We start from the raw sequence: 57,671 nt of genomic DNA, 5'->3' as shown, positions 1-57,671 counted from the left end.
GGAAAATAAATTGAGAAGTTGTTAAATAGTGATCAACTTTTACCTTATTCCAACTCTTCCATGGATGACGCTCACACAATTTTAATTTACTTTCTGTTTTTTTATCATACTGATAAATACTTATGCCATCTTGGTCAAAAGTAGCGTAGTATGTCTCTCTTGAGAATGTGCCTAAATCAATTGGACAGTAGAAAAGTAATTCTTTTTTCAAATAAAAGTATTCTTTTCTTAAGTTCTTTTTCATTGCTTCTCGAATAGAGTGTCTTTTATCTTTCTTCATGACATTTCCTCCATAACTCAGAAAATGTTCTTATCTTAACAATTCAACATCTTATCACTTTTGACGACATATGACTAGGGGATTCATAAGAGAAATACCGAATTATAAAAAATATGGGTTGTATTGTAAAATATAGTGATTGCTTCTTTAATAATATAAAATAAATAACTTATTTTTAATAAGTTACACTTTTTTTGTTCACAATACGATCATGTTGTTGTATAATGAAGTGGAAAATAGAATATCGGTCTATCTTCGGGGCAGGGTGAAAATCCCGACCGGCGGTGATGAACAGTTAATAATTTCGTTCTAAGCCCGCGAGCCGTTAAGGCAGGATTTGGTGTGATTCCAAAGCCGACAGTACAGTCTGGATGGGAGAAGATGGAGGTTCAAGCGTTCAAAAAAGATAAGTATTTGAACGTCTGTTTGATGTGCCTTAAAATTCTCCCTTTGTGTAAATCACAAAGGGTTTTTTCGTTCTATGAAAAAATAGGCATAGCAGAACCTTTCCACTTTCCATGAGAAGATCGATGGAAAAGGAGAGAGAAAGATGAAACAAAAAAACAGTGTAGTGCAGATGGTGAGTGTAGCGATGCTAAGTAGTATTGCGTATTTACTAATGATGTTGGATTTTCCATTCCCAGGGCTTCCGCCATTTTTAAAGATTGATTTTAGTGATGTGCCAGCTTTAATTGCGGCGATAATTTTTAGTCCAATTGCAGGTGTAATTGTAGAAGCGATAAAAAATATTTTGCATTACGGGATTCAAGGAAGTTTAACGGGAGTACCAGTAGGAGAAGTAGCAAACTTTATAGCGGGATGTTTATTTATTGGTCCAGCAGCATTCTTATTCCGAAAGTATCGCACAGTAAAAAGTTTAACGACAGGATTAATGCTAGGCACAATTACTATGACAGTTATTATGAGTGTGTTAAACTACTTTATTATTTTACCAGCGTACACTTGGTTTTTAAATTCACCAGCTATGTCTAGTGATATTATGCGACAAACTATTGTAACGGCGATATTACCGTTTAATGTAATTAAAGGAATTGTTGTAACAATTGTATTTGTAGCATTATTTTCACGCTTGAAAGTATGGGTATTTGCAAAAATGAAAAATGCTTAAAAATATTAAACCATTAGCAGTTACGCTGCCAATGGTTTTTTTGTTAGTGAGAATGAAAAAGAGAGTAAAAACCCCCCTCATACTTATGAGGGGGGTTTAAAGTTAATAAAAGACTATTCGAATTTTAAAGAGTCGCCATCAAATGATTCGTCAGCAACTTTAATTGAGTCAGTTGGACAACCTTCGAATGCATCCATCATATCTTCAATTAATACATCTGGAATTTCAACGATACCTTGGTTATCGTCTAATGTTACAAATGCAATACCTTCATCATCATAGTCATAAATGTCTGGTGCAGCAGCACCACAAGCACCGCATGCGATACAAGTATCTTTGTCAACGATTGTATATTTTGCCATCTTTTTTCCCTCCTGATAATATGTATGTGAAAAGTTCGCCAAAAAATTATAACCTTATTGTAAAACGGTTTTTAAAACTTTTCAACATAAAATTATAATGATAATGCTTATCAATTAGAGTGTCAACTTATTTTTGAATTATTTCATAAGATTTTCAAAATACTTAAATGTTATTTCGTTTGATACAATAGAATATATACAAGCATGTAGTGTGAATATGATAAGTTAAATGAATAGCAGTTAATGTGCAATCGTATTGAAAAGGGAATGAAGTTAGACAGAGAGGTGGAAGCGGTAATGCAGCTACAATATACTTTATTATATTGTTTAAAACAATTGAATGGTGAAAGAACCGTTTCTTCGATTTATTATTTATTAAAAGGAAAGAGATCGTCGCAAACATTACAAGATGGGAATATGTTTCAAATTTCTTTTTTGTTTGGGATTTATAAGTCATTAAATAGAGCTGATTATGATCAAGAAGTTGCAAGGTTGTTACGAACGGATTTAGTTCAAGGTATACATGATAATACATATGTGTTAACGACTGCTGGTAACATGCAATTAAACAAATGGGAAGGTGACTTTGCCTTTCCGACGTATTTAAATGGTTTACACTATGGTGAAATAGGTGAAACGTTTTGGAGGAGATTATCATTGATCGTTCAAACCATTTCGAATTTACAACAGGCGAATACGAAATTTATTCCAATTCAACAGGATACAGAAATAATGATGTGGGTGAAACGCTTCCTCACTGGAATACCATATATGAGAAGTGAATTGGCTAAAAGATTATGGAAGGAAATGCATACTCTTTTACAAAAAAATAATCCAGTAGAGGCGACAATCGTAACATATCGGTTAACTGGGTATGAACGTATTGGGTGTACTTTACAACAATTAGCGGAAATTACGAAACAAGATATATTTCGAGTTTATTTTTTATTTTGGGGTACAATTCATTTCCTTATTCAAGAAGTTCGCAATAAAGAAAATGAGTTTCCATTATTAGCTGAAATTATATCTTATCCAAATGAGAAAGCTGATTTATTTAGCTTATCAACGAAAAAAACATATAATCTTTGGAAACAAGGACGCTCTTTAGAAGAAATAGCAACAATTCGGAATTTGAAGGTTGCCACGATAGAAGACCATTTTGTAGAAATTGCTTTACGAGAAAAAGAATTTTCTATTGAGATGTTTATGAAAAAAGAAAAAATAGAAAAAGTAACAAAAGTAATTGAAGCATTACAAACACGCAAATTGCGTGTGTTGAAGCAAGCGGTTGGAGAGGAAATCTCTTATTTTGAAGTCCGTCTTGTATTGGCGCGGATGGAGGGTATAAATGAAGCTTGAGGAATATTTATATAAGTGGTTTGGATATTCTGAATTTCGTCCGGGGCAAAAAGGAGTTATTACGGACTTATTGGAAGGGAAAGATGTTGTAGCAATGCTTCCGACTGGAAGAGGAAAGTCAATGTGTTATCAACTTCCGGGGCTTCTGCAAGAGGGTACGGTGCTTGTTGTATCACCATTATTATCTTTAATGGAAGACCAAGTTACGCAATTAAAGTATGTCGTAAAAAATCGAGTTATTGCATTGAATAGTTTTCGGACGTTAAGTGAAAAAAGAGAAGCAATGAAAAAGCTATCTTTTTATAAATTTGTTTTCGTATCACCAGAGATGTTGCAGTCGGAACTTCTAATAAGAGAATTGAAAAAAATTCATATTTCATTATTTGTCGTAGATGAAGCGCATTGTATTTCACAATGGGGCTATGATTTTCGGCCAGATTATAAAAAATTAGATAAAGTAATTGAGAGTATCGGATCTCCGAAAGTACTAGCATTAACAGCAACTGCGACAAAGGATGTACTGCGAGATATAGCGGAAAGTTTAAATCTAAAAAATATAGCTGAGCATGTGTACTCAATTGATCGTCCAAATATTGCGATGGAAGTGCAATTTGTGGAAACAATAGAAGAAAAAAAAGAGGCGCTTTTTGAGCATGTAATGTATTTGCAAGGGCCTGGTATTGTTTATTGTTCAAGTAGGGCCTGGACAGAGCGTTTAACCGAGTATTTAAGAGGAAAAGGAATTACAGGTGTAGCTTTTTATCATGGTGGTATGGAACATGAAGAGCGTATGTTAATTCAACAACAGTTTATGAATGACCAGTTGCAAATTGTAATATGTACAAGCGCTTTTGGGATGGGGGTAAATAAGGCGAATACAAGATATATTATTCATTTTCAATATCCGACAAATGTAGCTTCCTATTTACAAGAAATTGGAAGAGCGGGAAGAGATGGAGAATTGAGTATAGCCATTTTATTATGTAGTCCATTGGATCACGATTTGCCAATTTCAATCATTGAAGATGAATTGCCAAGTAAATCGCAAATACAATTTTTATTTTCGTTACTACAAGAAAGAATGTTTCAAACGAAAGTATTACCATTAGAAGATGTAGAAGAAATTTGTTATAATGCAGCAAGATTTAATGAACAGTATTGGCGTTTTACACGTTATCATCTCGAACATCTTGGAATCATACAACAGCGAAATCTCATGCTAGAGAGCTTGTCAGATGAAATAATGCACAGATTAATAGCGGAAGTGGAAGTGAGACTGCGCAATAAATATAGTGAGCTAGAAAATATGAAGTCATGGATAAAAGTTCAAGGATGTAGACGTGAATATTTATTACAACAATTCGGTTATAGAAAAGAAAAAGAGATAGAAAACTGTTGTGATTACTGTGGTATTACAAAAACGGATTATAAAAAAAGACGAGCGCAACAGTTAGTTTTCGACTATAATTGGGAAACAGAGTTACAAAAGCTTTTCGGCCTAGGGAAGATGGAGGAATGATGAACATTCAAAGGCATAATGTTGAAGATATGAGTCCGAGAGAAATAAGACTGAATCTCTACATAACACAACTAACCATTATTGGTATTGGTTGTTTACTAGCATATATATTATTTCAAGATAAAAGAGAAGTTTATAGTTTGTGGAAATGGGAACCGGTTTCTATACTTGTAATAGGTAGCTTGTTAGCGATCTGTATTGTGTTATTAGATTATGTTGCAATGCGAGTGTTTCCAGAATCTTGGTTTGATGATGGTGGCATTAACGATAGAATGTTTCAAGGAATTTCTGTCATGCATTTACTCGTTATCACGTTTATTATTGGCTTTGCGGAAGAGTTTTTATTTAGAGGTGTAGTGCAGACTCATTTCGGAATTGTAATAGCGAGTTTAATTTTTGCTGTGTTACATATTCGGTATATAACGAAGCCTTTTTTGTTTTGTTTCGTCTGCTTTATTAGTTTTGTTTTTGGTTATGTATTCGAGTGGACAGGAAATTTGTTTATAACAATCTTTGCACACTTTCTTGTTGATTTTATAATGGGGCTCCAATTAAGAAAATAAATGGAAGGTGGTGGTGAACAACATGAGAAAACGAATTCCTGATTTTGAAGAGGAGTTAGAAGTTGAGCAAGTGGAAGAAGATGAAGTTTTACCGCCGCGTAGTGAAATTCATAGAAATAAAGAGAACAAACCAAAGTTTAAAATGAATCACATTTTCGTCCGAGTGTTAACATTTTTGTTCATATTGTTACCTATTAGTATCCTATGGTATACGGATAAGTATATACAGGTAAAAAGTGATAGTAATAATGCTGAGAAAAGTGCGTTTGAAGTGATTTTCTTTGATTCAGCTCAGACTGAATCAAAGAAGCAGTCTGAGAAAGTAGCAACTCATGTTGTGAAAGATGGAGAAACTTTAGAAAGTATAGCGAAGCAATATTTCTCAGATAAAAATGGGATAGAAATAATAAAAAAGTATAATGATTTACAAGAAGATGAAGTGAAAGTAGGACAAGAATTGAAAATTCCTATAAAAGATAAGTCCACGAAGTATGAGAGCTAGCTAAATGAGTGATATAGCTGCACATAAAATTAAGGACTATACTTTACGAGGAGGGAGAGTAAAAAATATATGTCATGGATTATATTATTATGTACTCTCATATGCATTGGTTTTGTATGTCTTCTTGGAATGTATAAAGAAGCAATGCGTAATACAGTGTTGGAACATACTTTAGTATTCGAAGAATTTCCGGAAAGTTTTCAAAAAGTTAAAGTTTTTTTTATTTCGGATATTCATAGAAGGACCATTTCTAGCTCGCTAATTGAACGAGTGAAAGGAAAAGCTGATATCGTAATTATTGGCGGTGATTTAGCTGAAAAAGGAGTATCTTTATCGCAAATCTCTTTAAATATTCAAAAGTTAAGAGAAATAGCCCCTGTATATTTTGTATGGGGAAATAATGATTATGAAATTGAATATCACGAATTGGATGCTTTATTAATAGAAAATAATGTGAAGGTATTAGATAATACAAGAGTTGTATTTGAGTCTGAATTAGGAGAGAAAATTTGCTTACTCGGTATCGATGATGTTGGATTAGAACGAGATCGTTTAGATTTAGCATTGTCTGATTGTAAAGAAGAAGGTTTTCGCATTTTAATTAGTCACAACCCAGATATAATAAAGAAAATGTCTGGTAAAGAACAAATTTCGCTCGTATTAAGTGGACATACACATGGAGGTCAGATTCGGTTGTTTCCATCTGAAAAGTATTTAAAGGGTGGTGTATATAAGCATTCTAATACGACTCTCTTTGTTAGTAATGGGTATGGAACAACATTATTCCCTCTTCGTTTTCGGGCACCTTCCCAAACACATATCATTACATTATGCGGAGGAAAATAATGAAGACTTTAAATGGGACATATAATATAAAAGCTATTTCGAATATACTCGGAATTCAACCGAGTACACTTCGCGCATGGGAAAGACGCTATCATATTATTGCCCCAAAGAGAAATCGTGCGGGGCACCGTTTATATACAGAAGAGCATATTCATATTTTGAAATGGTTAATGAATAAAGTTTCTGAGGGGATGATGATTGGACAAGCAGTTCAGTTATTGGAAGGGAATCGTTTGCAGAACAACGTTCAAAAAGAAAAAATTACAGATACAGAAGTTGTTTTAGTGGACGATATACTACAAGCTTTGTTAAAATTTGATGAAATTACAACTTCTGCATTATTAAACGAGGTTTTTAGTATATATTCAACGGAAAAGGTTGTTACAAGCATCATCCTTCAAGTGGCAAACAAGTTGTTATCTTTAAAAAATAATAATGAGATTACAATGTCACAATTCAAATATGTTGTATCATTCTTACAAACACGTCTAGGAATGATATATCATAATGCGTCAGTGTATTCTTCCGTTAACAAAGTTTTCGTTTTAGAAAATAATATATTAAAAGGATTTATTTTCGCGACGTATTTACGACTAAAAGGATATCAAGCAATGTATATGGGGACAAGTTTAGATGAAGAAGGTATTTTACTAGCTATTGAGCAATTACAACCTAAATATTTGTTTATATCTTTTGATGATGAACGAGAACTTGAAGAGGCAGTAGAATTTATTGACTTATTGCAAGAAAAAAATGAAAACCTCTCTGGTGGTTTTATAGGAAGAAAAGGCATTGGAGATCAATTAAATCTTCAAAATATCCTAATTGGTAATACGAAAGAAGAATGGGATGGATGGTTAAAAATGTTAGAATAGTCGTTCGAAAAGAACCATCTATTTTCTATTTCATATAATAAAAATTAGATGCAATGGTTACGTAGGGAGGGTATGAGATGAGACTGGAACGTTTAAATTATAATAAGATTAAAATTTTCCTAACATTTGATGATTTATCTGAACGAGGATTAACGAAAGAAGATTTGTGGAGAAATGCACCGAAAGTACAGCAACTATTCCGTGATATGATGCAAGAAGCGAATAAAGAATTAGGGTTTGAAGCGGATGGACCGATTGCTGTTGAAGTATTTTCTCTACAAGCTCAAGGTATGGTTGTAATTGTAACAAAAGAAAATCACGAAGTGGATACAGAAGATGAGTTCCGTGACGAGTTTATTGAAATGCAAGTGACTCTTGATGAAAGCGAACATATACTTTACGAGTTTGCTACATTAGATGATGTAATCAATTTGTCAAATCGCTTATATAACCTTGGTGTAACTGATGGGAAGTTGTATACGTGGGATGATCGTTTTTATCTTTGGATAGAAGAAGAAGAGCAATTTCAATTATTGAAGGCGGATTTTATAGCTATTTTAGCGGAATACGGTAATCCGTCAACAGCAACAATTTACCGTATAATGGAATATGGTAAAGAATTAATGGATTCTCAAGCAATTGAACAAATATACAATTACTTTGTAAAAAAACAAAACCTCAGCTAATGTAACGTAGCTTGAGGTTTTATTTTTATTCAGCTGAAGATTGGAAAATCTAAAATCTATAAAGCGAAGTGTAGGAAACAAGACTAGCCGATCTATATTTAAAAATATAATCAGTATTTTTTGATGAAATAATTGTTTTATCGAACGTATTTTGATGAAAATGAAAAATATTTAAATATTTAAGTATTTTACTTTTCTAAAAGCAATAAAAGGACTATAATAATAGTGAAAACGCTTGCAATACAAAATAGTTTGTATATATTTGTTAGCGTTTTCTATTGCATTCCAAATTTAACGGTGTATACTAGGCAATGAAGGTTTACTAAACAAGTGAAATTACAGGGGGTTTACTTACTATGGTAGCCGAAAAGGGAACTCAAACGAAAACACAACAACAAGGGGAACAACATTTTGAATTGTTAAATTCAACACAAATTGTAATTAATGAAGCATTAGAAAAATTGGGTTATCCAAACGAAGTATATGAATTATTGAAAGAACCAATTCGTATGATGACAGTGAAAATTCCAGTTCGTATGGATGACGGGACTGTTAAAATATTTACAGGATATCGTGCGCAACATAATGATGCTGTTGGTCCAACGAAAGGTGGAATTCGCTTCCATCCAAACGTAACAGAAAATGAAGTGAAAGCACTTTCTATTTGGATGAGTTTAAAATGTGGTATTGTTGATTTACCATATGGTGGAGGTAAAGGTGGAATCATTTGTGACCCACGTGAGATGTCTTTCCGTGAATTAGAAAGATTAAGCCGCGGTTATGTACGAGCAATTAGCCAAATTGTTGGTCCGACAAAAGATATTCCAGCTCCAGATGTATTTACAAACTCACAAATTATGGCATGGATGATGGATGAGTATAGCCGTATCGATGAATTTAATTCACCAGGATTTATTACAGGTAAACCACTTGTATTAGGTGGATCACACGGACGTGAAACAGCGACTGCAAAAGGTGTAACAATTTGTATTCGTGAAGCTGCGAAAAAACGTGACATTGATATTAAAGGTGCACGCGTTGTTGTTCAAGGATTTGGGAATGCGGGTAGCTTCTTAGCTAAATTTATGCATGATGCAGGCGCGAAAGTAATTGCAATTTCAGATGCGTACGGTGCACTACATGATCCGAATGGATTAGATATTGACTACTTACTAGATCGTCGCGATAGCTTCGGTACTGTAACAAAACTATTTAATAATACAATTTCAAACACAGAATTGTTAGAACTTGATTGCGATATTTTAGTTCCAGCTGCAATTGAGAACCAAATTACAGAAGAAAATGCTGATAAGATTAAAGCGAAAATTGTAGTTGAAGCTGCAAATGGTCCAACTACATTAGAAGCAACAAAAATCTTAACAGATCGTGGTATCTTACTTGTTCCAGACGTATTAGCAAGTGCTGGTGGCGTTACGGTATCTTACTTTGAGTGGGTACAAAATAACCAAGGTTACTACTGGACTGAGGAAGAAGTAGAACAACGTTTAGAAAAAGTAATGGTAAAATCATTCGATTCAATCTATGAAACATCACAAGTTCGTAAAGTAAACATGCGCTTAGCTGCATACATGATTGGTGTTCGTAAAATGGCTGAGGCTAGTCGCTTCAGAGGTTGGGTATAATATATAATGTTTTGAGAAAACGTGATTTCCTTTTGAGGGAATCGCGTTTTTTGCTGAAGTTACTAGTTAGAGGTGTTGGATATGGATAATGAAATGATGAATCGAGTAGATTGATTAGAAGAAAGGGGAACCAACTAGAAAGTAAAATAGCAATAATTTAAAATGCCCAGAAAACAAGTGTTTTTAGAATGTTTGGAGAGGGTTTATTGCATCTGGTTGTTGGAGGATTGATTATCGCAGTAGTAATTGGAATTATTACGTAGCTTGGTGAAAAATAAAAATAAAAATAAAAAGAACGCTTGTTCTGTACGAACAAACGTGCTATACTTTCCTTAGATAAGCAAAACGGAAATGATTTTAAGGAGAGATAAATGATGAAAATGACAGTAGACCAAAGATTTATGATGCCAGCAGATGTTGTGGAACGAGTGGAAGTTTTACGAAATAATCATAGTAAGCGTGGATCATTATTACAATCAGTAAATAAGTTTTTCGGTTTAGATACGAAAGAAGATTGTGTTTGGTTTTACGGTTTTTACGGAGTGGCTGTAAGTATTGTATTATTTCTGGTATTCACATCAAATATTTTCGATTTTCTCTTCGCATAAGAAATAATGCCATAAGGACATTGCTACCGAATACATATATAAGGAAGTAAGGTAACTTTTTAGAGCGGGAGTTGGTAGTAATGGCGATGTTCCCTATTGAGCGTAATTATATTGGGTATGGAAATTCACGACCAGGAATTCCTCTTTCAAAAGTAAGATTTATTGTAAGTCATGACACAGGGAACCCTGGTAGCAATGCGATAGGAAATCGGGATTACTTTAATGAAATACAACCGAAAGCTTCAGCGCATACATTTATTGATGATAAAACAATATTAGAAATTGTCCCTATAAATGAAGTTGCGTACCATGTTCGATACAATGTGCCGACGGATAATGATTTATTCGGTTATGATGCGAATAAGGCTGCTATTGGGGTGGAACTTTGTTATGGAGGCGACGTAAACTTTTGGGAGGCGTATACTCGTTTTACTTGGTATCATGCGTATTTATGTCAAAATTTCGGTTTAAATCCTAAAAAGGCTATTGTGTCACACAAAACGTTGGATCCTACTCGGAAAATCGATCCTGAAAATGTATTAGGGCAACAAGGAATTAAATTTCAGCAGTTTTTAGCAGATGTCTATCGGATGTATGTTTCGTTTAGATGACAAATATATGAAAAATGAATACAATAAAGATAGGTGCCTACTGCTGTAAGTAGGTTTTTTCTTGTTTAGATAAATAGAGCAGAGGTAGAAGACTAGGAGTGAACCGAGTATGCAAAAAGAAACAGTTATTATTATCGGAGGCGGTCCATGCGGATTAGCAGCGGCGATTTCGTTGCAAAAAGTGGGGTTAAATCCGTTAGTAATCGAAAAAGGTAACATAGTAAATGCAATTTATAATTATCCAACTCATCAAACATTTTTCTCCTCTAGTGAAAAATTAGAAATTGGTGAAGTTGCTTTTATTACAGAAAATCGTAAGCCATTTCGTAATCAAGCGCTTGCGTATTATCGTGAAGTAGTAAAGCGTAAATCTATACGTGTAAATGCATTTGAACGAGTGGAACAAGTTCAAAAAGATGGTGATGTTTTTAAAGTTGAAACGACGAAGCGTGACGGAAACAAAGAAATATATGTGGCGAAATACATTGTTGTCGCAACTGGATATTATGATAATCCGAATTATATGAATGTACCTGGTGAGAAACTTGAGAAAGTAGCTCATTATTTCAAAGAAGGACATCCTTATTTTGATCGAGATGTCGTTGTAATAGGTGGTAAAAATTCAAGTATAGATGCGGCGTTAGAGCTTGTTAAATCGGGTGCACGTGTAGCAGTTCTATACCGTGGCGGGGAATACTCGCCAAGTATTAAGCCATGGATTTTGCCGGAATTTGAGGCGTTAGTACGAAATGGGACAATTCAAATGCATTTCCATGCGCATGTAAAAGAAATTACTGAGCATACGTTGACGTATACAGTAGATGGTGAAGAAAATACAATTCAAAATGATTTTGTATTTGCTATGACGGGTTACCATCCAGACCACAGCTTCTTAACAAAAATGGGAGTTCGGATTGATGAAGAAACAGGACGCCCGATTTATACAGAGGGTAGTATGGAAACAAACGCTGAAAATATTTTTATTGCAGGTGTAATTGCTGCGGGGAATAACGCAAATGAAATATTTATCGAGAACGGTAGATTCCATGGAGATGCGATTGCGCAAACCATTGCATCAAGAGAAGAATAAAAAGAAGCTGTCGAAATTCGACAGCTTCTTTTTTAATCGTGCATATACATATTTTGGATTGCTTCATGAGAATTTGTATTCTCTAATGCGACTAATAATTTAATACGCGCCTTTTGAGCATTTAAACCGTATGTGAATATAACGCCCATATCTTTTAATTGCTTACCGCCACCTTCATACGAATATACATCTTGAACGATACCGTTGAAACAGCGAGACACTAATACGACAGGAATTCCTTTGCCTATTAAACGTTCTAGACTTGGAAGTGTTCTTGGGGGTAAATTACCTTGTCCAAGTGCTTCAATAACAATTCCGTCTACTGGTAGTGTTTCAATTGCTGATAATAATGTATCATCCATACCTGCGTATGCTTTTAGAACGACAACATTTTTAGAAATCTGTCGTACTGTGCATGTTTCGTGATGCACTAAAGCATGATGGAAAACAACACCACGTTTTGTTACCATGCCAATTGGTCCGTACTGTGGACTTTGGAATGTCGCGACATTACTTGTGTGCGTTTTTGTTACATTTGTAGCACAATGTATTTCGTCGTTTAATACGACTAGAACGCCTTTTTTAGCAGCTTCATTACTACTAGCAACTTTTACAGCTGATAAGAAATTATATAGACCATCAGCACCTAATTCATTACTAGAACGCATTGCTCCTGTCACAACGATTGGGATCGTTGCTTGAACTGTTAAATCAAGAAAATAAGCTGTCTCTTCTAATGTATCGGTACCATGCGTAATGACTACGCCGTGAATATCATCTTGTCTTACTCTTTCGTCAATGATGACTTGTAATTGTAGCATTTCGCTAGGAGTCATGTGAGGAGATGGAAGATGGAACACATCTTCGACAATTAAATCAACATCGCCTTCTAAATCAGGAATAAATTTTAAAAGAGGATTCTTTTCACCTGGTTGTACGACCCCGGTTTCTTTATCTTCCTCCATTGCAATTGTTCCACCTGTGTGTAAAACTAGGATTCTTTTCAATGCTTATACCCCTTTCAAGTTGAAAAATACATTTAGAACATAACATGTTTTGAGTAAATTCGACAATGAAAATGTATAAAAGTATGGTTAGAAAATGACAATAAAATAAATTACTTTAATTGTGCTTCGGTAAGTGGTTATTAGGTTAGGTTTTGTTTATGGGAATTTATAGGAGGGTATATGTAAGTGTAGAGAGGGAAGGAGTGAGTTTTTTGAAAAAAGTGGAGAAAATTATAATTCGTATATTACTGATTCAATTTATTTGTCTTTCTGTCGTCCAACTGCTTTTTATACATAAATCTTCAGTGAAATATTTATCGAAAATTGTTTATTACGAGGGTGTCGTCACGCAAAATAAGGCGGAAATCTTACAGGTGAATAAGTAGTTTTCATTTTCTTCTATGATGGATTATGCTACAATAATTGAGGATTTAATGACGTGAGGCAAATGAGAAGAAGCAGGGGGAGAATACCTGCTTTTCGTTTTGTTTTTATAAGTGAAAAATGAGGTGTTACAATGGATAAACGAATTTCGATTGCTATAGATGGTCCAGCGGCTGCTGGGAAAAGTACAGTTGCAAAAGTTGTTGCGAAAAAACTTTCATATGTCTACATTGATACAGGCGCAATGTACCGTGCTATTACATATGCAGCCCTTGAACAAAAAGTGGATATTGAAAATGAAGAAAAGTTAATGAAAGTTGTAAAAAATGTAAATATTGAATTTCAGCAAGGGGAAAATACACAACTTGTATTTTTAAATGGACAAGATGTTTCTGAAGTGATTCGTACGCCAGATGTGACGAATCGAGTATCTATTGTAGCAAAGCATCGTCTTGTTCGTGAAGAAATGGTACGTCGTCAACAAGAGTTAGCTAAAAAAGGCGGCGTAGTAATGGATGGTCGTGATATTGGTACACATGTACTACCAGATGCTGAAGTGAAAATCTTTATGCTTGCTTCTGTAGAAGAAAGAGCGGAAAGAAGACATTTAGAAAATATGAATAAAGGTTTCGATTCTAATTTAGAGCAGTTAAAAGAAGAAATTGCTAGGCGTGATAAATTAGATTCAGAACGCGAAGTTTCTCCTTTGAAAAAGGCTGATGATGCATTGGAATTAGATACAACTTCTTTATCAATTGAAGAGGTTGTCCAAAAAATTATGGGTATTGTTTCAGGAGTATTTGCGAAATAAAGAAAGAGGGCTATCCTCTTTCTTTATTTTTTTTGAAATGTAAAGGATAAGTGAATTATAAGTCTCTTTTCTTGACAAATGGGCTAATTTGTAAGAAGTTAGTTACAGAGGAAAAAAACTGTCAGAATATATTCGCTATTATATTTCAAATCATACTTTCTTCAAGATGATTTTGCTGTATACTATTTATATAGGTTTAATATAGTTTCTTATGAACTGTATTGAAACAGAATATGTGATGATAAATTCTTAAACATGCAAATGAAAACATTTGTTTTCATTTCGTATATACATAAAAATGCTTTGTCAATTCTGTAGGGAGGTATTTCCATGGTAGAGAAAATGAATGAAGAAGTTATGAATTCAAAAGAATTACAAGTTGGTGACGTTGTTACAGGTTCTGTAACGAAAGTTGAAGAGAAACAAGTGCTTGTAAATGTTGGATACAAAACAGATGGCGTAATTCCGATTAGTGAATTAGCTAACGTTCATATTGAAAAAGCAAGCGATGTTGTAGAATTAGATCAAACACTTGAATTGAAAATTATTAAATTAGAAGAAGATGATCTTGTTTTATCTAAGAGAGCTGTTGACGCAGAAAAAGCGTGGGTAGAATTACAAGAAAAATTTAATTCTGGTCATGTATTTGATGTTACTGTAAAAGATATTGTGAATGGTGGGTTAGTTGTGGACCTTGGTGTTCGTGGTTTTATCCCAGCTTCACTTGTAGAGGTACATTATGTAGAAGATTTTGCTGACTATAAAGGAAAAACATTAGCGGTGAAAATTGTTGAATTAGACCGTGAAAAAAATCGTGTTATTCTTTCACATAAAGCGGTAGTAGAACTAGAACTAGATTCTAAGAAAAAAGAAGCAATCTCTTCGTTAAAAGAAGGGGATATTGTTGAAGGAACAGTACAACGATTAACGGATTTTGGTGCTTTCGTTAACGTTGGTGGTGTGGATGGTTTAGTTCACATTTCACAAATTTCACACGAACGTGTAGAGCAACCTTCTGAGGTATTAGAGCAAGGTCAAAAGGTAAAGGTAAAAGTGTTATCTGTTGATGCTGATACGCAACGTATTTCTTTATCAATTAAAGCAGCTCAGCCGGGACCTTGGGAAAATATTGATGGCGAAATAAAGGCTGGAGATATTCGTGAGGGCGTAGTAAAACGCCTTGTTACATTCGGTGCATTTGTTGAAATTTTACCTGGTGTTGAAGGGCTTGTGCATGTATCTCAAATTGCAAATCGTCACGTGAAAAATCCAAATGAAGTATTGGAAATGGGACAAGAAGTAAAGGTGAAAGTACTTGAAGTCCATGTAGCAGAAAAACGTATTTCTTTAAGCATAAAAGAAACGCTTGAAGAAAATAATGTAACAGAAGATTATAGCCAATATGAGCCAAATGCTGATTCTGCTACTTTCCAGTTAGGTGATATTATTGGTGAACAACTGAAAAAATTAAAGAAATAAAGAGGGGTACAAGTGGTAAGGGCAAAACGTAAATTAGATCATATTGAATATGCTCTTTCTACTGGTCAGTCTCGTACGCATGGCTTTCATGATATTGATTTTGTGCATCAAAGCTTGCCAAATTCAAGTTATGATACTGTAACATGTGAAACAAAAATCGGCGAACTTTCACTAAGTTCGCCGATTTTTATCAATGCGATGACTGGTGGTGGAGGAGAGCAAACATTACATATTAATGAGCAATTAGCATATGTAGCGAAACATCATAACCTTGCTATGGCTGTAGGGTCGCAAATGGCAGCTTTAAAAAATGAAAGCGAGGCGGCTTCTTATAAGATCGTCAGAAAGGTAAACCCAAATGGTATTTTCTTTGCTAATTTGGGGAGTGAGGCAACTGTCGAACAGGCAGAGCGTGCCGTTGATATGATTGAAGCGAATGCACTGCAAATTCATTTAAATGTCATACAAGAGTTAACGATGCCAGAAGGAGACCGTGATTTTACTGGTGTACTTCGGCGAATTGAACAAATTGTTTTAAACAGTAAAGTTCCTGTTATTGTAAAAGAAGTCGGATTTGGAATGAGTAAGGAAACAGTGCAACAGTTAGCGAGTATAGGTATAGCAGCAATTGATATTGGTGGACAAGGTGGTACGAATTTTGCTGCTGTTGAAAATGAAAGAAGACAGCGAATGCTTTCTTATTTTAATAACTGGGGCATACAAACAGCTACCTCGATTATTGAAGCAACCTCTACAAATAATAACCTCTCTTTTATTGCATCTGGGGGTATACAAACAGCAATTGACGTGGCGAAGGCAATCGCATTAGGGGCGAATACAACTGCGTTTGCTGGATACTTTTTACGTATTTTAATGCAAGATGGTGTTGAGAAGTTAGTGGATGAAATCGATCTTTTACATACAGATTTAAAATTTATTATGACAGCTCTTGGCGTGAAGACGATAGAAGAGTTGCAATCTGTACCTCTTGTTGTAAAAGGCGAAACATATCATTGGTTAGCGCAGCGAGGGATTGACACTGCACATTATAGTAGGCGATAAAAAATCAACCGTCCGGTTGATTTTTTTCAGAGTGTTGAGAAACCCTTTAGGGTTTCCAACACTCTGATATCTTTTGAATTTTATTAAATGAAAACAATAATAAATGATAGAAACTAAAAAAATAGCCCTTCACCTGACCCTTTTGGGTCAGGTGAAGGGCTATTTTTTTCATGTTGACACAGAAAGGAAAAAGAGGTTAAGACACAGTCTGTAAAAAATCAATGGTCCGGGCGGGAAGTTAGAAATCTATATAATTCTATAAATGGAAAAAAGAGAGAATTTATATTGTAATAAAGTTATATAGGAATATTGTGCGAAAAAGCTATGATTGAAAAAGGGGTTATAAAAATGAAGAAATGTAGAAAATGTGCTGCTGAATTATTGGAGGGTTCTTACTTTTGCCATGTTTGTGGAGAGAAACATGGTAAAAGTAAGAAAGTATTCCGCTCTATATAGCTGGTTAGCGATAAAACAAGATAAGAGATTGCTATTTAAGAGTCAAAAGAAACAAGAAGAAATTTACGATAATTTAGGGGATGAGGATGTTAATAAAAAAGGAGATAATGTATCTTCAAATAGTAAAAATACGATAGGACGCATTACATATAATAGTGAAGATGTTAATATCCATGCACGAAATATAAGAGAAGATACAGCGATTTCTGGATATAATAAAAAGATTGAAATTTCATTAACTTCAAATGCAAGAGAAGGGGATTCTAGTTCAACAACAGTACAATCAACAATTAAAACGGCGAATATTGCAATCGCAGTCGGGAATAAATTGTATAGGAATCCAATGGTGAATGCAGGAAGTGGAATAGAAGCACTAATTTTGCCAAGGGAATTAGGAGAAGACAAAAATCCATCGGAAGATTCGTATGTGAATTACTATTTTAATATAACAAATGAAGTGAGTTTAAGTAATGCTGAAGTAGTATTACTTTCTGATGAAGGAAATACCATTGTGAGTAGGGAAATTAAAGAGGAAAAAGAAGATATTGTAGGCGTGAAAAAAGAGGTTGAGCGAAAGTTAAATGAAATAGGAGAGACGGATTATGTACGTGTTGAGGTAAAGAGTAAAAATCCTTCTCTTCATACGTATTATGTTATTACATATTCTAAAAAACCAACAGGTATAGTTACGATTGATGCCTCATCAAGTGATAGGGTTTATAATGCGAAAACAAAAGAATTATATTACGAGTAGAAATAAAATAATGGTGTAAAAAGACGGTTTCGTACATTATCGAAACCGTCTTTTTGAATTGTCCATAAAAGCCCGATTGGTGTGGGCTAATAATCAGTGGGGATGGATACCCCCGCTGAAGTTTCACTTTACTTAATGCTGATTCTGCTTTCGAGCTTGCTCCGGTGTATCAAGACTTGTTGCACCGGGATATTGAAGTGATTGGTCGCGATCAGATTCAACGCGGCGTGATTCTCTTAGTTTTCGTTCTTGGCGATCTTTACCCATTGTGAGTTACACCTCCTTATTAGAAGTGTTGCTGTTATGAGAAAAACTATGCACAAAGAAAAGGGGGATTAACTTTCATAAAAAGTTCCCATAATGGAAAACATAGGAGGTGAAGTGATGGATGGGAGTACTTTTTATTTTGTTGCTTGGATAGGGTGGGTTGTCGTGACCTTTTTTATGAAAAAAGAATCTATTCGTTGGAAGATAAGTGCTTGTATATTAATTTTTATTATTTGTTCTCCGTTAAATGTGACGATTGCGTCTTTCACGATATCGGTAAATGCCCTTTTTCTTTGTATTATTTCTTTTGTAGGTATCGCGTTATATTCTATTTGGAAAAAATTATATACCTTACTTTCGGCACTTATTATTGCAATGTTATATACAAGCTTTCATTTGTTAGAAGTATATGATCCAATTTGGATTGTGGTTGATAGGTTGTTGCTGTTAAGTGGTGCACTTGTGTATGCATCGGTTTTATTGCACGGGGATCGCATATTACGATTATGCTCCTTATATATAGGGATGTTACAAGGAGAATTGCTGGTGACGCTTATTTTTCGTAAATTACATTTTCCTTATGAATACGGCAGTTTAGCTTTTTTAGATGTTGCTGCTGTTTCCACTTTATTTATGGTGATTTTACTTTGGATTACAAAGGCATCAGTATATATGGAACAATTTAAGAGGAAAACACGTAAAAGAAAGGCGAGGGTAATACATGACTGAATATACACCAGCTATTTTATGTGGCGTAATTGCAGGTACAATAACTAGGTTGTTAATGCTTCGTACCGATACGAGGCAATATCCGACGAGGCTTCACGGGAAAATTATTCATATCGCGATGGGATTAATTGCGGCTGCCTTAGGAGCAATTGCGATTCCGTCTGTTTTGAAAAAAGATTTCTCTGCAATTACATTTCTTACGTTAGCAGCGACGCAATTTCGTGATGTACGCAATATGGAAAGGAATACGCTTCAACAATTAGATGGATACGAGCTCGTACCACGTGGCAATACATACATTGAAGGAATTGCATTAGTATTTGAAAGTCGTAACTATTTGGCGATGTTAACGTCGTTTGTAACAACGTTTGCGTATATAGGATTCCATTCATGGATTGCCGGGGTAATTACTGGTATAGTAAGTTTTTTCATTGCGAAAAAATTAATGTCAGGTAAAAGACTTCATGACCTTGTAGAAATAGAGCACGTTCCACTTCGTTTTGAAGGAGCGGGACTTTATATTGATAATATTTACATTATGAATATTGGATTGCCAGCAAGACAAGAAGAAATTATGAAATATGGAATGGGATTTATTTTAAAACCGAAATCGATAGATGCGATGGTTACAATCTCAAACTTAGGACAACGTCAAGCTATTTTACATGATGTTTCGGTTGCTTTAGGAATATATAGAGATTCTGGAACGCCGGCACTTGTACCGTTAGCGAAGCGTGATTTAGAGGATGGGAGAGTTGGGATTTTTGTTCTGCCGCAAGATCAAGATGCAGAAAAAGCGATAGGGGTGATCGGAAATGTACCAACATTAGAGAGTGCTGTTCATATGTCATCAGAAGCTCCGAAAGGAAGGGGAGATAAGAGATGATGTTAGAAAGTGTTATTCTCGCAGTCATTACAACAACACCAGAGAAATTTGCAGGTGGTGCCCCTTTATTTATTTGCGAGTCGACAGAGGAACTGGAATTTGTTGCAAATAATTTAGAGGCTATTTTAGATGGTATTGCACATCGCTTACAAGATAATGTATATATTATTGTGAAACATTAGTAACGTGTGGTATAATGTGAGGTGTTTTGATACGTTGAGAAATATTCTGGAATGCAAATCCCTTCTTGCACAAAGAAGGGTTTTTTACATAATAAACAGAAGCAAGTTGAAAGGATGAAAGTATATGCCGAAACCAGTAATAGCGATAGTAGGCCGCCCGAACGTAGGGAAATCTACTATTTTCAATAGAATTGTTGGAGAAAGAGTTTCAATCGTAGAAGATATACCAGGTATAACACGAGACCGTATTTATAGTGCGGGAGAATGGTTAAGCCATGAATTTAACATTATTGATACAGGTGGAATTGATATTGGAGACGAGCCGTTCTTGACACAAATTCGTCAACAGGCGGAAGTAGCGATTGATGAAGCAGATGTTATCATTTTTATGACGAATGGTCGCGATGGTGTAACTGCAGCAGATGAAGAAGTTGCTAAAATTTTATATCGTTCTAAAAAACCAATTGTACTTGCGGTAAATAAAGTAGATAATCCAGACATGCGCGGTGATATTTATGATTTTTATGCATTAGGATTTGGCGAGCCATTCCCAATTTCAGGTACACACGGTTTAGGACTTGGTGATTTGTTAGATGAAGCTGCAAATCATTTTCCAAAGATTGAAGAAGAAGCGTATGACGATGAAACAATCCGTTTCTCTTTAATTGGACGTCCAAACGTAGGGAAATCATCACTTGTAAATGCACTTCTTGGTCAAGAACGTGTAATTGTAAGTAATATAGCGGGAACGACACGTGATGCTGTTGATACACCATATAGTAAAGATGATCAAGATTATGTAATCATCGATACAGCTGGTATGCGTAAAAAAGGGAAAGTATACGAAAGTACAGAAAAGTATAGTGTACTTCGTGCACTTAGAGCGATTGAACGTTCTGACGTTGTTTTAGTCGTTTTAGACGGAGAAGAAGGAATTATTGAGCAAGATAAAAAAATCGCTGGATATGCTCATGATTCAGGACGAGCTGTTATTATCGTTGTAAACAAATGGGATGCAGTGAAAAAAGATGAAAAAACAATGAAAGCATTTGAAGAAAACATCCGTGCTCATTTCCAATTTTTAGAGTATGCGCCGATTGTATTCTTATCTGCGAAAACGAAAAAACGTACACAAACATTATTACCAGTTATTAATGAAGTAAATGAAAGCCATAGCATCCGCGTACAAACGAACGTATTAAATGATGTAATTATGGATGCGGTAGCGATGAATCCAACGCCGACTCATAATGGTAGCCGTCTGAAAATCTTCTATGCGACACAGGTTGCGGTAAAACCACCAACATTTGTTATATTTGTAAACGATACAGAATTAATGCACTTTTCATATGAGCGCTTCTTAAAGAACCGTTTACGTGAAGCGTTCGGTTTTGTAGGAACGCCGATTCACATTATCGCTAGAGCAAGAGACTAATGGAGAGGATGTGATTTTATGACAAAAATCACAGTAATAGGAGCAGGTAGCTGGGGAACAGCGTTAGCGATGGTATTAGCTGACAATGGGCATGATGTACGTATTTGGGGAAACCGTCCTGAACTCATGAATGAAATTAATACGAAGCATGAGAACAGTAGATATCTTCCAGGGATTACATTGCCAAGCACAATCGTAGCCTACTCTTCTTTAGAAGAAGCATTAGTAGATGTAAATACAGTACTGCTAGTAGTACCGACGAAAGCGTACAGAGACGTATTGCAAGAGATGAAAGAAATTGTTACAGAGCCAATTACTTGGATTCATGCAAGTAAAGGAATAGAACCAGGTACGTCAAAACGTATTTCTGAAATGATTGAGGAAGAAATTCCAGAAAACTTGATCAAAGATGTTGTTGTACTTTCTGGACCGAGTCACGCTGAAGAAGTAGGTTTACGTCAAGCGACAACTGTTACGTCTGCAGCTAAACGTATGGAAGCGGCTGAGGACGTACAGGATCTGTTTATGAATAGCTATTTCCGTGTATATACAAACCCAGATATCGTTGGAGTGGAACTTGGTGGTGCGTTAAAAAATATTGTTGCACTAGCTGCGGGGATAACGGATGGACTTGGATTAGGAGATAATGCGAAAGCGGCATTAATGACACGTGGTTTAACGGAAATTGCTCGTTTAGGAAGAAAGATGGGCGGAAATCCACTGACATTTGCCGGCCTAACTGGTATGGGGGACTTAATTGTAACTTGTACAAGTGTGCATAGTCGAAATTGGCGTGCGGGAAATATGCTTGGAAAAGGACATTCTTTAGAAGAAGTATTAGAAAGCATGGGTATGGTTGTTGAAGGTGTAAGAACAACGAAAGCTGCTCATGAATTGGCAGAGAAAATGGAAGTTGAGATGCCAATTACAGCCGCTTTATATGACGTGTTATTCAATGGGAAAAATGTAAAAGATACAGTAGGCTCATTGATGGGACGTGTTCGAAAACATGAAGTTGAAGCGATACCTGATTTGTTATAAAAAAAGCGGTAGGAGTACATTTTGTGCCTCTACCGCTTTTTTGTTTTCTGGGTCTTTTCACCAATTTTTCATTTATGCATAGGATGAAGAGTAACTTGAGGAGAGGGTGAAAAAAATGGATAACAACATTTTTAGTAACATTGAAAAGGAAGCGAAAGTGAATAAAGAAGATATTTTTAAATTAGCATCATCTGTTCAAAATGCGAACTTACGTGATGAGAAAGTGCTTCGCCAATTGATTCATCAAGTTGCTTTAATGGCAGGACGTGAAGTGCCGAAAGAGCAAGAGGATCAAATTGTAAAAGCGATTATTAACAATAATATGCCGGCGGATTTTGGTTCGTTAAGTAAAATGTTTAAAAAATAAATTATGAGAAACAAAGAGTTTAGAGAATGCATATGATAGTTATGAAAGAATGGGAATAGAGCTGTTAAGGGCATATTTGGTCAACCGAAGCGCATCATTTTGTGCTTCGGTTTTATTATTTTAAATAAAAACCATCAATTCACGGAAAAATGATGATTTTTATTTGTTTAAAGATTTTAATTTGTTAAAATAGTATAAAAACAGATTGAAAGTAAAGGGGTGTATATATGTCGGAAGGGCTTATGAAAATGTGGTTTGCTTTAGGGGCAATTGGATTTATGTTTCTTGCAGTAAGTTTTATTTTATTAAGTAGGCATAAAATGAAGAATAAATTTTTGAAAGGGATTACAGCTTTAGTAGCGTACACCCTCATGATTGTATCGGGAATTGTTATTTTCCTTGTTGTATTTAGTGGCCCTATTGAGCAATAAAGGATGTGTAATCGGTAAATGTTACAAAAGGAACAGTCCATACTAGCATGAAAAGGTGATTGTCAGTGAAAAAAATCCATTTTATTTTAATATTTTGTTGCATGAGCATTTTAACAGGGTGTATGTATCCAAAAGAAAATATGAAACAAAGTGCTATTCCTTATGAAGATCAGTTGCAAGTTGTACAAAAAGCCATTAATACATATAAGGAGCAAACGGATGGTTTATTACCAATTAAGACGCGTGATATGAGTACGCCGATTTATCAGAAGTATCCAATTGATTTTCAAAAAATTGCTCCAAGGTACATACAAGAGGCGCCAGGGAATGCGTATGAAAGTGGTGGAGTATATCAATATGTATTAATAGATGTTGAAAAAAATCCGACAGTAAAGTTAATTGATGTGAGAATGGCGGAACAAATTCAAGAAGTGGCATTGAAGCTCAGGATGTATCGGGATGAACATCAATATCCACCTTTTAAAAAAGTGATTACAGATGGTGTTTATGAATTAGACTTCAAAAAACTAGGATATAAAGATGTACCACAAGTGACAAGTCCGTACTCAGGAAAAGGTCTCCCTCTTGTAATCAATGAAAAAGGAGAATTGTTTGTTGATTATAGAATCGACTTATATGAAGTGTTGAAAAAAAATGAAGGGCAATTTAAAGAAGGCGAAGATATCCGGAGTATACTATCGAAGGATTCCCCGTTTGTTCCTGCATATTCTTTGCCGTACACAGTAAAAAATGGAGAACCAATTTTTTTAAAATCATAAGTCATGAACCTTTCTTTTAGTGAATAAGTTCTAGAAGAAAGGTTTTTTATGTTATACAACTTGCGATGCAAACAAAAGGTATTTTTAAATAGTCATATGAAATTGGACAAAATTATATGATATATTGTCCGAACTTCTAGAATACCATTATATTATATCAGATATTATAGGCAACGTTAGAGAAGGTATTAGTTGACTATAAACGTGGAATTATTCCCAAAAATATTGAGGGAGGGAATCACTTGGAAAAGGTAGATATTTTTAAAGATATTGCGGAACGCACAGGCGGTGATATTTATTTTGGAGTTGTAGGAGCTGTTCGAACAGGGAAATCAACATTTATTAAAAAGTTTATGGAACTTGTTGTTATTCCCAATATTGAAAATGAGTCAGACCGTCAAAGAGCGCAGGATGAACTGCCTCAAAGTGCTGCTGGTCGTACAATAATGACGACGGAACCGAAGTTTGTTCCAAACCAAGCGGTTTCTATCGAAGTAGATGAAGGTCTTGAAGTGAATATTCGATTAGTAGATTGTGTTGGATATACGGTTCCAGGAGCAAAAGGCTATGAAGATGAGAATGGTCCGCGCATGATTAATACTCCTTGGTATGAAGAGCCTATTCCATTCCATGAAGCTGCAGAAATCGGAACACGTAAAGTAATTCAAGAGCATTCAACAATTGGTGTCGTTATTACAACAGATGGAACAATTGGTGAAATTCCAAGAAGAGATTATATAGAGGCAGAAGAACGCGTTGTAAATGAGTTAAAAGAAGTAGGAAAGCCTTTCATTATGATTATCAATACTGTACAGCCATATCATCCAGATACAGAGCAGTTACGTCAAAGTTTATCAGAAGAATATGATATCCCAGTAATTGCGATGAGTGTAGAGAGTTTAAGAGAAACAGATGTGTATAACGTACTTCGAGAAGCGTTATTCGAGTTCCCAGTTTTAGAAGTGAATGTAAATCTTCCGAGCTGGGTAATGGTGCTAAATGAAGGGCATTGGTTACGCCAAAGTTATCAGGAAGCGGTTCAAGAGACTGTAAAGGATATAAAACGTCTTCGTGATGTGGACCGTGTCGTTTGGCAGTTTAGTCAATATGAATTTATTGATCGAGCAAGTCTAGCTGGCATCGATATGGGGCAAGGTGTGGCAGAGATTGATTTATATGCGCCAGATGAATTGTATGATCAAATTTTAAAAGAAGTAGTAGGAGTAGAGATTCGAGGAAAAGATCATTTATTGAAGCTTATGCTCGATTTATCTTATGCGAAAACAGAGTATGACCAAGTGGCGGATGCCCTGCGGATGGTAAAACAAACCGGATATGGAGTAGCAGCGCCTGCATTAGCTGATATGAGCTTAGATGAACCGGAAATTATTCGTCACGGTTCAAGGTTCGGTGTTAAATTAAAAGCGGTTGCGCCGTCTATTCATATGATAAAAGTGGATGTAGAATCAACATTTGAACCGATTATCGGTACTGAAAAACAAAGTGAAGAACTAGTTCGTTACTTGATGCAAGATTTTGAAGATGACCCGCTATCAATTTGGAATTCTGATATATTTGGTCGCTCTCTTAGTTCTATTGTTAGAGAAGGAATTCAAGCGAAGTTATCTCTAATGCCAGAAAACGCTCGTTATAAGTTAAAAGAAACGCTAGAAAGAATTATTAATGAAGGATCTGGCGGATTAATTGCGATTATATTATAAGAAAAAAATCCCTCTAATTGCAGAGGGATTTTTTTCTTTTTGAGTTCGTAATAGAAAAATAAGCAGCCATTATCTAATATTTTGTTGTAAATTGTCAAGTTTCATCAGAATTTCACATTTTAAGAGTAATAATTTCCTTAAAAATATTGAATTATAAAGGAGAATCGTATAATATAGGCGTTGATAATGATTTATCTACATCTTTGTAGTATAGAATTTGTAAAAATTGCCTACAAATGAAAGTAAGACTCATTTTATGATCATTATACAGTCTTATCTTTGGGAGGAGGTGAATGGCATGAACAAGACAGATTTAATCAATGCTGTTGCAGAAGCAAGTTCCCTTTCTAAAAAGGACGCAACAAAAGCAGTGGACGCTGTTTTTGATTCTATCTTAGAAGCTTTAAAACAAGGTGATAAAGTACAACTAATCGGATTCGGTAACTTCGAAGTTCGTGAGCGTGCGGCTCGTAAAGGTCGTAACCCACAAACAGGTGAGGAGATTGAAATCGCTGCAAGTAAAGTACCTGCATTCAAACCTGGTAAAGCGTTAAAAGATGCGGTTAAATAATCCTTACATATTAACAGGGAAGAAGAGTTTCCTTTTTGGAAACTCTTCTTTTTGCTTTTAAAAACATAAATATGCTAGAATGTGTTCGTATCACTTTTAGGTTTTTCGGGAGGGCTAGCGGATGGCAAAAGTTAATTTAGAACAAATTGAACATGCAGTACGTCTTATTTTAGAGGCAATCGGAGATGACCCAAATCGCGAGGGAGTACTTGATACACCGAAACGTGTTGCGAAAATGTACGCAGAAGTATTCTCAGGGATGCATGAGGATCCGAAAGAGCATTTACACAAAGTATTTGGAGAAGACCACGAAGAGCTTGTACTAGTAAAGGATATACCATTCTATTCGATGTGTGAGCATCATCTTGTTCCGTTTTATGGAGTTGCTCACGTTGCATATATTCCGCAAGGTGGAAAAGTAACAGGGCTAAGTAAATTAGCCCGTACTGTAGACACAATTGCGCGTCGTCCGCAACTACAGGAACGAATTACATCAACAGTAGCTAACTCTATTATGGAAGTACTAGAGCCGCATGGTGTAATGGTAGTAGTAGAAGCAGAGCATATGTGTATGACGATGCGTGGTGTGAAAAAGCCTGGTGCGAAAACAATAACGACTGCGGTGCGCGGCGTGTTAGAAAATGATGCAGCAGCACGTAGTGAAATTTTATCGTTTATTAAGACGAAGTAAAGAAAAGCGGGAAACTGCTTTTCTTTTTTTTATATACAAAAAAATGATATAGTTTTAGTGTTAAAGAGCAAGAATATAAAGGTTGAAAATTACTTCTGCCTTTTGTGGAAATGAATGTTTGTAGTTGTTAGAGACGAAGATAACTCGTATGAATGAAAGGTGAGGGTTTATTCGGGGGTAGTTTGGCAGAAGTAGCCAAGTTTTGATTATAGAAAATAGAATGTATGTGTTATAATAAATTTTATGAATTAGAAAACAAGGGTGATTTTTTGTGTGTGACATCTACGGAGGGTATGCGGGTATTAAAGAGAAATTGATGGAGAAATTACGCCATCCTTATTTTATAAACTATATTGAAGAACCATTTATTGATGAAGAAAAAATAGCGCTGTTATACGGTGCATTAAAAGGTGCAAATATACATAAAGAACAAATTGATCATTATGTAGTAACGATTATGCTTGTACAAATTGCTCTTGATACACATGAAAAAGTATCAAATAAGGCAAACGAAGAGACGAGTGGATTCCATAAGCGTCGTCAATTGACAGTTCTTGCAGGGGATTATTATAGTGGTCTATACTATTACTTATTGTCAATGAATTGTGATATTATCTTAATTCGTGCACTTGCTGAAGGAATTAAGGAGATTAATGAACATAAAATTATGCTATATCAAAAAGCACATGTGGCGATTCAAGACATAATGGAAAGTGTAGTAATAATTGAATCTGCGCTTTTGCAAAAAACATGTGATCATTTTCATTTATCTAATTGGAAACCATATATAACTTATGTGTTAGGAAAAAATCGTCTTCAAAAAGAGTGTCAATTGTATGCTGATAAACAAAATTCACCTGTTTTTCAAGCGGTTCAAAAACTCTCATTGGATGACGATAAAAATCTAGAAACAGTTATTAATGAATGGCTTATGGAAATGAGAAAGCAGGAAGAAAATTTTTTAGAGAATCATACAGAAGTTAATGAGATAATTTCTATGTTAAGAGATAAATCAAGGACATAAGCAACTTTACATTGGAAGAAGGTACGAGCATGCAACAATCAAAAGAAGAAAGAGTACATGACGTATTTGAGAAAATTTCTGATAAATACGATGTGATGAATTCTGTAATTAGTTTTCAAAGGCATAAGGCATGGCGTAAAGAGACGATGCGAATTATGGATGTGAAACCTGGGAGTAAGGCACTTGATGTATGCTGCGGGACGGCAGATTGGACAATTGCACTAGCGGGAGCTGTAGGTGAAGATGGGAAGGTTTACGGTTTAGACTTTAGCGAAAATATGCTAGCTGTCGGTAAACAAAAGGTAGAAGCTTTAGAATTAAAGCAAGTAGAACTTATGCATGGAAATGCAATGGAACTTCCTTATGAAGATAATACGTTTGATTATGTAACGATTGGTTTTGGGTTACGTAACGTTCCGGATTACATGCAAGTATTAAAAGAAATGACGCGTGTAGTAAAGCCTGGTGGAAAAGTAATTTGCCTGGAAACATCCCAACCAACGATGATAGGTTTTCGTCAAGGATATGTCTTATACTTTAAATATATCATGCCGTTATTTGGAAAGATGTTTGCGAAAAGTTATAAAGAATATTCATGGCTTCAGGAATCTGCTAGTACATTCCCAGGGATGAAAGAGTTAGCAAGTATGTTTGAAGAAGCTGGGCTTAAGAATGTGCAAGTGAAACCATTTACTTTTGGTGTAGCAGCTATGCATTTAGGTATTAAACCAGAATCAAAATAGAAAAAAGACGTTTTAGGTTAAGGTGAACAATATGAAGTTACAACTTATGTACTCTTTTTTACGATCGGATATTAATGTTATAGAAAAAGAATTGAAGAAGACAGTTGCTTCTGAGCAGCCGTTAGTAGAAGAAGCGGCATTACAGCTTATTGAAGCAGGTGGGAAGCGGATTCGCCCTGTTTTTGTTTTGCTTGCAGGGAAATTTGGGGATTATAAGTTAGATGCAATTAAGCATGTTGCGGTTGCATTAGAACTTATTCATATGGCTTCGCTTGTTCACGATGATGTCATTGATGCTGCGTTTTTACGACGCGGTAGCGCAACAGTGAATGCGAAATGGGGAGATCGTATTGCAATGTATACAGGAGACTACTTGTTTGCAAAGTCTCTTGAATGTATAACAAACATAGAAATTCCAGATGCACATCAAGCGTTGTCTCATACAATTTTAGAAGTTTGTAAAGGTGAAATCGAACAAATTAAAGATAAGTATAACTATGATCAAAATTTAAGAACGTATTTAAGAAGAATAAAACGAAAAACAGCATTGTTAATCGCCGCGAGTTGTCAGTTGGGAGCGATTGCTGCTGGTGCTAATCGTGATACTGTAAATCGTCTATTTTGGTATGGATATTTTGTTGGTATGTCTTATCAAATTATTGATGATATTTTAGATTTCGTATCGACAGAAGAGAAGCTTGGAAAGCCTGCTGGTGGTGATTTATTACAAGGTAACATTACATTACCTGTTTTGTATGCTATGGAAGATCCAGTTCTTCGTCAGAAAATTACATCTGTGCATGAAAATACAACAGCAAGTGAAATGAAAGAAATTATTGATGATATTAAAGCGAGCGAAGCTATTGATAAAGCATTTTCGTTTAGTGAACGTTATTTACATAAAGCATTAGAAATAATAAAACCACTCCCTCGTGGACAGGCGAAGTACGCGTTGCAAAATGTTGCAAAGTATATTGGAAAACGAAAATTTTAGTGATTTTTCTAAAAAATAAAATAATCTCTCTATTTCAAAACTATTGCGCAATTGTGATAAGGGTGTTACTATGTGTGTGGGGATATACAATTACATACATAATTCAGAAGTGGAGAGATTTTTTATGGAAAAAACATTTCTAATGGTAAAACCAGACGGTGTACAACGTGCCTTCATTGGGGAAATCGTAGCTCGTTTTGAGAAAAAGGGCTTTCAATTAGTTGGTGCAAAATTAATGCAAGTTACTCCAGAAATTGCTGAACAACACTACGGTGAGCATAAAGAAAGACCTTTCTTTGGTGAATTAGTAGACTTTATTACATCGGGCCCTGTATTCGCAATGGTATGGCAAGGTGAAAATGTAGTAGATACAGCACGCAATATGATGGGTAAAACACGCCCACATGAAGCTGATATGGGAACAATTCGTGGAGATTTCGGTGTAACTGTTGGGAAAAACATTATCCACGGTTCGGATTCTTTAGAAAGTGCAGAGCGCGAGATTGCTATTTTCTTTAAGGAAGAAGAATTAGTAGACTACTCAAAATTAATGAATCAATGGATTTACTAATTATTTTGAAATAATTTGTAAACGCTTTAATAACTGTGATAATAGTAAAAAGTGCAAGAAGAATAGGGGTATTCTTCTTGCACTTTTTTTTATTTCGATCAGTTACGAAGTTAGGACTGTTATGATATATTGGTATGTAAAGTAAAAGGTCTACTATTATGAAAATAATAGAATAATTACAAGTAGGGAAAGCAAATACTCGATTTACTATATAATTTCTTTGTATTTTAAAGAGTGATGGAAGATAATATAGCTACTTTATGTAGCGGGATAAATACATATGCGAAAAGAGGAATAACGTATGCGATATATTACAGCTGGTGAATCCCACGGTCCGCAACTTACGACAATTTTAGAAGGTGTTCCGGCAGGATTATCTTTAGTAGCGAATGATATAAATGAAGAATTAGCTAGAAGACAAAAAGGATATGGACGCGGTAGACGCATGCAAATTGAGAAAGACCAAGTGCAAATTGTAAGTGGTGTTAGGCATGGGAAGACGATGGGGTCCCCAATTGCACTTGTTGTTGAAAATCGTGATTTTACACATTGGACAAAGGTTATGGGTGCAGAGCCGTTAACTGAGCAGGAAGAGAAAGAAATGAAAAGGCAAGTTACGAAACCTAGACCTGGACACGCAGATTTAAATGGTGCGATTAAATATGGTCATAGAGATATGAGGAATGTATTAGAGCGTTCTTCCGCACGTGAAACGACAGTTCGTGTTGCAGCTGGTGCAGTTGCAAAAAAAATATTAGCGGAATTAGGTATACAAGTAGCGGGACATGTTGTCGAGATTGGTGGTGTACAGGTAGAAAAGATTAAATATAACTCTATTGCGGAATTACAAAGTACTACAGAAGCATCTCCTGTACGTTGTTTAGATGAAAAGGCCGGCAAAAAGATGATGCAAGCAATTGATGATGCGAAGGCAAATGGTGATTCTATCGGCGGTATTGTTGAAGTAATTGTAGAAGGAATGCCAATCGGAGTAGGTAGCTATGTACATTATGATAGAAAATTAGATGCAAAATTAGCAGCGGCAATTATGAGCATTAACGCTTTTAAAGGTGTTGAAATTGGAATTGGTTTTGAAGCAGCACATAGACCCGGAAGTGAAGTACATGATGAAATCCTTTGGGATGAAGTGCAAGGATACAGAAGAAAAACAAACAATGCAGGTGGATTAGAAGGTGGCATGACAACTGGTATGCCGGTTGTTGTGCGCGGTGTTATGAAACCGATACCGACATTATATAAACCGCTTCAAAGTGTTGATATTGATACGAAAGAACCTTTTACAGCGAGTATTGAACGTTCAGATAGTTGTGCAGTGCCAGCAGCTAGCGTTGTGGCTGAAGCTGTTGTGGCTTGGGAGCTCGCAACAGCTTTAATTGAACAATTTGGATTAGATCGTATCGATCTTATACGTGAAAATATTGAGAAACATAATGAATATGCGAGGGGATTTTAATGGAGAACATACATATTCAAACGAAATCAAAAGAATATGATGTACATGTTGGAAGGGAGGCGTTGTTACATTTAACAGCGCTTATTCAAAAAATGAATCCTGCGGTATCTAACATAATGATTATTTCTGATGAAGCTGTTGCATCACTGCATTTACAGACAGTTGTTGATGCATTGCAAGTAGAGCAAAAAGTGTTTTCGTTTGTTGTACCGAGTGGCGAAAAAGAGAAGTCTTTTGAAAATTTCTATGAGGCTCACACTGCGGCTCTTGAAAATAAATTAGATAGAAATTCTTTAATCATCGCACTTGGAGGGGGAATGATTGGAGATTTGGCTGGATTTGTTGCCGCGTCGTTTATGCGTGGTATTCGCTTTGTCCAAGTTCCAACGACTTTATTAGCTCACGATAGCGCAGTAGGCGGGAAAGTAGCAATTAACCATCCACTAGGAAAAAATATGATTGGAGCGTTTCATCAGCCAGAAGCTGTTGTATATCATACGCCATTTTTACATTCACTTCCTGAAAAAGAGTGGCGATCAGGTTATGCAGAAGTGATAAAGCATGCTCTCATTGGTGATGTAGAGCTATATCATTGGTTAAAAGAAGAAGTGCAAACATTAACGGATCTTCGTGATGAAAAGTTAATTCATATATTAACGAAGGCGATTCCTGTGAAAGCGAACATTGTGTCGCAAGACGAAACAGAAAAGGGTGTACGTGCCCATTTGAATTTTGGGCATACGTTAGGACATGCTCTTGAAAAAGAGTTAGGATATGGAAATATTACTCACGGTGATGGAGTAGCGGTTGGCATGCTATTTGCCATGTTTTTAAGCGAGCAAGTGTACAAAATCGATCTTTCTTATGAAGAAATGAAGCAGTGGTTCTTGAAATACGGTTATCCAAAAATGCCAAGCGACTTGAATGTAGAACGTCTCGTTCAGTTGATGAAGCAAGATAAAAAAGCAAATGCTGGAACAATTCATATGGTGCTTATGCAGGAATATGGGGGAGTGAATGTCGTATCTATTTCAGATGAGACTGTTCATATTGCGTTAGAAGCATTTCAAAAGGATATGGTCTAAAAAAGTTGGTAGAACAGGTATGAAATGCATATTTAAAGGTATTCTCGTAATGGTGGCGGTTATGATTAAAGATGACAGTAAGACATTATAAATCATATCAATGACTGGGGGAAGAAAAGTGAGAGTAAAAGAGCAATTGTTAACTTTGAGAGCATATGTACCTGGGAAAAATATTGAAGAAGTAAAAAGAGAATATGGATTGTCAAAAATTGTGAAGTTAGCATCGAATGAAAATCCGTTTGGCTGCTCTGCGCGTGTGACAGAAGCATTAACTTCGTTAGCCAATCAATATGCACTCTACCCGGACGGGGCGGCTTTTGAGCTTCGTGAGAAAGTAGCAGAGCATTTAAGTGTAAAAGCGGAACAACTTTTATTTGGTAGTGGGTTAGATGAAGTCATTCAAATGATTAGTCGCGCTTTGCTACATAACGGAACAAATGTTGTAATGGCGAATCCTACGTTCTCACAATATTATCATCATGCTGTTATTGAAGGAGCGGAAGTTCGGGAAGTACCACTTGAAAATGGTATTCACAATTTAGATGCAATGTTACAGCAAGTAGATGAGAAAACGAAGATTGTATGGATTTGTAATCCGAATAATCCGACAGGTACATATGTAGAAAAACAAAAATTACTTTCATTTTTAGAATCAATTCCAAAGTCAGCGCTCGTTATTATGGACGAAGCATATTATGAATATGCTGGGGCAGAAGATTATCCGCAAACATTACCCCTTCTTGAAAAGTACGAAAATCTTATGGTGCTACGCACATTCTCAAAAGCATATGGATTAGCTGCTTTTCGTATTGGATATGCGATTGGGGATGCAAAGCTTATTGGGCAGTTAGAGGTAGCAAGACTACCATTTAACACATCAACTATCGCCCAAGCGGTAGCAGTAGCGGCAATAGAGGATCAACAGTTTTTACAAGAGTGTGTGAAGAAAAATGCCGAAGGATTAAATCAATATTATGCATTTTGTAAGGAATATAACGTATTCTACTATCCATCTCAAACGAATTTCATTTTCTTGAAACTCGGTATACCTGGTAATGAAGCTTTCGAACGATTAATGAAAAAAGGATACATCGTTCGTTCTGGTGCAGCATTTGGTATGCATGATGGTATTCGTATTACTGTTGGATTAAAAGAAGAAAATGATGAGATTATTGAATTACTTACGGAACTTGTAAAAGAACAAGTGAAGAAAGAAGAAACGTATTCTTAAGAAATGGTGAAGGCTCCTGTTATAGGAGTCTTTTTCATTTGAACTGCAATAAGGGGAGTTGTTTGCACGTTCAAGAAAGAAAACGTTACAATAGAAGTAGACGTATAAGAAGAACCATTGTACATATAACTTATTTAAAATGTGAGGAGGATACAGTTTGAAACTAGTAGGACGAAAAAATAGTTTGAATGGGAAAATTGTTGTTCCAGGAGATAAATCTATTTCGCATCGCTCTGTTATGTTTGGAGCGATAGCGGAAGGGACGACGAAAGTATCAAATTTTTTATTGGGCGAAGATTGTTTAAGTACAATTGCATGTTTTCAAAAACTAGGTGTCCAGATTGAACAGAGTAGTAACGATGTCACGATTTACGGTAAAGGATTAGCAAATTTACAAGAACCGAAAGAAGTATTAGATGTGGGGAATTCAGGGACGACTATTCGTCTTATGCTTGGAATTTTAGCAAATACGCCGTTCCATAGTACGATAATTGGAGATGCATCAATTGGAAAACGTCCTATGAAACGTGTTACAGACCCGCTTAGTAAGATGAATGCTCAAATTGATGGTAGAGAAAACGGACAATATACACCTTTATCTATTCGCGGTGGTAAGGTAAAAGGTATGCATTACGATTCACCAGTAGCGAGTGCACAAGTGAAGTCAGCGGTTTTACTTGCGGGTTTGCAAGGGGAAGGCATAACTACGGTAACAGAGCCTATGCAATCTCGTGATCATACGGAAAGAATGTTACGTGCATTTGGTTGTACCGTAGATGTTAATGGACGGACCGTTTCATTACAAGGCGGACAACAACTTAAAGGTGCAGACATAGAAGTTCCAGGAGATGTTTCTTCGGCGGCATTTTTCTTAGTAGCTGGTGCAATTGTCCAAAATAGTAAGCTTGTATTGGAAAACGTTGGTTTAAATCCGACGAGAACAGGGATTTTAGATGTATTAACAAAGATGGGTGCACTTATTTCTATCAATCATATTAGAAATGAAGAGTTTGAGCCGTGCGGAGATATTACGATTGAAACATCTAAACTAAAAGGAATAGAAATTGGTGGAACTCTTATTCCAAGATTAATTGATGAAATTCCTGTAATTGCTTTATTGGCAACGCAGGCAGAAGGAATTACTGTTATTAAAAACGCTGAGGAGTTAAAAGTAAAAGAAACAAACCGTATCGATACGGTTGTAGATGAATTAGGCAAATTAGGTGCGAAGATTGAAGCTACACCAGATGGTATGATTATATATGGTAAACAAAGTTTAAAAGGAAATACTGTTAATAGTCACGGCGATCATCGTATTGGGATGATGCTTGCAATCGCATCGTGTATTATAGATGGAGAAGTGAAAATAGAGAATAGTGATGCGGTCGCTGTATCGTATCCGAAATTTTTCGAACAATTAGCTGCGCTATAAGAGCAAGTATAGGAAGAGGCAGTTCACTCAAAAGGTTGCGTTCTTACACCTAGTTGCTTATGATAAATGAACAGAAGAGAATATTTTTTGAATTAAAGGAGACGTTTATGCAAAAGTTTGAACAAGCTGTTTCTTATATTGAAAACGGTGAAGCAGAAAAAGGATTACAATTATTAAAAGAACAACTACGAATTGCTAATGATGAAGAGAAGTATGATATCGCTCGTTACTATCATACACTTGGGTTTATGGATGAGGCTTTAGCAATTATTGATGATTTACGCTTGTTATATCCAGAAGAAAGTGAATTTACATTATTTTTAGCAGAGTTATATATTGATTTAGATAAAGAAGATGAAGCGATTGAAGTGCTTCATGATATTCCAGAAAATGATGATCTATATGTTCAATCGCTATTACTTGTTGCAGATTTATTCCAAATGCAAGGTTTTGATGATGTAGCAGAACAAAAACTATTAAAGGCGAAAGAAATGATGCCAGACGAACCTGTTATTACGTTTGGATTAGCAGAATTATATAGTAGTAAAGGTGAAGAGAAAAAGGCGATCACTTATTATGAATCGTTACTAGCAGACCATAAAGTTATGGGCGGTGTTGTCATTGCGCTTCGTCTAGCAGAAACTTTAAGTGCTATTGGAAACTGGGAAGAGGCAATCTCTTACTATGAGGCGGGGTTAGAAGAGCAAAAAGATATTCACTCACTATTTGGATATGCCTTCACATTATACCAAGGGGAAGAATATCAAAGAGCAATTGGTGCTTGGCAAGAATTAAAAGAATTAGATCCTGAGTACGCATCGTTATACATGTATTTAGCGAAAAGCTATGAAAAAGAAGGCATGCTTCAAGAAAGCTATGAAACACTTCAAGAAGGAATTAAAGTAGATGAGCTTTCTGTTCCTTTCTATGTAGAATTAGCGAATATTGCGGCGAAATTAGGTAAAATAGCGGAGGCAGAAGAAGTGCTTAAAAAAGCGCTGGAGCTAGATCCGGGACATTTAGGTGCGACATTAAAATATGCGTATATATTAAAAGGACAAGAGAAATACGAAGAGTTAATTGCAGTTGTAGAGCGTACAATTGACAGTGGAGAACCAGATACACAACTACTTTGGGATCTTGCATTTGCAAAAAAACAATTAGAAATGTATTCGGATGCATTAAAACACTATGAAAGTGCATATACTTCTTTTAAGAATCATCCAGATTTCTTGGAAGAGTACGGTTATTTCTTATTAGAAGAAGGAATGCGAAAAGAGGCGAAAGAAGTATTTACGCAGTTAATACAACTAGACCCGACACAAATTCATATTGAAGAATTGTTATATAATTTAGAGGATTTTTCGTAAGTTGGAAGGAAACTGAATGCCGCTTCTTGAATCTAAAAAGAAAAGAGAAAGACAGAGGAGGGACTTAATCGCTATGAATACCCCTGTTTCTGTAAACGAGAAGAAGGATTTTGTAAAATGGTTTTTGAATAATTACCAACTGAAACAGCGTGAATGTGTATGGATTTTGAATTATTTAATGAGTCACGATCAATTAATGCATAAAGTCCACTTCGTAGAACATGCAAAATATTGTCCGCGTGGCTTAGTAATGTCAGCGAATTGTGTGAAAGACACACCGTTTCACTTTTTTAAACAAAATGTAATGACAACAGATGCAGAAAAGTCGTTTCATGATATTCGTTTGAATCGAGATGAGGATATTTATATTCAGCTTAATTTTAAATCATCGTTTCAAAATGCAAACTATGTAGCTGTATTAGAAGAAAATCCATATTTACCAAAGCATATTGAAGTGAATGAAAAAGATCGATTGCTTGCAGAACGATTTTTAGAAGAAAGTGTATTCTCATTTAGAAGAGAGCGTCTTTTGAAACAAATTGATGAAGCTTTGGATAAGCAAGATAAGGAAGCATTTCATAGGTTAACAGCAGAGTTGAAAATTTTATAGAATTCATTTTGATTATGTAATCTTTACGAATTTCAGACTTTTTAAGAAAAACTACTTAATAATAGGTAGTTTTTCTTTTTTTACCTCTTTTAGTATGGTTTAATATATATAAAGTGAAAGTTCTGTCATTTAAGGTGAAGGAGGGGAGAAAAGGTGAAATGGATTGTAAAAGATGTGGAACAGTTTGAGCAAGCGAGGGAGTATGTAGATACAGGGATTATCCCCCTTTTGTCTATTTCGGCAGCAAAAGAAATGAAAATGGTTGTAGAGCAAGGTGAATTTATTGAGGCTTTGAGTATGGAGTTGGAAAGGGAGTATAAAGGAAGAGTGCTTTTACTGCCCGCATTTACGTATTTGGTAGAGAGCCAAAAGAATGAAAAAGACCGTTTGCAAGAATGGACAGATCATTTGCAAAGGCAAGGTTTTAAGCATATTGCCTATGTGACAAGTGATTTTTCATGGAAAGAAGATATGCAAGAGTTTCAGGGTGATTTATTTTGGTTTCCATCGTTATCATTAGAGCAATTTAGTGATCAAGCGAAAAGGGAAGTTATTCGTGCTCACATAAAAAATATTATGGTAATGTTGGAAGAAAGATGGATAAGATAACAATAAACAGAAAGTTCTTATTATTATGAGTAGTATGATATTGACCTATACAAGAGGGTATTATATCATGATAGTGTCCTAGTATTTATTTTTTATATAATTTTTTCACGAGGGGACAATTTCTGATAGAGGGGGGAAATTTTCGTGAGCGAGAAAGAACATCGTGTGTCAAGAAGACAGTTTTTAAATTACACACTTACAGGGGTAGGAGGCTTTATGGCGGCGGGTATTTTAATGCCGATGACGCGGTTTGCGCTTGATCCGGTGTTAAGAAAAGAAGCGGGAACAGATATGGTTGCTGTTGGACAAGTAAAGGATATTACAACAGAGCCGAAGCGATTCGATTTTAAGGTGAAGCAGGTTGACGGATGGTACAAGTCTGAAGAGCCAAAATCTGCTTGGGTGCATAAAGATGAAAGCGGAGACATTGTTGCGTTTTCTCCAGTGTGTAAACATTTAGGTTGCACAGTGAACTGGAATTCGGACAAAGCACATCCTAATCAATTCTTTTGCCCATGTCACGGGGGACGTTACACAAAAGATGGGATGAACATTAAAGGCACACCGCCTCTTGCTCCACTTGACGTATACGAATCCAAAGTAAAAGATGGAACACTTTATTTAGGAAAAGCGAAGCCGAAAGGGGGTGCAAAGTAGATGCTAAATAAAATTTATGATTGGGTGGACGAACGTTTAGATATTACACCGATATGGCGTGATATCGCTGATCATGAAGTACCTGAGCATGTTAACCCAGCGCATCACTTTTCTGCATTCGTCTACTGCTTCGGAGGACTTACCTTTTTCGTTACTGTAATTCAAATTTTGTCTGGAATGTTTTTAACAATGTATTATGTGCCTGATATTAAAAATGCTTGGGAGTCGGTTTACTATTTACAAAATGAAGTTGCGTATGGACAAATTGTTCGTGGTATGCACCACTGGGGTGCCAGTCTCGTAATTGTAATGATGTTTTTACATACACTCAGAGTTTTCTTCCAGGGTGCGTATAAAAAGCCTCGTGAGTTAAACTGGGTTGTTGGTGTTCTTATTTTCTTTGTTATGTTAGGTCTTGGTTTTACCGGATATTTATTACCGTGGGATATGAAAGCTTTATTTGCTACGAAAGTAGGGATTCAAATCGCAGAGCAAACGCCGCTCATTGGTCCTTATATTAAAACATTACTCGCTGGTCATTCTGAAATTGTTGGCGCTCAAACATTAACTCGCTTCTTTGCTATTCACGTCTTCTTCTTACCAGCAGCACTTCTAGGTTTAATGGCCTTCCACTTCATCATGATTCGCAAACAAGGTATTTCCGGTCCGCTATAAGAGATTGCTAAATTAAAGGGGAAAGAACAAAAGGAGGGAGATTATGCATCGCGGCAAAGGGATGAAGTTTGTAGGAGATTCTCGGGTACCGGTAGCTCGGAACCCAAATATTCCAAAAGATTATTCTGAATATCCAGGGAAAACAGAAGCGTTTTGGCCGAATTTCTTGTTAAAAGAATGGATGGTTGGTGCAGTTTTTTTAATCGGTTATTTATGTTTAACAGTGGCGCATCCGTCACCGCTTGAGAGAATGGCGGATCCTACAGATGCAGGATATATACCACTTCCAGATTGGTATTTCTTATTCTTGTATCAGTTATTAAAGTATTCGTATGCTTCAGGCTCATTTACTGTAATTGGTGCGTTTATTATGCCGGGGATTGCGTTTGGAGCGTTACTATTAGCTCCGTTTCTAGATCGAGGCCCAGAAAGAGCGCCATTGAAGCGTCCTGTAGCAACAGGGTTTATGCTTTTAGCAATTGCATCGATTATCTTTTTAACTTGGGAATCTGTAGCACACCACGACTGGGACGCTGCAAAAAAACAAGGAGCAATTGTAAAAACAGCACCAGTTGATAAAAATGATGACGGCTACAAGTTAATGCAAAAAAATACTTGTTTAACGTGTCATGGTGACAATTTACAGGGCGGGGCGGCAGCACCGGCTTTGCAAAACTTAACTTTAAAACCAGAAGAAATCGCTAAAATTGCGAAAGATGGAAAAGGTTCAATGCCTAAAGGGGTATTTAAAGGTACAGATGAGGAACTGAAAAAGCTTTCGGAATTCGTTGCAAAGTATAATAAAAAATAATAGAAAAGCTGACTACAAAATCTGTAGTCAGCTTTTTATTTTGATGAAGGAAAGTTTGCTATATAATAGAGTAGAGTTCGATGAAAGAATTACTTTGTTTGAAAGGTGTTGGACATACAGCTTGGTTTACTTGTATGCAATGTTAAGGCAACGTTCGGTACTATTATTTTTATTGGTTGTTAACATATTAGGTACAATTTACGGATTCATATGGTATGGAAATCAATTAAAAGAAACCTCACCTATATTTTGGCCGTTTGTACCAGATAGCCCTATGGCGAGTCTCTTTTTTGTCTTTGTTTTAATTGCTTTTTTGATGAAGAAGAACTGGGGGTTAATAGAAGCGTTAGCGATAGTTACTTTAATAAAATATGGTGTTTGGGCTGTTGTTGTAAATGCAATTATGATTTATGTAAAAGGTCCTATCGGCCTTATGGGATATATGTTAATGCTATCTCATTTTGCGATGGCAGTGCAGGGAATGTTATATGCTCCGTTTTATCGGATAAAAAAATGGCACTTCACTGTAGCTGGCATATGGACATTACATAATGATGCAATTGATTATTTATTTTGGCAAATGCCGAGATACGGGATTATGCATTTGTTTGTAGAGAAAATTGGTTATTTTACGTTTTGGTTAAGTATTGCTGTACTGTGTATTACATATTATTATTGCTTACGTGAGAACCGAAAACAGTTTTCTTTATGATGGTGAGGACATTTAGGGGGAGAAAATGAAGAAAAATAAGAGTGGTATAAACATATTGGATCGATTGATCACTTTAGTAGTTTCATATAGCATAGCATTTTCTATTTTCGCTCTCGCGACAACGGTAGTTGTATATGGAAAATGGTTGTATTATTTTGAAATTGATTTTTTAAATATTCCAGATTTAGCGGATATGACGAAAGATGAAGTTAAGAGAAACTATGACGTGCTTATTACATATTTATCGCCGTTTTATGAAGGTGCATTACAATTGCCAACATTAGATATGTCCACAAATGGACGTATTCATTTTGTGGATGTTAAAAATATTTTAGTAAAGATTCAATATATAATGTATGGAACGATTGTAATTGCTGTATTAGGAGGAGCGTATTTATTAAAAAAGAAAAAAGAAAAGTTTTTACTTCACGGAGCGATTCTTACAATTATTTTTCCAATAGCTCTTACGTTACCAATTGCTATTAATTTTGAAAAGAGTTTCGTATTATTTCATAAGCTTTTATTTAGCAATGATTATTGGATGTTTGATATTGAAACAGATCCGGTTATTTTAATGTTACCGGAAGAATTCTTTATGCATGCTGCATGTGTTATTTTATTATTGATTTTAGGCAGTAGCATACTTTGTTACGGTGTGTATAAATATTTAGTGAAAAAGAAAAGAGTTTCAAAGAAAAAATTCTCTGTTTAAAGAGAATTTTTTTGTTTTCATAGAGATAATATATTTTTTGATTTTGTTCTGTTCTATTCTTGTCCAATTCCACATATTTTGTACTAGTAGTTATAGGGGGGACCGGGATGAAGAGAACATTAATTGGACTGATAGCATTTCTAATTATAATGTTTCCAGTACGTATATATGCTGAAGAGTGGAGTGAACTAACTGGATTGCTAGATGACTCTTTGCAGTTAGTGAAGAAAAAAGAAGATGAGAAGGCAATACAAGTACTGCACCATTTCTCAGAGCAGTTTCTATCAAAGGAAAATGAAAATAATTCAAAAGTAACTCCGGGACAAATTAGAGTCGTTTCTTTAGCATACGATAAGGCGAAACAATCTCTCGCGGAAGATTTAGATAGGCAAGTTAAAGTTGATAATATGTTAGCGTTACAACTTGCTGTTGATGCACAAGTATCTAAATATCAGCCACTTTGGGTGGAAAGAGAAAGAAAGATAATGAATGCTTTTTCTCAAGTAGAAAAAGCGATGGAAAAAGACGATGATGGACAGTTCCAACAGACGTTAAATACACTTTTAAATGAATTTAATATTATTTATCCTAGTTTAATGATTGCCCTGCCAGAAAACGAAGCGCAACGTGTAAATGCACATTTATCTTATTTGGATGAATTTCGTAACGTTATGTTAAAAACGAAAGGTGGACAAATGCAACTAGGGATTATTAAAGGTGATTTGCAAAAAATATTTCATACAGTAAAAAAAGATGAGATTGCTCCCTCTCTCATTTGGTTTATGACAATTACTGGAGGACTTATTTTGTTCACTTTAACGTATGTTGGATGGAGAAAGTATAAAGGGGAGAGAGAGAAGCGGAGAAGTAACTTGCATTCTAAAGATAGATAATGCGTATAAATAAAGATGCGGATTGTAAGGTTTATTTATTGACAACGGTGGAAGAAAAAAATAGAATGAGAAGTACTATAATTAAAACTTCAATGGAGGTTTATGATGTTTTATTTAATTTACTTCGCGATCATTTTGATCATACCGTTGTACGCACAGTCAAAAGTACGTAGTGCCTATAGCAAGTATTCACAAGTCTATTCAACATCAGGTATGACAGGAGCGGAAGTGGCTCGAAAAATTTTAGATGAAAATGGATTGTATAATGTAGCCGTAGAAGAAACGCCAGGTCATTTGTCAGATCATTATGACCCGCGTGTAAAGACGGTTAGATTATCGACAGATAACTATTATGGTCATTCAGTTGCTGGTACAGCTGTAGCAGCACATGAAGTAGGACACGCAATTCAAGATGCGAAAGATTATAATTTCATGCGTGTACGCCATTCGTTAGTGCCAGTTGCTAATTTTGGTTCAAACATGTCATGGGTTTTTGTCCTAATTGGTGTATTTGCACAAATGTCTGGTTTGTTGTTACTAGGAATTATTTTAATGGCAGCAGGTGTTATTTTCCAACTTGTTACATTACCAGTTGAGTTTGATGCATCAAAACGTGCAATGCAACAAATTGAAGCACTTGGTATCGTATCGACAGATGAGTACGGTCAAGCTCGTAAAGTATTAAATGCGGCAGCATTAACATATGTAGCAGCAGCTGCTGTAGCAGTATTTGAATTATTACGTCTCGTATTAATTTATACTGGTATGCAGCGTAGCGACGATTAAAGACTATCAATTATGATAGTCTTTTTTTTGTTTTGTGGATTGAATCTTATAATATGTTACAAATGGAAATAATAGAGAGGATATGGGGTATAGAACTAGTTAAAATAAAGATAAGTATGGAATGATGAAAGAAGGTGACAGACATAGAATATCCAGATCATTTAGTTAAACAAGTGAGGGAGCGTAGTGCTACATACCAATTAGAAGGTTTTTTAAGTGGACAGGGCCCTAGAAATCCGAAATTAATGATTGTTGGAGAAGCACCTGGTGAAACAGAAATTCATAATGGGATTCCGTTTAGCGGGAGAGCAGGAAAGCATTTAATGGAGTTTTTAGAACGTATTCACGTTATAAGGGAAGAAGTATATATTACGAGTGCGGTTCGGAGTAGACCTTATAAATGGAGAGAGAAAAGGGAACGAAATGGCGAAATAATACAGAAAAGGTATAATAGAACGCCAAATCAAGGAGAAATACTTGCCCATGCACCTTTGTTAGATTATGAGTTGGAACTTATACAGCCGCCTGTTATTGTTACACTTGGTAATATTGCATTACAGCGTTTAGTTGGTAAAAATAATAAAATTACGGATGTTCATGGCGAATTGTTAAAGCGACCCGTGCAGCAATTGAAAGATAGTAGCGGTACAGAATTTATATGGACTGAAAAAGAATATAATATATTTCCTACTTTTCATCCAGCTTCTATTTTCTATAATCGGAGTTTGTTGGAGCTCATCTATGAGGATTTGGAGAAACTTAAAAGATATGTAATAAAAAACTAGAAAAGCTAAAGAGCTTTTCTAGTTGAATTTAATTATGTAACGGATTTTTATTTTCATCTAATGTAAATCCTTCGCCAACAACATCGTGTACATCACTTACAGCGACAAAGGCATGTGGATCTACTGAAATAATGATATTTTTTAATTTTACGATTTCATTTTTAGCAACAACACAATATAGTACATTACGTTCTACTTTTGTATAGGATCCAACTGCTTTTAAAAAGGTTGCTCCGCGCTCCATTTCGGATAAAATTTTTGACGCAATTTCATCGTTTTTATCAGAAATAATAGTCGCTCCTTTTGCTGCATATGCTCCTTCTTGCATGAAATCAATAACCTTAGCCCCGATAAAAACAGCAACTAACGTATACATGCCTTCTCGGTATGATAAATATGTAAGAATAGAGATAATGATAACGACGGCATCAAACATAAACATCGTTTTTCCCATACTCCAGCCAACATATTTGTGAGCTAGCCTTGCGATAATATCAACACCGCCAGTAGTCCCGCCGTATTTGAATATAATTCCAAGTCCAATACCGATAAATGCCCCAGCGAATAAAGCAGCCAGTGTCATATCATTTTGCAAGTTTAAATGTAAGTTGAGAACTTCGTAGCGCTGAAACACCCAAAGGAATAAAGAGACGCTAAATGTACCGATTAATGTGTATAAAAATGTTGTTCGGCCGAGTAATTTCCAGCCAATGAAAAATAGAGGGACGTTTAAAATTAAGTTTGTATAGGAAGGATCAAGTGAAAATTTAAAATATAATAATAGCGTAATACCGGTAAACCCACCCTCTGCAAGATGGTTTTCAATATTGATATTTACAATGCCGAAAGAAAAAATAGCGGAACCGATTAAAATGAAAATGATATTTCGAATCTTCAAGTTTGCTTTCATATAGAAATCCCCCTAGTTACGTAATGATGTGGAATTGCTCCGCTTAAACGGTAAGACATAATAATAAGTTATTTCTAGTTGCTAGTAAAAATAGAGAATAGTATAAGGGCCTAATTAGTTCAGGCTGATCTTTTGCAAAAATCACGCAAAAGAAGTTTCACTTTACCCCGCCCCAACGGCTGGTAGAGGGAAAAGCGAAGAAGAAAAGGGCGAACCAGCCGTAGGGACCCGATTGGTTCAGGCTAATCTTTTGCAGAAAAACATTGCAAAAGAAGTTTCACTTTACCCCGCTCAAACGGCTGGTAGGAGATAAAGCAGAGAAGACAGAGCAAACCAGCCGTAAGAGCCCGATTAGTTCAGGCTGATCTTTTGCAAAAATCACGCAAAAGAAGTTTCACTTTACCCCGTCCCAACGGCTGGTAGAGGGAAAAGCGAAGAAGAAAAAGGCGAACCAGCCGTAGGGACCCGATTGGTTCAACTAATCTTTTGCAGAAAAACATTGCAAAAGAAGTTTCACTTTATTATAGTCTATCCCAAAAAGAGTCGTAAATAGTGATATGAGAGAATAATATTTGTCAAATCGCGATGAATTGGCTAACATGAAAGAGGAAGGAATAGAGGTGACTAGTATGGAAGCAAAAACGATGAAAGATATGCAGAAGGAAGTAGATGCATATATCGGTCAATTTAAAGAAGGTTATTTTAGTCCGCTTGCAATGATGGCCCGTTTAACTGAAGAAATGGGAGAGCTGGCAAGAGAGGTTAATCATTATTATGGTGAGAAACCGAAGAAAACGACTGAGAAAGAACGAAGTATTGAGGAAGAGCTTGGAGATGTGTTATTTGTTATGATTTGTATGGCAAATAGTTTAAATATTGATTTAGAAACAGCGCATAACATCGTAATGAATAAATTTAATACACGTGATAAAGATCGCTGGACACGTATTGATGAGGGAGAGAAAGACGCATGAAAGAAATTAAAGTAATTATCGCTGGACCAAGAGGACGTATGGGACATGAAGCAGTCCTTCTAATGGAAAGAACAGGACATTTCAATTTAGTAGCAGCAATTGATTATAAGCATGGCGGAGAGAAAATAGCTGATTTACCTGGAATGCCAGCGCTAGATGCACCTGTTTATGCGGATTTACATACTTGTTTAGATGAAGTAGAAGCAGATGTATTGTTAGATTTAACAACACCAGAAGTTGGAAAGAAACATGTGACACTTGCAGTTGAACGTGGACTTCGATCTGTTATTGGTACAACTGGATTTACTGAAGAAGAACTAAAGCAATTAACAGAAAATGCAAAAGAAAAAGAAGTAGGAACAATTATTGCTCCAAACTTTGCAATTGGTGCAGTTCTTATGATGAAATTTTCACAAATGGCAGCAAAGTACTTCCAAGATGTTGAAGTAATTGAATTACACCATGATCAAAAATTAGACGCGCCATCTGGTACAGCTGTAAAAACAGTAGAATTAATCCGTCAAAATCGTGTGCCAAAAGAGCAAGGACACCCTAATGAAACGGAACAATTAGAAGGAGCACGTGGTGCAAATGTGGATGGTATTCACATTCATAGCGTACGTCTACCAGGGCTTATTGCACACCAAGAAGTAATGTTCGGCGGAGATGGACAAATGTTAACAGTTCGTCATGATTCATTCAACCGTGCATCATTTATGTCAGGTGTAAAACTATCAATTGAAACAGTAATGAACCTTGATCATCTTGTGTACGGTTTAGAAAACATTATCGACTAAAGGGGAGACAACGGATGAAAATTGCCTTAATCGCACATGACAAAAAGAAAGATGATATGGTTTCGTTCGCGTACGCATATAAACCAATCTTTGAAAAACATGAACTTTTTGCAACAGGAACGACAGGACTTCGTATTATGGAGGCAACTGGTTTAGTTGTAACAAGATATCAATCTGGTCCTCTTGGTGGCGATCAAGAAATTGGTGCAATGATTGCAAAAAATGAGATGGATATGGTGATTTTTTTCCGGGACCCACTAACAGCGCAGCCGCATGAACCTGATGTCAATGCGTTACTTCGTTTATGTGATGTATATGCCATCCCACTAGCAACGAATATGGCAAGTGCTGAAATGCTAATGCATGCATTAGAGCGGGGAGATTTAGATTACCGAAAGTTAAGAAAATGAGGGGAACAATTATGAGTGGATTACATATATTAGCGTTTGGTGCTCATGCCGATGATGTTGAAATCGGCATGGCAGGTACCATTGCAAAGTATACGAAGCAAGGCTATGAAGTAGGCATTTGCGATTTAACAGAAGCTGATCTTTCCTCAAATGGAACGGTAGAACTGAGAAAAGAAGAGGCAAAGGCTGCAGCTCGTATTATGGGAGTAAAAACGAGAATTAATTTAGCAATGCCAGACCGTGGTTTGTATATGAAAGAAGAGTATATACGTGAAATTGTAAAGATTATTCGTACATATAAACCAACACTAATTTTCGCACCATATTACGAAGATCGTCATCCAGACCATGCTAATTGCGCGAAACTTGTGGAAGAAGCTATCTTTTCAGCGGGAATTCGTAAATATATGCCTGAACTTCCGCCGCACCGTGTAGAGTCTTTTTATAATTATATAATTAATGGTTTTCATAAACCGAATTTTTGTATAGATATTAGTGAATACCTTTCTAAAAAGGTGGAAGCGTTAGAAGCGTATGAAAGTCAGTTTTCAACAGGGAGTGATGGTGTTAAGACGCCATTAACCGAAGGATACGTTGAAACTGTACTCGCTCGGGAGAAGATGTTTGGGAAAGAAGTTGGAGTGCTGTATGCCGAAGGATTTATGAGTAAAAAACCCGTTTTAATACATGCTGATTTAATAGGGGGATGTAAATGAAATTGAAAATAGGTATTACATGTTATCCTTCTGTAGGTGGTTCTGGGGTTGTTGGGACAGAGTTAGGGAAGCAATTGGCGGAACGCGGGCATGAAATTCATTTTATTACATCGGGTGTACCATTTCGGTTGAATAAAGTGTACCCGAACATTTATTTTCACGAAGTAACAGTAAATCAATATTCTGTTTTTCAATATCCACCTTACGATTTAGCATTAGCGAGTAAAATGGCAGAGGTTGCTCAAAGAGAAAACCTTGATATTTTACATGTGCATTATGCAATCCCTCATGCTATTTGTGCATATTTAGCAAAACAAATGATTGGGGAGCGTATTAAAATTGTTACAACCTTACATGGAACGGATATTACTGTGTTAGGTTCCGACCCTTCGTTAAATAATTTAATTCGCTTTGGTATTGAACAATCTGATGTTGTTACAGCTGTGTCACATTCGTTAATTGAAGAAACAAATGAACTTGTAAAACCAGATAAAGAAATTGAGACGGTATACAATTTTGTAGACGAACGTGTTTATTTCAAACGTGATATGTCTCAATTAAAAAAAGAATATGGTATACGAGAAAATGAAAAAGTATTGATTCATATTTCAAATTTCCGAAAGGTTAAGCGTGTACAGGATGTTGTGCAGTCATTTGCCAAAATTGTAAAGGAAGTAGATGCGAAATTGCTTCTTGTTGGTGATGGACCAGAGTTCTGTACTATTTTACAATTGGTGAAAAGTTTACATATTGAGGAACGTGTCTTATTCCTAGGAAAGCAAGATAATGTTGCAGAGCTTCTTGCGATGAGTGATTTAATGCTACTTTTATCAGAAAAGGAAAGTTTTGGTCTCGTTATATTAGAAGCGATGGCGTGTGGTGTGCCTAGTATCGGAACGAGGGTTGGGGGCATTCCAGAGGTCATTCAACATGGTGAAACAGGATATATATGTGAAGTTGGAGATACAGATGGAATAGCTAAGCAAGCAATTCAACTACTAGAAAATGAAGAACTTCACCGTAATATGGGAGAGCGAGCGATGAAATCTGTATATGAGCAGTTTCGTTCGGAAAAAATCGTTTCACAGTATGAGGCGATTTATTATGACATACTAAGGGATGACAAGAATGGAAAGATTTAAAAAAGCTAGTTCAATTATTGAGATATTAAAACAGTACGGACATGAGGCTTACTTCGTTGGTGGAAGTGTACGCGATCTTATTATCGATAGACCGATTGGAGATATCGATATCGCAACATCTGCTTTACCAGAAGAAGTAATGGCTATTTTCCCAAGACATGTTCCGGTTGGTCTTGAGCATGGAACTGTAATTGTTGTAGAAAATGGTGAACCATATGAGGTAACTACTTTTCGAACAGAAAGCGAATATGAAGATTTTCGGAGACCTAGTAGTGTTCAATTTGTCCGTTCATTAGAAGAGGATTTAAAACGACGTGATTTCACGATGAATGCAATTGCAATGACAGCGGAAGGCGAAATGGTTGATTTATTTGCTGGGAAAGAAGCGATTCGTCTGAAGGAAATTACAACGGTTGGAGATGCGGCAGACCGTTTTCAAGAAGATGCACTGCGAATGATGCGTGGTATTCGGTTCGTAAGTACGTTAGGTTTCTCTTTGGAAATAAAGACGAAACAAGCAATTGAAACGTATGGGCATTTGCTCGAACATATAGCGATTGAAAGAATTACAGTTGAATTTGAAAAATTGTTGACCGGTACATATTGTGTGAATGGTCTTCAAGAGTTAGTAGAAACGAAGCTATTTTCTCACCTGCCATATTTGCAAATGTCAGAAGAAAGACTCTTGAAAGCTACGCAGTATAAATGGGATTCTTTCGAAACAGACGTTGAGGCGTGGGCATTTTTCTTATATTGTATCGGAGAAGAGCATCCATCTGTCTTTTTGCGTCAATGGAAGTTCTCGAATAAAAAGATTAAAGATATTGTAGCGGTTTTATTAGCAATTCGTTCTAGAAAGGAGAAGGAGTGGGATACAATCCTTCTTTATAAAACTGGGATTCGCATCGCTGAGATGGCGGAAAGAGTATATGAAGCGATAATAGAAAGTTATAATAGTGCGTCTGTTAAGCAAGTACAATCATTATTTCATGCATTGCCGATAAAAAATCGTCAAGAAATGAATGTGACTGGTAATGATTTATTAAGCTGGGCAGATAAAAAGCCAGGTCCGTGGGTTGCCGAAATGCTTCAAAATATTGAAGAAGCAATCGTACAAGGAGATTTAGTTAATAAGAAAGAGAATATAAGGGAGTGGCTACAAAGATGCAATCTACTATAAGAAAGCAGTTATTACAAGTTTTTTCTGAAGCAGATGGTGCATTTGTATCTGGTCAAACACTTAGTGACAAACTTGGCTGTTCGAGAACCGCTGTATGGAAGCATATGGAGGGTCTTCGTAATGAAGGGTATGAACTAGAAGCTGTACGCCGCTTAGGGTATCGAATTGCTAGTAAACCAGATAAAGTAACTCCTAATGAGATTCAATTAGGATTACAAACAGAGCGTATCGGTAGAACGGTTTATTTTGAAGAATCGGTTGAATCTACTCAGCATATTGCAGCGAGACTTGCTTATGAAGGCGCAGAAGAGGGAACAATTGTCGTTGCTGAAGAACAAACAGCAGGTAGAGGACGGTTAAGTAGAAAATGGTATTCTCCAAAAGGAACAGGAATTTGGATGAGTATTATTTTGCGTCCATCTATTCCAGTTCATCATGCACCACAGCTTACTTTATTAGCAGCTGTTAGCGTAGCGCAAGCAATTGAAAAATGTACCGGTGTAAACGTAGGGATTAAATGGCCAAATGATATTTTAATTCAAGGTAAAAAAGCTGTCGGTATATTAACGGAGATGCAAGCTGATCCAGATAAAATTAATGCTGTTATTATGGGAATTGGCATTAATGCAAATCAGAAACAAGAACATTTTGATGAGGAAATTCAGCAAATTGCAACTTCATTAGCAATTGAATCGGATAAGCCGATTGTTCGTGCGGAACTTATGCAACAAATTTTCTTGCAACTAGAGAAATTGTATGAAGAGTATTTAAAAAATGGCTTCTCTGTTATTAAAATTCTTTGGGAAAGTTACGCAGTAAGTATCGGAAAAGAAATTACAGCTCGAACGATGAAGGAAACTATTAATGGGCTAGCAAAAGGGATTACGGAGGATGGTGTATTGTTACTTGAGGATCATCAAGGACAAGTGCACCACATTCATTCTGCTGATATAGAAATTAAGTAAAAGAAGTTCCTATTTTGGAGCTTTTTTTGTCATTTAGATACTAATAAATTTCACATACCGTAATAGGAATAGAAAATTATTTTTTCAAAAAAATGTAGCAATTCCTTTTCAGAGTTTGCTATAATTAGTTCGAATATGGGCAGTATCAAAGCGAACTGCACCATTATTTTACGCAGTATGAAAAAAATAATTTGGATTCTGCCTTGATCCAATAATGGACTGGGACAGAGGGATGAATAATGCCGACTAACACACAACCCTTCTGCCCTTTTATGGCCAGAGGGGTTTTTTATATGATTTCGGCCATCTCCTCTCTCCTGCATAAAGGAGGAGTAGTTTTTGAAAACAAAAACAGATTTTTTGAAAATGAAAGAGCAAGGTGAGCCGATTACAATGCTAACGGCGTATGATTATCCATCTGCTAAATTAGCAGAAGAAGCTAAAGTCGATATGATTTTAGTGGGTGATTCTCTAGGAATGGTTGTACTTGGGTATGATTCAACAGTTCCAGTAACTGTAGAGGATATGATTCATCATACGAAAGCTGTACGCCGCGGAGCGAAAGAGACGTTTATTGTAACTGATATGCCATTTATGTCTTATCATATCTCATTGCAAGATACGATGGTTAATGCACGTCGCATTGTTCAAGAGAGCGGGGCACATGCATTAAAGGTAGAAGGTGCTGGAGAAGTTATATCAACTATTCACTACTTAACGAATGCGGGAATTCCCGTTGTGGCGCATTTAGGTTTAACTCCTCAATCTGTAGGAGTGCTAGGTGGGTATAAAGTACAAGGGAAAGATGCTGAAAGTGCAAAAAAATTAATAGAAGATGCAAAGAAATGTGAGGAAGCTGGTGCGATAGCACTTGTGTTAGAGTGTGTGCCAATGCAATTAGCAGAACTTATTTCAGAGCAGTTAACAATTCCGATAATCGGAATTGGAGCAGGACAAAAAGTAGATGGGCAAGTTCTTGTATACCATGATCTTATCTCGTACGGCGTAAATCGTGTTCCGAAATTTGTGAAGCAATATACGTCTGTTCAAGAGGAGATTGTGCGAGGGATTTCGCAATACGTTACTGAAGTAAAGACAGGGCAATTTCCTGAAGAAAAACATTCATTCACAATGAAAGAGGAAGAGTGCTTAGCGTTATACGGAGGAAAACAATAATGAAAATCATAACTACAGTACAAGAGATGCAGCAAATTACAAACAAACTTCGTACAAGTGGAAAAAGTATCGGTTTTGTTCCAACGATGGGGTATTTACACGAAGGGCATGCTACGTTACTACGTAAGGCAAAGGAAGAAAATGAAATTGTAGTGTTAAGTGTATTTGTAAATCCACTACAATTTGGACCAAATGAAGATTTAGATCGATACCCACGTGATATTGATAGAGATGAAAATGTAGCAAAAGAAAATGGTGTTGATTATTTATTTTATCCGAGTGTAGAAGAGATGTATCCAGCAGAACAAACGACAACAGTAGAAGTTGTGAGGCGTACCGACGTATTATGTGGTAAACAAAGACCTGGTCATTTCGCTGGTGTTGCGACTGTACTAATGAAACTATTTAATATTACATTGCCAACGCGTGCTTATTTCGGTATGAAAGATGCACAGCAAGTAGCTGTAATTGAAGGATTCGTAAGGGATTTTAATATTCCCGTTACGATCGTATCAGTTGATATTGTAAGGGAAGAAGATGGATTAGCGAAAAGTTCTCGTAATGTGTATTTATCACTAGAAGAACGCGAAGAGGCTCCTCATTTATACCGCAGTCTATGTATAGCGAAAGAACGAATTGAGGCAGGTGAACGTAATCCAGAAATCATTATGAATCTTGTGAAAGAGCATATTGAGAAGTATACGAAATGCACTGTAGATTATGCTGATTTATATGCATATCCTTCATTAAAAGCAATAGATAAAATTGAAGGAAGAATCATTTTAGCGATTGCAGTTAAGTTTGAACATGTACGATTAATTGACAATATAACATTAATGGGGAAATAAGGGGGAGCATCTATGTTTCGCACAATGATGAGAGCGAAGTTACATCGCGCAACTGTAACAGAAGCAAATTTAAATTATGTAGGTAGTATTACAATTGATGAAGATTTAATGGATGCGGTAAATATTGTAGAAAATGAAAAAGTACAAATTGTAAATAACAACAATGGAGCTCGCTTAGAGACATATGTTATTAAAGGAGAGCGCGGTAGCGGTGTTGTGTGTTTAAATGGTGCAGCTGCAAGGCTTGTACAACCGGGTGATAAAGTTATTATTATTTGCTATGGTTTAGTGGCAGAAGAAAATATTCATAAACAAGAGCCGAAAATTGCAGTATTAGACGATGATAATCAAATTATTGAAATGTTAGGTGCTGAAAAAGCTGGCACGATATTATAAGTAGGAAGGCTATCTCTAATTAAGGAGATAGCTTTTTTGTGCATCTTTTCATTAAGATGAGGTAAAACGTGGTATAGTAACAATATATAATTTTTGTGTTTGATAGGTAAGAAATTGAGGTGTTACATATATGAGTAAGCGTTATGTCGTTGTTGATTTAGAGACGACAGGGAACTCCTGGAAGGATGGGAAGGATAAAATCACCCAAATTGCAGCTGTTGTAGTGGAAGATGGAGAGATATTAGAGATTTTTTCATCTTTTATTAATCCGAAGAGAGAGATTCCCCTATTTATTACAGAATTAACTGGGATTGATGCAGATCTTGTAAAACAAGCCCCGTTATTTCGAGATGTAGCCCCGATGATTGTTGAGCTATTACAAGGTGCGGCTTTTGTTGCACATAACGTTCACTTTGATTGGAATTTTTTAAATGAAGAATTAAGGCAGGCTGGATATACAGAAGTACATTGTCCTAAAATTGATACAGTTGAATTGGCGCAAATTCTTTTGCCGACAGCTGATAGTTATAAATTACGTGATTTAGCTAAGCAGCATGAACTAGAGCACGATCAACCACATCGTGCGGATAGTGATGCTCTTGCAACAGCGGAGTTGTTTTTACAATTTTTAAGTGAAATTGAAAAGTTACCACTTGTCACATTACAATCGCTTTATGAATTAAGTGATGTTTTCCAAAGTGATATAGCTGATGTACTTTCTGAAAATATTTTAAAGAAAATGATGCATGGTAAAGAAATGGCAGAGGAGTATGAAGTGTATCGAAATATTGCGCTTCGAAAGCGGAATTATTCTTTAAGCCTCAGTGAAACATGCGCATCTAAATTTGATGCTTTCTTACATAAAGCAATGGATAAACTTGAATTGAATATGCCAAAGTTTGAAAAAAGAGAAAGCCAACAAATTATGATGAAGGAAATATATACAGCGCTAAGAGATTCTAGGTTTTCACTGATTGAAGCAGGAACAGGTACGGGGAAGACGCTTGCATATTTACTTCCAAGTATTTATTTCGCAAAGAAAAAAGAAGAACCTGTCATTATAAGTACACAAACTGTACAATTGCAACAACAAATACTAGAAAAAGAAATTCCATTATTACAGAAAATAATTCCATTTTCATTTGAAGTGGCTCTTCTGAAAGGAAGAAAGCATTATCTTTGTCTACATAAATTTGAATATGCTTTGCAAGAAGAAGAGAAAAATTATGATATGGCGCTCACAAAGGCAAAAATTTTAGTATGGTTATTGCAAACGGAAACCGGCGATCGTGATGAATTAAATATTCCTGAGGGCGGAAAGTTACTTTGGAACCGTATTTGTAGTGATGCATATAGTCCAGGCGGGATGCAAAGTAACTGGTTTAGTCGTTGTTTTTATCAACGAGCGAAGAATAAAGCATTGTTTGCAGATATTGTTATTACAAATCATGCGTTATTATTTCAAGATTTTTCAAGTGAAGAACCACTGTTTGCTTCATGTGAACATATTATTTTTGATGAAGCTCATCATATCGAGGAAGCGGCGAGTAGAACATTCGGTGAACAGTTCTCATGTATGTATTTTCAATTAGCTTTATCTCGTCTTGGTACGCTAGAAACAGATGATGTGCTTTCCAAAGTATATAAAATGATGAAAAAATTAGAGCAAGCCTCTCGTTCGACTTTCCGTATGGTGAGTCATAGTTTGAAGGAGCTTAAATTTGATGCAGATGAACTATTCCAAATGTTACGTGCTTTCATATTTAAACAAACAAAGCAGGAACAAGGGATGAGCAATATGCCGCTCATTTATCGATATAACACGGAAGTAGAGACAGGTAAGTTATGGGATAGCATTACCGAGTTAACAAATCGTTTTGTATATGATGTAAGAAAATTGGTGACTACACTTGAGAAGCAAGTTGATATATTGCAAAGTAAATTAGAATGGGAGATGCATGTTGTTACAGGTGAATTTATGCACTTAATTGAGTTGTTGAGAAAGATGGTACAATCTTTACAATTACTCATTTTAGAAAAAAATTCATACGTGACATGGATGGAGACTGAAACGAAGGGAACGATTCATTCAACCGTTTTATATGCGCAGCCTGTTCATATTAGTGAAAGATTTGCTGATGAATTTTTAACAGAAAAAAAGAGTGTTATTTTCACATCAGCAACGTTAACAGTTAGTGATTCATTCGACTATATAAAAGAAGAGCTAGGTTTGCATGATTTTGCGCCCAATATATTAAAGGTTCCATCACCATTTCGTTTTGAAGAACAAATGAAATTAATGGTTTCAACGGATGTGCCTTTTATTAAGCAAGCAAGTAATGAGGAATATATTGAATCTGTATCGGCACATATCGCAAAAATAGCGACAGCTACAAAAGGTAGAATGCTCGTTTTATTTACTTCGTATGAAATGTTGAAAGAAGCGTATACGAATTTGAAAAGTGATGATTCATTAGAAGGATATTTATTATTAACACAAAGTGTGAATAATAAGAGCCGAAGTCGCCTCATTCGTAAATTTCAAGAGTTCGACAAATCGATTTTGTTAGGAACAAGTAGTTTTTGGGAAGGGATAGATATACCTGGAGATGCTCTGAGTTGCCTTGTCATTGTCCGCCTGCCTTTTACGCCTCCTAATCAGCCGATGATGGAAGCAAAAGGAGAGTGGCTAAAAAATCAAGGAGAAGACGTATTCGCTAAGTTAGCGCTCCCGCAAGCGATATTACGTTTCAAACAAGGATTTGGTCGTCTTATTAGAACAAATACAGATACGGGAACGGTATTTGTTCTAGATCGCCGTTTGACAAGTTCTTCCTATGGAAAACGTTTTTTACAATCAATCCCAACTGTCCCGCTCTATGAAGGACCTTTAGAAGAATTGTTAGAGCAATTAAAGGAACGACCAAATAAATAAAATTGGAAGAAAAATACGCCTGAAGTACACTTAAACTTCAGGCGTAAAAAATGTGGGTAGGAGGAATTTTATTTTTCTTACTTCTTGTATACAAAATATATTGCTTTTCGATTTGAAACCTTTTTTTGCTGTACATGTCCTGCTATAATAGATGGGTGATGAAGCAGGGGTTGTAAAGAATGTACTCTTATTGTAACCGCATTGCGATCTTCTATAATTAGAAATTTTTGTGTAACGGAGGAGTTTTTTCATGGATAAGAAAATCGAAGTCCTATCAACGACGCGTATTAAATATTCGTCTGACTTGTATAAAATTGTTGATAGCTTGAATCGTACGTTAAAAGAGCAGGACCTCATGTTCGGATTAGCATTAGACGAAAAAGATAAAGAAATAGCTGTATTTACGATTTACAGAACGTAGTGATACAATGAAAAAGTGGATCTTTGCAATCATTATCGTTATCGTTGCTAGCGGAATATATGGGGCGTATGTTTATAATAAAGCGATGGAAAAGAAAATTCCAAAAGAGTCAAAGTCTGTAGAAATTGCGAAAGAAAAGGCAAAGCTTACAAAGGTAAATGCTGTTGATTATTATAACGGAAAATCTTCATATACAGTCGTGCAAGGTGTAGATGAAAAAGGAGAACAAATTATTGTTTGGGTGCCTGATAAAAAAGGAAATGTCCTTGTGAAGAAAAAGAGTGAAGGTATTTCTGAAAAAGAAGCTTTGCAAAAATTGGCTGAACAGGCGACTGGAGAAGGTGCTGAACCTAAGCCGAAGTCAAAACAAATTGTAAAAGTAAAATTAGGTGCTGAAAACGATATTCCGTTGTGGGAAATTACATATATTGATCAGGAAGATCGTTATACGTATTATTATCTAGAAGTTCAAAATGGTGCATATGCTGGACACTACAGCAT

At 35.9% G+C, this 57,671-nt stretch carries 65 protein-coding genes and 1 riboswitch (2 of these 66 only partly in view); of the genes, 60 read left to right on the top strand and 5 right to left on the bottom strand.

Features of this window, described 5'->3' with window-relative positions:
- Window positions 1–280, bottom strand: partial view of a hypothetical protein gene (locus ACE38F_RS20510; RefSeq protein WP_002149409.1) — the start only. Its footprint begins 407 nt before the window's first position; the window shows 280 of its 687 coding nt (coding positions 1–280); its start codon is at window positions 278–280; its stop codon lies off the left edge, out of view.
- Window positions 281–527: 247 nt separating this feature from the next.
- Window positions 528–667: riboswitch (FMN riboswitch) on the top strand.
- Window positions 668–830: 163 nt separating this feature from the next.
- Between ACE38F_RS20510 and ACE38F_RS20505 the strand changes: the two genes are divergently transcribed.
- Window positions 831–1,409, top strand: coding sequence for an ECF transporter S component (locus ACE38F_RS20505; protein ID WP_002011769.1), 579 nt, complete (start codon window positions 831–833; stop codon window positions 1,407–1,409).
- Window positions 1,410–1,522: 113 nt separating this feature from the next.
- Here the strand turns inward: ACE38F_RS20505 and ACE38F_RS20500 are convergent, their stop codons facing one another.
- A complete protein-coding gene (locus ACE38F_RS20500) occupies window positions 1,523–1,771 on the bottom strand; it encodes a ferredoxin (RefSeq protein WP_001151994.1) in 249 nt (82 codons plus the stop codon).
- A 297-nt stretch (window positions 1,772–2,068) separates the two neighbouring features.
- Here ACE38F_RS20500 and ACE38F_RS20495 point away from each other — a divergent pair, with 297 nt between their 5' ends.
- From ACE38F_RS20495 to ACE38F_RS20445, 11 genes are all read left to right on the top strand, one after another.
- The gene (locus tag ACE38F_RS20495) at window positions 2,069–3,130 is read left to right on the top strand and encodes a YpbB family protein (RefSeq protein ID WP_375369790.1); all 1,062 of its coding nucleotides are present in this window, start codon (window positions 2,069–2,071) and stop codon (window positions 3,128–3,130) included.
- Complete coding sequence (locus ACE38F_RS20490) at window positions 3,120–4,649, top strand: RecQ family ATP-dependent DNA helicase (RefSeq protein WP_215555757.1); 1,530 nt, start codon at window positions 3,120–3,122, stop codon at window positions 4,647–4,649. The genes ACE38F_RS20495 and ACE38F_RS20490 overlap by 11 nt, the downstream gene beginning before the upstream one ends.
- Complete coding sequence (locus tag ACE38F_RS20485; RefSeq protein ID WP_375369929.1) at window positions 4,649–5,212, top strand: CPBP family intramembrane glutamic endopeptidase; 564 nt, start codon at window positions 4,649–4,651, stop codon at window positions 5,210–5,212. Before ACE38F_RS20490 ends, ACE38F_RS20485 begins: the two co-directional genes overlap by 1 nt.
- A gap of 22 nt (window positions 5,213–5,234) precedes the next feature.
- Window positions 5,235–5,714 (top strand): LysM peptidoglycan-binding domain-containing protein, encoded by a 480-nt coding sequence (locus ACE38F_RS20480; protein ID WP_215555758.1) that lies wholly within the window; start codon window positions 5,235–5,237, stop codon window positions 5,712–5,714.
- A gap of 69 nt (window positions 5,715–5,783) precedes the next feature.
- The gene (locus ACE38F_RS20475; protein WP_215555759.1) at window positions 5,784–6,560 is read left to right on the top strand and encodes a metallophosphoesterase; all 777 of its coding nucleotides are present in this window, start codon (window positions 5,784–5,786) and stop codon (window positions 6,558–6,560) included.
- On the top strand, window positions 6,560–7,435 hold the full coding sequence (locus ACE38F_RS20470) for a MerR family transcriptional regulator (RefSeq protein WP_375369789.1): 876 nt from the start codon (window positions 6,560–6,562) through the stop codon (window positions 7,433–7,435). Before ACE38F_RS20475 ends, ACE38F_RS20470 begins: the two co-directional genes overlap by 1 nt.
- 77 nt (window positions 7,436–7,512) lie before the next feature.
- Complete coding sequence (locus ACE38F_RS20465) at window positions 7,513–8,121, top strand: genetic competence negative regulator (RefSeq protein ID WP_002158605.1); 609 nt, start codon at window positions 7,513–7,515, stop codon at window positions 8,119–8,121.
- A gap of 356 nt (window positions 8,122–8,477) precedes the next feature.
- Window positions 8,478–9,764 carry an NAD-specific glutamate dehydrogenase gene (gene gudB, locus ACE38F_RS20460; RefSeq protein WP_000225168.1) on the top strand — a complete coding sequence of 429 codons (1,287 nt, stop codon included), beginning with the start codon at window positions 8,478–8,480 and terminating at the stop codon, window positions 9,762–9,764.
- Window positions 9,765–10,135: 371 nt separating this feature from the next.
- On the top strand, window positions 10,136–10,372 hold the full coding sequence (locus ACE38F_RS20455) for a DUF3961 domain-containing protein (RefSeq protein WP_215555761.1): 237 nt from the start codon (window positions 10,136–10,138) through the stop codon (window positions 10,370–10,372).
- Window positions 10,373–10,452: 80 nt separating this feature from the next.
- The gene (locus ACE38F_RS20450; RefSeq protein ID WP_002149378.1) at window positions 10,453–10,983 is read left to right on the top strand and encodes a peptidoglycan recognition protein family protein; all 531 of its coding nucleotides are present in this window, start codon (window positions 10,453–10,455) and stop codon (window positions 10,981–10,983) included.
- Between the two features lie 109 nt (window positions 10,984–11,092).
- A complete protein-coding gene (locus ACE38F_RS20445) occupies window positions 11,093–12,073 on the top strand; it encodes a YpdA family putative bacillithiol disulfide reductase (protein WP_215555762.1) in 981 nt (326 codons plus the stop codon).
- A 32-nt stretch (window positions 12,074–12,105) separates the two neighbouring features.
- Here ACE38F_RS20445 and ansA read toward each other — a convergent pair whose 3' ends face one another.
- Window positions 12,106–13,080 (bottom strand): asparaginase, encoded by a 975-nt coding sequence (gene ansA, locus ACE38F_RS20440; RefSeq protein ID WP_080019176.1) that lies wholly within the window; start codon window positions 13,078–13,080, stop codon window positions 12,106–12,108.
- A gap of 212 nt (window positions 13,081–13,292) precedes the next feature.
- Here ansA and ACE38F_RS20435 point away from each other — a divergent pair, with 212 nt between their 5' ends.
- The 5 genes from ACE38F_RS20435 (at window position 13,293) to ACE38F_RS20415 (ending at window position 18,026) form a co-directional block, all read left to right on the top strand.
- Entirely contained in the window at window positions 13,293–13,466 is a 174-nt protein-coding gene (locus tag ACE38F_RS20435; protein WP_215555763.1) for a DUF5359 family protein, read from the top strand.
- Between the two features lie 131 nt (window positions 13,467–13,597).
- Complete coding sequence (gene cmk / locus ACE38F_RS20430) at window positions 13,598–14,275, top strand: (d)CMP kinase (protein ID WP_341307254.1); 678 nt, start codon at window positions 13,598–13,600, stop codon at window positions 14,273–14,275.
- A 330-nt stretch (window positions 14,276–14,605) separates the two neighbouring features.
- Window positions 14,606–15,754 (top strand): 30S ribosomal protein S1, encoded by a 1,149-nt coding sequence (gene rpsA, locus ACE38F_RS20425; RefSeq protein ID WP_215555765.1) that lies wholly within the window; start codon window positions 14,606–14,608, stop codon window positions 15,752–15,754.
- Window positions 15,755–15,766: 12 nt separating this feature from the next.
- Complete coding sequence (gene fni / locus ACE38F_RS20420) at window positions 15,767–16,816, top strand: type 2 isopentenyl-diphosphate Delta-isomerase (RefSeq protein WP_215555766.1); 1,050 nt, start codon at window positions 15,767–15,769, stop codon at window positions 16,814–16,816.
- Between the two features lie 421 nt (window positions 16,817–17,237).
- On the top strand, window positions 17,238–18,026 hold the full coding sequence (locus tag ACE38F_RS20415) for a hypothetical protein (protein ID WP_375369788.1): 789 nt from the start codon (window positions 17,238–17,240) through the stop codon (window positions 18,024–18,026).
- 132 nt (window positions 18,027–18,158) lie between these two features.
- Here ACE38F_RS20415 and ACE38F_RS20410 read toward each other — a convergent pair whose 3' ends face one another.
- Complete coding sequence (locus ACE38F_RS20410) at window positions 18,159–18,293, bottom strand: YpzI family protein (protein WP_000513901.1); 135 nt, start codon at window positions 18,291–18,293, stop codon at window positions 18,159–18,161.
- Window positions 18,294–18,410: 117 nt separating this feature from the next.
- Between ACE38F_RS20410 and ACE38F_RS20405 the strand changes: the two genes are divergently transcribed.
- The 30 genes from ACE38F_RS20405 to ACE38F_RS20260 all read left to right on the top strand — a co-directional run bounded on the left by ACE38F_RS20405 (window position 18,411) and on the right by ACE38F_RS20260 (window position 44,300).
- Window positions 18,411–19,022 carry a YphA family membrane protein gene (locus ACE38F_RS20405; RefSeq protein WP_215555768.1) on the top strand — a complete coding sequence of 204 codons (612 nt, stop codon included), beginning with the start codon at window positions 18,411–18,413 and terminating at the stop codon, window positions 19,020–19,022.
- Window positions 19,015–19,908, top strand: a complete 894-nt coding sequence (locus tag ACE38F_RS20400; protein WP_219917739.1) for a YIEGIA family protein — start codon at window positions 19,015–19,017, stop codon at window positions 19,906–19,908. The genes ACE38F_RS20405 and ACE38F_RS20400 overlap by 8 nt, the downstream gene beginning before the upstream one ends.
- The gene (locus tag ACE38F_RS20395; protein WP_002086624.1) at window positions 19,905–20,090 is read left to right on the top strand and encodes a capping complex subunit for YIEGIA; all 186 of its coding nucleotides are present in this window, start codon (window positions 19,905–19,907) and stop codon (window positions 20,088–20,090) included. The genes ACE38F_RS20400 and ACE38F_RS20395 overlap by 4 nt, the downstream gene beginning before the upstream one ends.
- Before the next feature lie 124 nt (window positions 20,091–20,214).
- Window positions 20,215–21,525 (top strand): ribosome biogenesis GTPase Der, encoded by a 1,311-nt coding sequence (gene der, locus ACE38F_RS20390; RefSeq protein WP_215555769.1) that lies wholly within the window; start codon window positions 20,215–20,217, stop codon window positions 21,523–21,525.
- Between the two features lie 18 nt (window positions 21,526–21,543).
- Window positions 21,544–22,566 carry an NAD(P)H-dependent glycerol-3-phosphate dehydrogenase gene (locus ACE38F_RS20385; RefSeq protein ID WP_375369787.1) on the top strand — a complete coding sequence of 341 codons (1,023 nt, stop codon included), beginning with the start codon at window positions 21,544–21,546 and terminating at the stop codon, window positions 22,564–22,566.
- 115 nt (window positions 22,567–22,681) lie between these two features.
- Window positions 22,682–22,933, top strand: coding sequence for a stage VI sporulation protein F (locus ACE38F_RS20380; protein WP_002158593.1), 252 nt, complete (start codon window positions 22,682–22,684; stop codon window positions 22,931–22,933).
- A gap of 227 nt (window positions 22,934–23,160) precedes the next feature.
- Entirely contained in the window at window positions 23,161–23,364 is a 204-nt protein-coding gene (locus ACE38F_RS20375) for a DUF2768 domain-containing protein (RefSeq protein WP_002011815.1), read from the top strand.
- A gap of 65 nt (window positions 23,365–23,429) precedes the next feature.
- Window positions 23,430–24,143, top strand: a complete 714-nt coding sequence (locus tag ACE38F_RS20370) for a hypothetical protein (protein ID WP_341307252.1) — start codon at window positions 23,430–23,432, stop codon at window positions 24,141–24,143.
- A gap of 242 nt (window positions 24,144–24,385) precedes the next feature.
- On the top strand, window positions 24,386–25,864 hold the full coding sequence (gene spoIVA, locus ACE38F_RS20365) for a stage IV sporulation protein A (protein WP_215555772.1): 1,479 nt from the start codon (window positions 24,386–24,388) through the stop codon (window positions 25,862–25,864).
- 298 nt (window positions 25,865–26,162) lie between these two features.
- A complete protein-coding gene (locus tag ACE38F_RS20360) occupies window positions 26,163–26,435 on the top strand; it encodes an HU family DNA-binding protein (RefSeq protein ID WP_001043860.1) in 273 nt (90 codons plus the stop codon).
- Between the two features lie 121 nt (window positions 26,436–26,556).
- Window positions 26,557–27,126 carry a GTP cyclohydrolase I FolE gene (gene folE / locus ACE38F_RS20355; protein WP_001151479.1) on the top strand — a complete coding sequence of 190 codons (570 nt, stop codon included), beginning with the start codon at window positions 26,557–26,559 and terminating at the stop codon, window positions 27,124–27,126.
- Between the two features lie 271 nt (window positions 27,127–27,397).
- A complete protein-coding gene (locus ACE38F_RS20350) occupies window positions 27,398–28,150 on the top strand; it encodes a heptaprenyl diphosphate synthase component 1 (RefSeq protein WP_341307250.1) in 753 nt (250 codons plus the stop codon).
- Window positions 28,151–28,179: 29 nt separating this feature from the next.
- Complete coding sequence (menG, locus tag ACE38F_RS20345) at window positions 28,180–28,893, top strand: 2-heptaprenyl-1,4-naphthoquinone methyltransferase (RefSeq protein ID WP_215555774.1); 714 nt, start codon at window positions 28,180–28,182, stop codon at window positions 28,891–28,893.
- A 31-nt stretch (window positions 28,894–28,924) separates the two neighbouring features.
- Complete coding sequence (gene hepT, locus ACE38F_RS20340; protein ID WP_002011823.1) at window positions 28,925–29,887, top strand: heptaprenyl diphosphate synthase component II; 963 nt, start codon at window positions 28,925–28,927, stop codon at window positions 29,885–29,887.
- 124 nt (window positions 29,888–30,011) lie between these two features.
- Complete coding sequence (gene ndk / locus ACE38F_RS20335; protein ID WP_375369786.1) at window positions 30,012–30,458, top strand: nucleoside-diphosphate kinase; 447 nt, start codon at window positions 30,012–30,014, stop codon at window positions 30,456–30,458.
- 301 nt (window positions 30,459–30,759) lie between these two features.
- The gene (gene aroC, locus ACE38F_RS20330; protein WP_215555775.1) at window positions 30,760–31,932 is read left to right on the top strand and encodes a chorismate synthase; all 1,173 of its coding nucleotides are present in this window, start codon (window positions 30,760–30,762) and stop codon (window positions 31,930–31,932) included.
- On the top strand, window positions 31,932–33,017 hold the full coding sequence (gene aroB / locus ACE38F_RS20325) for a 3-dehydroquinate synthase (protein ID WP_375369785.1): 1,086 nt from the start codon (window positions 31,932–31,934) through the stop codon (window positions 33,015–33,017). Before aroC ends, aroB begins: the two co-directional genes overlap by 1 nt.
- A gap of 118 nt (window positions 33,018–33,135) precedes the next feature.
- Window positions 33,136–34,248, top strand: a complete 1,113-nt coding sequence (gene hisC, locus ACE38F_RS20320) for a histidinol-phosphate transaminase (RefSeq protein WP_215555777.1) — start codon at window positions 33,136–33,138, stop codon at window positions 34,246–34,248.
- Window positions 34,249–34,405: 157 nt separating this feature from the next.
- The gene (aroA, locus tag ACE38F_RS20315) at window positions 34,406–35,680 is read left to right on the top strand and encodes a 3-phosphoshikimate 1-carboxyvinyltransferase (protein ID WP_375369784.1); all 1,275 of its coding nucleotides are present in this window, start codon (window positions 34,406–34,408) and stop codon (window positions 35,678–35,680) included.
- A 107-nt stretch (window positions 35,681–35,787) separates the two neighbouring features.
- Window positions 35,788–37,050, top strand: coding sequence for a tetratricopeptide repeat protein (locus ACE38F_RS20310; protein ID WP_375369783.1), 1,263 nt, complete (start codon window positions 35,788–35,790; stop codon window positions 37,048–37,050).
- 73 nt (window positions 37,051–37,123) lie between these two features.
- Window positions 37,124–37,660, top strand: coding sequence for a ReoY family proteolytic degradation factor (locus tag ACE38F_RS20305; RefSeq protein WP_002086615.1), 537 nt, complete (start codon window positions 37,124–37,126; stop codon window positions 37,658–37,660).
- A gap of 153 nt (window positions 37,661–37,813) precedes the next feature.
- Window positions 37,814–38,269, top strand: a complete 456-nt coding sequence (locus ACE38F_RS20300) for a YpiF family protein (protein ID WP_375369782.1) — start codon at window positions 37,814–37,816, stop codon at window positions 38,267–38,269.
- Between the two features lie 144 nt (window positions 38,270–38,413).
- A complete protein-coding gene (qcrA, locus tag ACE38F_RS20295) occupies window positions 38,414–38,926 on the top strand; it encodes a menaquinol-cytochrome c reductase iron-sulfur subunit (protein ID WP_002158584.1) in 513 nt (170 codons plus the stop codon).
- Window positions 38,927–39,601 carry a menaquinol-cytochrome c reductase cytochrome b subunit gene (qcrB, locus tag ACE38F_RS20290; protein ID WP_215555781.1) on the top strand — a complete coding sequence of 225 codons (675 nt, stop codon included), beginning with the start codon at window positions 38,927–38,929 and terminating at the stop codon, window positions 39,599–39,601.
- Between the two features lie 43 nt (window positions 39,602–39,644).
- Window positions 39,645–40,412 (top strand): menaquinol-cytochrome c reductase cytochrome b/c subunit, encoded by a 768-nt coding sequence (gene qcrC / locus ACE38F_RS20285; RefSeq protein WP_215555782.1) that lies wholly within the window; start codon window positions 39,645–39,647, stop codon window positions 40,410–40,412.
- A gap of 121 nt (window positions 40,413–40,533) precedes the next feature.
- Complete coding sequence (lhaT, locus tag ACE38F_RS20280) at window positions 40,534–41,124, top strand: lipoprotein heptaprenylglyceryl N-acetyltransferase LhaT (protein WP_375369781.1); 591 nt, start codon at window positions 40,534–40,536, stop codon at window positions 41,122–41,124.
- Between the two features lie 25 nt (window positions 41,125–41,149).
- Window positions 41,150–41,836 carry a lipoprotein intramolecular transacylase Lit gene (lit, locus tag ACE38F_RS20275; protein WP_215555784.1) on the top strand — a complete coding sequence of 229 codons (687 nt, stop codon included), beginning with the start codon at window positions 41,150–41,152 and terminating at the stop codon, window positions 41,834–41,836.
- A 107-nt stretch (window positions 41,837–41,943) separates the two neighbouring features.
- Complete coding sequence (ypjB, locus tag ACE38F_RS20270; protein ID WP_215555785.1) at window positions 41,944–42,729, top strand: sporulation protein YpjB; 786 nt, start codon at window positions 41,944–41,946, stop codon at window positions 42,727–42,729.
- Between the two features lie 105 nt (window positions 42,730–42,834).
- Window positions 42,835–43,515, top strand: a complete 681-nt coding sequence (locus ACE38F_RS20265; protein ID WP_002086606.1) for a zinc metallopeptidase — start codon at window positions 42,835–42,837, stop codon at window positions 43,513–43,515.
- 134 nt (window positions 43,516–43,649) lie between these two features.
- On the top strand, window positions 43,650–44,300 hold the full coding sequence (locus ACE38F_RS20260; RefSeq protein WP_375369780.1) for a uracil-DNA glycosylase: 651 nt from the start codon (window positions 43,650–43,652) through the stop codon (window positions 44,298–44,300).
- 28 nt (window positions 44,301–44,328) lie between these two features.
- Here the strand turns inward: ACE38F_RS20260 and ACE38F_RS20255 are convergent, their stop codons facing one another.
- Window positions 44,329–45,210, bottom strand: coding sequence for a YitT family protein (locus ACE38F_RS20255; protein ID WP_215555787.1), 882 nt, complete (start codon window positions 45,208–45,210; stop codon window positions 44,329–44,331).
- 629 nt (window positions 45,211–45,839) lie between these two features.
- Here ACE38F_RS20255 and ACE38F_RS20250 point away from each other — a divergent pair.
- The 13 genes from ACE38F_RS20250 to ACE38F_RS20190 all read left to right on the top strand — a co-directional run.
- On the top strand, window positions 45,840–46,184 hold the full coding sequence (locus tag ACE38F_RS20250) for a nucleotide pyrophosphohydrolase (protein ID WP_002117709.1): 345 nt from the start codon (window positions 45,840–45,842) through the stop codon (window positions 46,182–46,184).
- Window positions 46,181–46,981, top strand: a complete 801-nt coding sequence (gene dapB, locus ACE38F_RS20245; RefSeq protein ID WP_375369779.1) for a dihydrodipicolinate reductase — start codon at window positions 46,181–46,183, stop codon at window positions 46,979–46,981. The genes ACE38F_RS20250 and dapB overlap by 4 nt, the downstream gene beginning before the upstream one ends.
- A gap of 14 nt (window positions 46,982–46,995) precedes the next feature.
- Window positions 46,996–47,391 (top strand): methylglyoxal synthase, encoded by a 396-nt coding sequence (gene mgsA, locus ACE38F_RS20240; protein WP_000684753.1) that lies wholly within the window; start codon window positions 46,996–46,998, stop codon window positions 47,389–47,391.
- Between the two features lie 11 nt (window positions 47,392–47,402).
- Window positions 47,403–48,107 carry a bacillithiol biosynthesis deacetylase BshB1 gene (gene bshB1 / locus ACE38F_RS20235; protein ID WP_215555790.1) on the top strand — a complete coding sequence of 235 codons (705 nt, stop codon included), beginning with the start codon at window positions 47,403–47,405 and terminating at the stop codon, window positions 48,105–48,107.
- On the top strand, window positions 48,104–49,249 hold the full coding sequence (bshA, locus tag ACE38F_RS20230; protein ID WP_002086596.1) for an N-acetyl-alpha-D-glucosaminyl L-malate synthase BshA: 1,146 nt from the start codon (window positions 48,104–48,106) through the stop codon (window positions 49,247–49,249). Before bshB1 ends, bshA begins: the two co-directional genes overlap by 4 nt.
- The gene (locus ACE38F_RS20225) at window positions 49,236–50,429 is read left to right on the top strand and encodes a CCA tRNA nucleotidyltransferase (protein ID WP_375369778.1); all 1,194 of its coding nucleotides are present in this window, start codon (window positions 49,236–49,238) and stop codon (window positions 50,427–50,429) included. Before bshA ends, ACE38F_RS20225 begins: the two co-directional genes overlap by 14 nt.
- Window positions 50,414–51,394: a biotin--[acetyl-CoA-carboxylase] ligase gene (locus ACE38F_RS20220; RefSeq protein WP_375369777.1), complete on the top strand. Its 981-nt coding sequence runs from the start codon at window positions 50,414–50,416 to the stop codon at window positions 51,392–51,394. Before ACE38F_RS20225 ends, ACE38F_RS20220 begins: the two co-directional genes overlap by 16 nt.
- Window positions 51,395–51,733: 339 nt before the next feature.
- Window positions 51,734–52,570: a 3-methyl-2-oxobutanoate hydroxymethyltransferase gene (gene panB / locus ACE38F_RS20215; RefSeq protein WP_215555792.1), complete on the top strand. Its 837-nt coding sequence runs from the start codon at window positions 51,734–51,736 to the stop codon at window positions 52,568–52,570.
- A complete protein-coding gene (panC, locus tag ACE38F_RS20210) occupies window positions 52,570–53,418 on the top strand; it encodes a pantoate--beta-alanine ligase (RefSeq protein WP_375369776.1) in 849 nt (282 codons plus the stop codon). Before panB ends, panC begins: the two co-directional genes overlap by 1 nt.
- A 12-nt stretch (window positions 53,419–53,430) precedes the next feature.
- Window positions 53,431–53,814 (top strand): aspartate 1-decarboxylase, encoded by a 384-nt coding sequence (panD, locus tag ACE38F_RS20205; RefSeq protein WP_000490176.1) that lies wholly within the window; start codon window positions 53,431–53,433, stop codon window positions 53,812–53,814.
- Window positions 53,815–53,944: 130 nt separating this feature from the next.
- Window positions 53,945–56,749: an ATP-dependent DNA helicase DinG gene (gene dinG / locus ACE38F_RS20200; protein ID WP_375369775.1), complete on the top strand. Its 2,805-nt coding sequence runs from the start codon at window positions 53,945–53,947 to the stop codon at window positions 56,747–56,749.
- 250 nt (window positions 56,750–56,999) lie between these two features.
- A complete protein-coding gene (locus tag ACE38F_RS20195) occupies window positions 57,000–57,170 on the top strand; it encodes a YpmA family protein (RefSeq protein WP_000358351.1) in 171 nt (56 codons plus the stop codon).
- 7 nt (window positions 57,171–57,177) lie between these two features.
- On the top strand, window positions 57,178–57,671 hold the 5' portion of the coding sequence (locus ACE38F_RS20190) for a cell wall elongation regulator TseB-like domain-containing protein (RefSeq protein ID WP_215555795.1). Its footprint extends 10 nt past the window's final position; the window shows 494 of its 504 coding nt (coding positions 1–494); the start codon lies at window positions 57,178–57,180; the stop codon falls past the right edge of the window.

Origin of the sequence: Bacillus altaicus (assembly GCF_042136375.2) — a bacterium.
In the GTDB taxonomy this organism is placed as follows: Bacteria; Bacillota; Bacilli; order Bacillales; family Bacillaceae_G; genus Bacillus_A; species Bacillus_A cereus_U.
This window is presented reverse-complemented; position numbering and strand designations above follow the sequence as displayed.

Coding starts and splice junctions, on each gene's coding strand:
- ACE38F_RS20505 (WP_002011769.1), top strand. CDS start 831: ATGAAACAAAAAAACAGTGTAGTGCAGATGGTGAGTGTAGCGATGCTA.
- ACE38F_RS20500 (WP_001151994.1), bottom strand. CDS start 1,771: ATGGCAAAATATACAATCGTTGACAAAGATACTTGTATCGCATGCGGT.
- ACE38F_RS20495 (WP_375369790.1), top strand. CDS start 2,069: ATGCAGCTACAATATACTTTATTATATTGTTTAAAACAATTGAATGGT.
- ACE38F_RS20490 (WP_215555757.1), top strand. CDS start 3,120: ATGAAGCTTGAGGAATATTTATATAAGTGGTTTGGATATTCTGAATTT.
- ACE38F_RS20485 (WP_375369929.1), top strand. CDS start 4,649: ATGAACATTCAAAGGCATAATGTTGAAGATATGAGTCCGAGAGAAATA.
- ACE38F_RS20480 (WP_215555758.1), top strand. CDS start 5,235: ATGAGAAAACGAATTCCTGATTTTGAAGAGGAGTTAGAAGTTGAGCAA.
- ACE38F_RS20475 (WP_215555759.1), top strand. CDS start 5,784: ATGTCATGGATTATATTATTATGTACTCTCATATGCATTGGTTTTGTA.
- ACE38F_RS20470 (WP_375369789.1), top strand. CDS start 6,560: ATGAAGACTTTAAATGGGACATATAATATAAAAGCTATTTCGAATATA.
- ACE38F_RS20465 (WP_002158605.1), top strand. CDS start 7,513: ATGAGACTGGAACGTTTAAATTATAATAAGATTAAAATTTTCCTAACA.
- gudB (WP_000225168.1), top strand. CDS start 8,478: ATGGTAGCCGAAAAGGGAACTCAAACGAAAACACAACAACAAGGGGAA.
- ACE38F_RS20455 (WP_215555761.1), top strand. CDS start 10,136: ATGATGAAAATGACAGTAGACCAAAGATTTATGATGCCAGCAGATGTT.
- ACE38F_RS20450 (WP_002149378.1), top strand. CDS start 10,453: ATGGCGATGTTCCCTATTGAGCGTAATTATATTGGGTATGGAAATTCA.
- ACE38F_RS20445 (WP_215555762.1), top strand. CDS start 11,093: ATGCAAAAAGAAACAGTTATTATTATCGGAGGCGGTCCATGCGGATTA.
- cmk (WP_341307254.1), top strand. CDS start 13,598: ATGGATAAACGAATTTCGATTGCTATAGATGGTCCAGCGGCTGCTGGG.
- rpsA (WP_215555765.1), top strand. CDS start 14,606: ATGGTAGAGAAAATGAATGAAGAAGTTATGAATTCAAAAGAATTACAA.
- ACE38F_RS20415 (WP_375369788.1), top strand. CDS start 17,238: ATGGTAAAAGTAAGAAAGTATTCCGCTCTATATAGCTGGTTAGCGATA.
- ACE38F_RS20410 (WP_000513901.1), bottom strand. CDS start 18,293: ATGGGTAAAGATCGCCAAGAACGAAAACTAAGAGAATCACGCCGCGTT.
- ACE38F_RS20405 (WP_215555768.1), top strand. CDS start 18,411: ATGGATGGGAGTACTTTTTATTTTGTTGCTTGGATAGGGTGGGTTGTC.
- ACE38F_RS20400 (WP_219917739.1), top strand. CDS start 19,015: ATGACTGAATATACACCAGCTATTTTATGTGGCGTAATTGCAGGTACA.
- ACE38F_RS20395 (WP_002086624.1), top strand. CDS start 19,905: ATGATGTTAGAAAGTGTTATTCTCGCAGTCATTACAACAACACCAGAG.
- der (WP_215555769.1), top strand. CDS start 20,215: ATGCCGAAACCAGTAATAGCGATAGTAGGCCGCCCGAACGTAGGGAAA.
- ACE38F_RS20385 (WP_375369787.1), top strand. CDS start 21,544: ATGACAAAAATCACAGTAATAGGAGCAGGTAGCTGGGGAACAGCGTTA.
- ACE38F_RS20380 (WP_002158593.1), top strand. CDS start 22,682: ATGGATAACAACATTTTTAGTAACATTGAAAAGGAAGCGAAAGTGAAT.
- ACE38F_RS20375 (WP_002011815.1), top strand. CDS start 23,161: ATGTCGGAAGGGCTTATGAAAATGTGGTTTGCTTTAGGGGCAATTGGA.
- ACE38F_RS20360 (WP_001043860.1), top strand. CDS start 26,163: ATGAACAAGACAGATTTAATCAATGCTGTTGCAGAAGCAAGTTCCCTT.
- folE (WP_001151479.1), top strand. CDS start 26,557: ATGGCAAAAGTTAATTTAGAACAAATTGAACATGCAGTACGTCTTATT.
- menG (WP_215555774.1), top strand. CDS start 28,180: ATGCAACAATCAAAAGAAGAAAGAGTACATGACGTATTTGAGAAAATT.
- hepT (WP_002011823.1), top strand. CDS start 28,925: ATGAAGTTACAACTTATGTACTCTTTTTTACGATCGGATATTAATGTT.
- ndk (WP_375369786.1), top strand. CDS start 30,012: ATGGAAAAAACATTTCTAATGGTAAAACCAGACGGTGTACAACGTGCC.
- aroC (WP_215555775.1), top strand. CDS start 30,760: ATGCGATATATTACAGCTGGTGAATCCCACGGTCCGCAACTTACGACA.
- aroB (WP_375369785.1), top strand. CDS start 31,932: ATGGAGAACATACATATTCAAACGAAATCAAAAGAATATGATGTACAT.
- ACE38F_RS20310 (WP_375369783.1), top strand. CDS start 35,788: ATGCAAAAGTTTGAACAAGCTGTTTCTTATATTGAAAACGGTGAAGCA.
- ACE38F_RS20305 (WP_002086615.1), top strand. CDS start 37,124: ATGAATACCCCTGTTTCTGTAAACGAGAAGAAGGATTTTGTAAAATGG.
- qcrB (WP_215555781.1), top strand. CDS start 38,927: ATGCTAAATAAAATTTATGATTGGGTGGACGAACGTTTAGATATTACA.
- qcrC (WP_215555782.1), top strand. CDS start 39,645: ATGCATCGCGGCAAAGGGATGAAGTTTGTAGGAGATTCTCGGGTACCG.
- lit (WP_215555784.1), top strand. CDS start 41,150: ATGAAGAAAAATAAGAGTGGTATAAACATATTGGATCGATTGATCACT.
- ypjB (WP_215555785.1), top strand. CDS start 41,944: ATGAAGAGAACATTAATTGGACTGATAGCATTTCTAATTATAATGTTT.
- ACE38F_RS20265 (WP_002086606.1), top strand. CDS start 42,835: ATGTTTTATTTAATTTACTTCGCGATCATTTTGATCATACCGTTGTAC.
- ACE38F_RS20255 (WP_215555787.1), bottom strand. CDS start 45,210: ATGAAAGCAAACTTGAAGATTCGAAATATCATTTTCATTTTAATCGGT.
- ACE38F_RS20250 (WP_002117709.1), top strand. CDS start 45,840: ATGGAAGCAAAAACGATGAAAGATATGCAGAAGGAAGTAGATGCATAT.
- dapB (WP_375369779.1), top strand. CDS start 46,181: ATGAAAGAAATTAAAGTAATTATCGCTGGACCAAGAGGACGTATGGGA.
- mgsA (WP_000684753.1), top strand. CDS start 46,996: ATGAAAATTGCCTTAATCGCACATGACAAAAAGAAAGATGATATGGTT.
- bshB1 (WP_215555790.1), top strand. CDS start 47,403: ATGAGTGGATTACATATATTAGCGTTTGGTGCTCATGCCGATGATGTT.
- bshA (WP_002086596.1), top strand. CDS start 48,104: ATGAAATTGAAAATAGGTATTACATGTTATCCTTCTGTAGGTGGTTCT.
- ACE38F_RS20225 (WP_375369778.1), top strand. CDS start 49,236: ATGGAAAGATTTAAAAAAGCTAGTTCAATTATTGAGATATTAAAACAG.
- ACE38F_RS20220 (WP_375369777.1), top strand. CDS start 50,414: ATGCAATCTACTATAAGAAAGCAGTTATTACAAGTTTTTTCTGAAGCA.
- panC (WP_375369776.1), top strand. CDS start 52,570: ATGAAAATCATAACTACAGTACAAGAGATGCAGCAAATTACAAACAAA.
- panD (WP_000490176.1), top strand. CDS start 53,431: ATGTTTCGCACAATGATGAGAGCGAAGTTACATCGCGCAACTGTAACA.
- dinG (WP_375369775.1), top strand. CDS start 53,945: ATGAGTAAGCGTTATGTCGTTGTTGATTTAGAGACGACAGGGAACTCC.
- ACE38F_RS20195 (WP_000358351.1), top strand. CDS start 57,000: ATGGATAAGAAAATCGAAGTCCTATCAACGACGCGTATTAAATATTCG.